Annotated in this window: 37 protein-coding genes; 14 read left to right on the top strand and 23 right to left on the bottom strand. The window is 63.8% G+C overall.

The genetic code is table 11. The features are described from left to right. The 5 genes from VGE27_RS04775 to VGE27_RS04755 form a co-directional block, all read right to left on the bottom strand. The coding region (locus tag VGE27_RS04775; RefSeq protein ID WP_331048492.1) for a S9 family peptidase at positions 1-1467 on the bottom strand (1467 nt) is incomplete at its 3' end. After that, positions 1468-3264, bottom strand: a complete 1797-nt coding sequence (locus VGE27_RS04770) for a hypothetical protein (protein WP_331048491.1) — start codon at positions 3262-3264, stop codon at positions 1468-1470. Between the two features lie 38 nt (positions 3265-3302). After that, complete coding sequence (locus tag VGE27_RS04765; RefSeq protein WP_331048490.1) at positions 3303-4217, bottom strand: ATP-binding cassette domain-containing protein; 915 nt, start codon at positions 4215-4217, stop codon at positions 3303-3305. 38 nt (positions 4218-4255) lie between these two features. Continuing rightward, a complete protein-coding gene (locus VGE27_RS04760; RefSeq protein WP_331048489.1) occupies positions 4256-4666 on the bottom strand; it encodes a GntR family transcriptional regulator in 411 nt (136 codons plus the stop codon). Between the two features lie 313 nt (positions 4667-4979). After that, positions 4980-6608: a sigma-54-dependent Fis family transcriptional regulator gene (locus VGE27_RS04755; protein WP_331048488.1), complete on the bottom strand. Its 1629-nt coding sequence runs from the start codon at positions 6606-6608 to the stop codon at positions 4980-4982. A 255-nt stretch (positions 6609-6863) separates the two neighbouring features. Between VGE27_RS04755 and VGE27_RS04750 the strand changes: the two genes are divergently transcribed. Further along, positions 6864-9245, top strand: a complete 2382-nt coding sequence (locus VGE27_RS04750) for a PAS domain S-box protein (RefSeq protein ID WP_331048487.1) — start codon at positions 6864-6866, stop codon at positions 9243-9245. Positions 9246-9475: 230 nt separating this feature from the next. Here the strand turns inward: VGE27_RS04750 and VGE27_RS04745 are convergent, their stop codons facing one another. Beyond that, positions 9476-10189, bottom strand: a complete 714-nt coding sequence (locus tag VGE27_RS04745) for a hypothetical protein (protein ID WP_331048486.1) — start codon at positions 10187-10189, stop codon at positions 9476-9478. A gap of 509 nt (positions 10190-10698) precedes the next feature. Here VGE27_RS04745 and VGE27_RS04740 point away from each other — a divergent pair. After that, positions 10699-12228 (top strand): transposase, encoded by a 1530-nt coding sequence (locus tag VGE27_RS04740; protein ID WP_331048485.1) that lies wholly within the window; start codon positions 10699-10701, stop codon positions 12226-12228. Positions 12229-12489: 261 nt separating this feature from the next. Here the strand turns inward: VGE27_RS04740 and VGE27_RS04735 are convergent, their stop codons facing one another. Beyond that, positions 12490-13326 carry an abortive infection family protein gene (locus VGE27_RS04735; RefSeq protein WP_331048484.1) on the bottom strand — a complete coding sequence of 279 codons (837 nt, stop codon included), beginning with the start codon at positions 13324-13326 and terminating at the stop codon, positions 12490-12492. A 140-nt stretch (positions 13327-13466) separates the two neighbouring features. Here VGE27_RS04735 and VGE27_RS04730 point away from each other — a divergent pair, with 140 nt between their 5' ends. Then, positions 13467-14996 carry an IS1182 family transposase gene (locus tag VGE27_RS04730; protein ID WP_331048483.1) on the top strand — a complete coding sequence of 510 codons (1530 nt, stop codon included), beginning with the start codon at positions 13467-13469 and terminating at the stop codon, positions 14994-14996. Positions 14997-15262: 266 nt separating this feature from the next. On the opposite strand, the gene VGE27_RS04725 is transcribed toward VGE27_RS04730, so the two are convergent. The 5 genes from VGE27_RS04725 to VGE27_RS04705 all read right to left on the bottom strand — a co-directional run bounded on the left by VGE27_RS04725 (position 15263) and on the right by VGE27_RS04705 (position 21340). Next, a complete protein-coding gene (locus VGE27_RS04725; RefSeq protein ID WP_331048482.1) occupies positions 15263-17764 on the bottom strand; it encodes an AAA family ATPase in 2502 nt (833 codons plus the stop codon). A gap of 376 nt (positions 17765-18140) precedes the next feature. After that, on the bottom strand, positions 18141-18893 hold the full coding sequence (locus VGE27_RS04720) for a hypothetical protein (protein WP_331048481.1): 753 nt from the start codon (positions 18891-18893) through the stop codon (positions 18141-18143). 161 nt (positions 18894-19054) lie between these two features. Beyond that, positions 19055-19855, bottom strand: coding sequence for a hypothetical protein (locus VGE27_RS04715; RefSeq protein ID WP_331048480.1), 801 nt, complete (start codon positions 19853-19855; stop codon positions 19055-19057). A gap of 244 nt (positions 19856-20099) precedes the next feature. After that, entirely contained in the window at positions 20100-21068 is a 969-nt protein-coding gene (locus tag VGE27_RS04710) for an integron integrase (RefSeq protein ID WP_331048479.1), read from the bottom strand. Between the two features lie 62 nt (positions 21069-21130). Next, positions 21131-21340 carry a DUF2892 domain-containing protein gene (locus VGE27_RS04705; RefSeq protein ID WP_331048478.1) on the bottom strand — a complete coding sequence of 70 codons (210 nt, stop codon included), beginning with the start codon at positions 21338-21340 and terminating at the stop codon, positions 21131-21133. A 195-nt stretch (positions 21341-21535) separates the two neighbouring features. Between VGE27_RS04705 and VGE27_RS04700 the strand changes: the two genes are divergently transcribed. The 6 genes from VGE27_RS04700 to VGE27_RS04675 are packed head-to-tail and all read left to right on the top strand — an operon-like array spanning position 21536 to position 27040. Then, the gene (locus VGE27_RS04700; protein ID WP_331048477.1) at positions 21536-22141 is read left to right on the top strand and encodes a hypothetical protein; all 606 of its coding nucleotides are present in this window, start codon (positions 21536-21538) and stop codon (positions 22139-22141) included. Between the two features lie 53 nt (positions 22142-22194). Next, the gene (gene fabF / locus VGE27_RS04695) at positions 22195-23472 is read left to right on the top strand and encodes a beta-ketoacyl-ACP synthase II (RefSeq protein WP_331048476.1); all 1278 of its coding nucleotides are present in this window, start codon (positions 22195-22197) and stop codon (positions 23470-23472) included. Beyond that, positions 23469-24287, top strand: coding sequence for a 1,4-dihydroxy-6-naphthoate synthase (locus VGE27_RS04690; RefSeq protein ID WP_331048475.1), 819 nt, complete (start codon positions 23469-23471; stop codon positions 24285-24287). Before fabF ends, VGE27_RS04690 begins: the two co-directional genes overlap by 4 nt. Positions 24288-24303: 16 nt before the next feature. Then, positions 24304-24690 (top strand): hypothetical protein, encoded by a 387-nt coding sequence (locus VGE27_RS04685; protein ID WP_331048474.1) that lies wholly within the window; start codon positions 24304-24306, stop codon positions 24688-24690. Between the two features lie 27 nt (positions 24691-24717). Then, complete coding sequence (locus VGE27_RS04680) at positions 24718-25464, top strand: DUF4159 domain-containing protein (protein WP_331048473.1); 747 nt, start codon at positions 24718-24720, stop codon at positions 25462-25464. A 34-nt stretch (positions 25465-25498) separates the two neighbouring features. Then, positions 25499-27040, top strand: coding sequence for a hypothetical protein (locus tag VGE27_RS04675; RefSeq protein ID WP_331048472.1), 1542 nt, complete (start codon positions 25499-25501; stop codon positions 27038-27040). A 6-nt stretch (positions 27041-27046) separates the two neighbouring features. Here the strand turns inward: VGE27_RS04675 and VGE27_RS04670 are convergent, their stop codons facing one another. The 3 genes from VGE27_RS04670 to VGE27_RS04660 form a co-directional block, all read right to left on the bottom strand. Beyond that, the gene (locus VGE27_RS04670) at positions 27047-28471 is read right to left on the bottom strand and encodes a hypothetical protein (protein WP_331048471.1); all 1425 of its coding nucleotides are present in this window, start codon (positions 28469-28471) and stop codon (positions 27047-27049) included. 110 nt (positions 28472-28581) lie between these two features. Continuing rightward, positions 28582-31158: a DUF5916 domain-containing protein gene (locus VGE27_RS04665; RefSeq protein WP_331048470.1), complete on the bottom strand. Its 2577-nt coding sequence runs from the start codon at positions 31156-31158 to the stop codon at positions 28582-28584. 206 nt (positions 31159-31364) lie between these two features. Next, entirely contained in the window at positions 31365-32393 is a 1029-nt protein-coding gene (locus VGE27_RS04660) for a phosphotransferase (protein WP_331048469.1), read from the bottom strand. 45 nt (positions 32394-32438) lie between these two features. Between VGE27_RS04660 and VGE27_RS04655 the strand changes: the two genes are divergently transcribed. Further along, complete coding sequence (locus VGE27_RS04655) at positions 32439-33041, top strand: DUF2239 family protein (RefSeq protein WP_331048468.1); 603 nt, start codon at positions 32439-32441, stop codon at positions 33039-33041. A gap of 30 nt (positions 33042-33071) precedes the next feature. On the opposite strand, the gene VGE27_RS04650 is transcribed toward VGE27_RS04655, so the two are convergent. From VGE27_RS04650 to VGE27_RS04620, 7 genes are all read right to left on the bottom strand, one after another. Next, entirely contained in the window at positions 33072-34166 is a 1095-nt protein-coding gene (locus tag VGE27_RS04650; RefSeq protein WP_331048467.1) for an alkene reductase, read from the bottom strand. Between the two features lie 105 nt (positions 34167-34271). Next, positions 34272-34856, bottom strand: coding sequence for a TetR/AcrR family transcriptional regulator (locus tag VGE27_RS04645; protein WP_331048466.1), 585 nt, complete (start codon positions 34854-34856; stop codon positions 34272-34274). 239 nt (positions 34857-35095) lie between these two features. Then, a complete protein-coding gene (locus VGE27_RS04640) occupies positions 35096-36445 on the bottom strand; it encodes an aspartate aminotransferase family protein (protein ID WP_331048465.1) in 1350 nt (449 codons plus the stop codon). A gap of 74 nt (positions 36446-36519) precedes the next feature. Beyond that, a complete protein-coding gene (locus VGE27_RS04635) occupies positions 36520-37698 on the bottom strand; it encodes a P1 family peptidase (RefSeq protein ID WP_331048464.1) in 1179 nt (392 codons plus the stop codon). Between the two features lie 21 nt (positions 37699-37719). After that, entirely contained in the window at positions 37720-39174 is a 1455-nt protein-coding gene (locus tag VGE27_RS04630) for a hypothetical protein (protein ID WP_331048463.1), read from the bottom strand. Between the two features lie 2 nt (positions 39175-39176). Continuing rightward, the gene (locus VGE27_RS04625; RefSeq protein WP_331048462.1) at positions 39177-42137 is read right to left on the bottom strand and encodes a TonB-dependent receptor domain-containing protein; all 2961 of its coding nucleotides are present in this window, start codon (positions 42135-42137) and stop codon (positions 39177-39179) included. Positions 42138-42337: 200 nt separating this feature from the next. Next, positions 42338-43621, bottom strand: a complete 1284-nt coding sequence (locus VGE27_RS04620; protein ID WP_331048461.1) for an acetylornithine deacetylase/succinyl-diaminopimelate desuccinylase family protein — start codon at positions 43619-43621, stop codon at positions 42338-42340. Positions 43622-43686: 65 nt separating this feature from the next. Between VGE27_RS04620 and VGE27_RS04615 the strand changes: the two genes are divergently transcribed. The 4 genes from VGE27_RS04615 (at position 43687) to VGE27_RS04600 (ending at position 48602) form a co-directional block, all read left to right on the top strand. Beyond that, entirely contained in the window at positions 43687-45120 is a 1434-nt protein-coding gene (locus VGE27_RS04615; protein ID WP_331048460.1) for a sodium:solute symporter family protein, read from the top strand. Positions 45121-45127: 7 nt separating this feature from the next. Continuing rightward, positions 45128-45913 (top strand): SDR family oxidoreductase, encoded by a 786-nt coding sequence (locus VGE27_RS04610; RefSeq protein ID WP_331048459.1) that lies wholly within the window; start codon positions 45128-45130, stop codon positions 45911-45913. A 13-nt stretch (positions 45914-45926) separates the two neighbouring features. Further along, on the top strand, positions 45927-46997 hold the full coding sequence (locus tag VGE27_RS04605; protein ID WP_331048458.1) for a tartrate dehydrogenase: 1071 nt from the start codon (positions 45927-45929) through the stop codon (positions 46995-46997). A 108-nt stretch (positions 46998-47105) separates the two neighbouring features. Continuing rightward, complete coding sequence (locus VGE27_RS04600; RefSeq protein WP_331048457.1) at positions 47106-48602, top strand: CoA-acylating methylmalonate-semialdehyde dehydrogenase; 1497 nt, start codon at positions 47106-47108, stop codon at positions 48600-48602. A 35-nt stretch (positions 48603-48637) separates the two neighbouring features. On the opposite strand, the gene VGE27_RS04595 is transcribed toward VGE27_RS04600, so the two are convergent. Then, a partial coding sequence (locus tag VGE27_RS04595) for an ankyrin repeat domain-containing protein (RefSeq protein WP_331048456.1) occupies positions 48638-49658 on the bottom strand: 1021 nt, incomplete at its 5' end.

Raw genomic sequence — 49658 nt, 5'->3', positions numbered from 1 at the left:
CAGCAGCCAGCGCACGCCTTCCACGATATCCTGCTGCACTCGGCCGTTCCCATAGTCGCCGTTGGGCGCGAACGTGTACGCGAGTCCATGTCCGGTGGAGCCGCGGAAGTTCGACTGGAACACCACGTAGCCGCGGTTGGCGAGAAACTGCGCGGTCCCATCGTAGCCGGCGCGGAAATGATTGGCCGGGCCACCGTGCACATGTGTGATGAGTGGCGCACGCGCGGCGTCCACGCCCGGCGGCAGCAGCACGAAGCCGTGCACACGCGTGCCATCGGAAGCGGTGTAGGCGATGGCGAGCTTGCGCGCGAGCGCAGTTTCCGGCGGCGAACCGGCGGTGATGCCGGGGTCATCCAGGATGCGCCGGAGATTCCCGGTGCGCGAGTCGTACAGGTACCAGCGCGCATCACGCAGCGTCGGCGCGCGTTCGCTCACCAGCCAGTGCGCCGACGGGCCGTTTCCGGCTTGCAGGTCGATATCGCGACCCGGGAATTTCTTCGCGATGGCAGTGACGATGGCCTGCGCGTCGTCAATGCCATAGGTCGCGGCGATGGTGCTGCGGTAGCTCGCCGCCAGCGGCTCCTGCGTGCGCGGATCGACCACCACGCCATCGAGGTCGGCCTCCCCGCGCGGATCGTGGTGCAGCGTCTGCAACGTGTTGTTCGTGTCCAACCGCAGCACGCGGCGGAATTTGCCATCGCTTCCGTCGCCGGCATTGCCCGTCATGAGCAGGCTGCCGTCGGCGCGCACCGTCAGCAGGTTCAGCCGCTGCATCGGCTGCAGACGTAGCGCCTCACGTATGCTGCCGTCGCCGCGAACACGATACAGCGCGTCGAAAGCACCTTCGAAGCGCGTCAGCGCGACGACGCGGCCCTGTGCATCAAACGCGACATCGTGAATCCAGCGCGCGTCCTCGCGCAGCACGGTACGCTTGCCCTGTGCGTCCATGCGCACCACACGCCAGCGTTCGCCCTTGCCGGCAGCGACACGTTCACCCAGCAGCACCGCGGCCGGCTGCGAGGGATCGAGCTTGATCACCCGTCGCCGTTCGCTGCCGCCCAATGGCACACGCACACCGGTGCGACCATCGGTACCAACGATGGTGAGCACACGCGATGCGCGCAGAAACAACCATCTACCATCGCGCGACCACATCACCTGGTCGGCCTGCGTGCTGCCCACCAGCATGCGCGCGTCGCCGCCACCGGCCGGCAGCAGCCACAGCGCGCGCGAATCCTTCTGCTCACGCAGGTACGCCACCGCATCGCCAGCCGGCGACAGCTCGGCGGCCACCAGCGTGCGATTCTCGAGGAAGGCCGTACGCGGCAGGCGCGGCGCACGCGGCAATTCACGCTCTGCGATAGCCGCCGTGCGTAGACTTTGTGCGGCCTGCGCAGATACAGCGCGGGGCGCAAGCAGCAGCGCGCACAGCACCTGCGTGCCACACAGGATTCGGAACATCGTCATTCAGGCGGCCACCGGCAGGACTTCGCGCCGCGGGTACATGAGCCACAGACTGGCCAGCGCCGGCAGACCGATCACGCCACACAACAACACCCAGCCCCAGCGGCCGCGCGGCGAATGCGTTTGCTTGGCCGTAAGCCACGCCGCGCTCAATAGCGATAGCACACCGCACGCTGCGGCCAGCCACAACACCGGCATGGGCATCGATTGTGGCTTCGCGCGCAGCGGATCTTCCTTCGCGAACAGATCCTGCGCCCCCAGACTGAGTTCGCGCAGCAACGGCGACAGCCAGGTGTTGCGGTTGATGTAGACCGACGGCAGGTCGATCGACAGCGCGCGGCGCGCGACTTCACGCGCTTGGCCCCGGCCATCCACACGCAGCACCTGCTGGAACGGATGCTGCAGTTCGCCGCTCCCCACACCCCAGATGTACGTGAAGGACACCAGGTAACCGTCCAGCAGTTCGATCACGTCCATCCGGCCGAGCTGGCCGACAGGGCCCGGCATCGCCACGCGCATCAGTGGTTGCAGCAGATCGAGTCCGTTCATCGCTTCGCGGCCGGGATAGAAATACGCGGCGCGGTCGCTGAGCATCACGATGTTGTCGCCGGCCGGCTCTGGCGGACTGGCCATCACTTCGCCTGCTAGTAGACGGAAGCGTTCGAACATGCGCCGCTGCTCGCTGTCGTACTGATAGGCGGCGTGCGCGTTGTACAGGTAGGTCGCGCCGTACGGCATGGTCGGCGCCGGGAACGCGGCCTGTTCTTCACCCACACCCAGCTCACCGATCCGGCGCTGGTCGCGCAGACCACGCGTGACAAAACGCGCGCGATCGTGACTGTACACCATCCACACGTTGTTGTCGGCGTCGCCCAGTTCCAGCGGCGAGAGATTGGTCATGCTCCCCTGCACCGGCAGCATGCGCAGCGGATGCGTGGTGTACACGTCGGACAGTGCGATCTGTTCACGCCACAGCGCGGCTTCCGGTTCGCGACTGCGCTCGATGCCGAGCAGCAGCATGGTCTTGCCATCGGCGCGTTCCGCTTCGGTGTAGCCGCCCTTGGGTGGCGTGGGCCTGTTGAGCGGATGTGTGCCGGTGACCGACCACGCCACTTCCACGCCGTAGCCCAGCATCCAGACCAGGAAATACGCGCCGAGTTGCACCGGCAGCGCGATTGTGAGCACCGCGGCAGGATTGCGGGGCGGCGCGGACGTATCCGGCTTGAACGCCACCGCCAGCATTGCCGCGAGGAACGCGATCACCACACACTGCACGCCCAGCATCGCCACGCCCGAGGCCTGTGCATACACCAACAGGGCTGGCAGCAGGAAGGCGGCGAACGAATACCGACGGTTGCCCACCATCGCGTACGCGCCGGCGAGGTAGCTGGACACCGCGATCAGCCATGCCGCCAATGGCAGTAGCCAGTGACGCAGGTCGACCACGCGCGCCGTCATCGTCTCCTGGTACAGCGCGACCAGTGCAATCGGCAGCGCCGTCGCCAGCAGCAGGAGTGTGGCACTGGCACCGGTCAACGCACCCGCGATCTGCCAACGGTGCAACGGACGGTGCAACAGGCTGAGCCACTGGTTCGGTTTGCGGTACGTGCCCATCTGGTACATGCCCAGCAGGGCGCCGGCCACGCCGTACACCGCGCCGAACACCTGGTAGACGAGGAGCGGCTGTTGTGCCATGTCGACCATGCTGCTGAGAAAGCCCAGCACGACGACATTGAGGATTGCGGCGACAGCGGTCCACAAGCGGAAGCGCAGCAGCTCGCCCTTGAAGAGATCATTCATGTTGTTTGTGTTACGGATGGACTTGATTCGTCGCGCGATCAGGCAGCGTTTGGCGCAGCGTGGTTCTTGGCCAGAAAGGCATTGACCGCACGGTCCAGACTCACGGGCATCGACTGCACGTTGCGGGCCCCGGCCTCACGCAGGAAACGCTCGAAGCCTTCGTCCTGGTCCAGCACCAGGTAGTGTTGCAGTCCGTCCAGTTGCTGCATTTCCAATAGACCCGGCACGGTGTGCAACGCCGGCCCCTTGAAGGGCACATCGGCAATCCAGTGGCTCACGCGCGCCGTGAAATCTTCCGGCGCCGACATGTGCCTGAGCTGCCCGCGCTCGAGGATGATGAGATTGTCGGCGACACGCTCGATCTCCTCCATCTGGTGCGAGCAGTAGATCACCGTGCAATCATCGGTGGCGTTGCTGTACATCAGCGATTCGAGGAACGCGCGCTTGGCCACCACGTCGAGGCCCAGCGTGGGTTCGTCCAGCACCAGCAGTTCAGGTCCCTGCGCCAATGCCAGCGCGAGATTGAAGCCGGCGCGTTCGCCGCGCGAAAGCTGGCCGACTTTCTGTTCCGGCAGCACGTGGTAGTGACCGATCACATTGTCGTAGGCGTGCTGATTCCAGCGCGGGTACTGGTGTTGCTGCATCGCCGCGACCTGCGACACCCGCATCCAGCTCGCGAGTGTGTGTTCTTCATTGACGAAGCCGATGCGACTGCGATCGTGCGGCGTCAGCGACTGGCTGTCCTTGCCGAGTATGCGGGCCTCGCCCGCACTCGGCGGCAGAAAGCCCATCAGGATGCGAAACAGCGTGGACTTGCCGGCACCGTTGGCGCCGACGATGGCGTGGATGCGTCCGCGCGGAATGCGCAGGTCGAGATGGTCCAGCGCCAGCTTGCGCCCGTAGCGTTTGCTCAGCGCGCGGGTCTCTATGACGTAGTCGGTGACATCGCCCATGGTGATCGTCTCGGCAGGAGGGAGGTCCGTCGGCGCGTTCAGGCGCGCTTGCGGGGAGCGAGCTGCTGCAACCCGTGGGCGACCCGCGCCTGCACCTCGGCTGGCGAGAAGCCCAGTGGTACCACGTCGTGGATGAAGTGGTCGATGGCCATATCCAGCCGGCGGTCACGCTCGGCGTCGGACAGGCGCTGGCGTGGTGCGGCCACGTACAGGCCCATGCTCTGCCGCGACTCCAGCCAGCCCTCGGTGGTCAGCTCGGCATAGGCCTTGGCCACCGTATTCGGATTGATGGTGAGCTGCTGGGCCAGGCCGCGCACGCTGGGCAACTGGTCGCCGGACTCCAGTTCGCCGGTGGCGATCTTCACCCGTACCGCGTCGGTGATCTGCTTGATGATGGGTCGCGGATCGCCGGTGGCGATCTGCAGCATCAGGGGGCGTGTTCTGGCCATGGGGTCTCGTATTAGTTGTACTAGTCATAGTAGTACATTCAATACAGACCAGTCAAGGCATATGGGAGTGAAGGTGCGAGCAGCGTGAAACGGCAAGGCGCTGTCAGTGGCGCCTGTTGTGCTCGGTTGTTGGCGGCTGGTTTCCGGGGCGGTATCGGAAATCGAATCAATCGTTGGGCGTCGAAACGTCGCCCCGTACACTGACGAGAAAGCGGTGCTGGCTCACGCGTGCGTGCCAATCGGAAGACCTACGCGACGTGGGCCTGTCCACGATCGCATGCTGGCCGCGTCGGCGGAGGTCGCAGGGTCGTCATCACGAGGTCGGCAGATCCTCATGCCCCTTCGCATTGACATGCAGCTTGGCGAGTCTCGACCGTAGTGTGTTCGGATTGATGCCGAGAATGGACGCTGCACCGCGCGGGCCGCTGACGCGTCCTTTTGTTGACGCAAGCACACGCTGTAGATGCTCGCGCTCGACGGACTCCATGGTGCCAAGCACTTTCGACGGCACCGCTCCAAGGTGCCCATCCATCGGCACCGACACGATGGGGCCAGTCGCGAGGACGCACGCACGCTCGATCACGTTCCGCAGCTCGCGAATGTTACCGGGCCAGCGATACCGCTTCATCGCTCGCATGCTTTCGCTCGTCACATCGGTGAACGGTTTGGCAAGGACTCGCTGAAAGTGCTTGAGAAAGTGTCGGACGAGCAACGGAATGTCCTCGGGTCGGTCGCGCAGCGGCGGTAGACGCAGCGGAAGCACATTGATCCGATAGAACAGGTCCTCACGAAATCGGCCCTGCGCGACCTCGGCGCCGAGATCGCGGTTCGTCGCTGCGATCAGTCGGGCGTCGGCGTGAATCGACCGTTCGCCGCCGACGCGAACGAACTCCCGCTCCTCGATCACGCGCAGCAGCGCCGCTTGCACCCCCAGCGGAAGTTCACCGATTTCGTCCATGAAAAGGGTGCTCTTGTTCGCGAGCTCGAAGCGGCCCAGACGACGGCCGACCGCTCCAGTAAACGCTCCACGCTCGTGACCGAACAACTCGCTCTCGGCCAGCGTCGGTGTGATTGCGCCGCAATTCATCGTGATGAACGGACGTGTGCCTCGCGCGCTGCGGCGATGGATTGCGCGTGCGATCAGCTCCTTCCCCGTGCCGGTCTCTCCCGTGAGAAGAACCGTGGTGTCTGTGGGCGCAACAACAGACGCCAGATGCAGCACGTCGCGCAGCAACGTGCTGCGGCTGATGATCCCTTCGGATCCGTCGTCCCCGTCAATTTCCTTCTGCAGATACTCGGTTTCAGCGAGGAGGCGGCGGCCATGCTTTTCGGAATCGGCAAGAAGCTTCGACCCCTTGATCGCCATGGTCGCCTGAAACGCCACGACCTGAAGCTGCTCGAACGCGTCTTCGCTGATCGGTCTACGAAACGACAGGCACAGTACGCCCTGAATCTCGTCACGGAATACCAGCGGGTACGCCACAACCGCCGTCGCACCGAACCGTGTCAGTGCATCCCGAAGCTGCGTGTCGATGCGCAGATCGTGCTGCACATCGTCCACCCGCACCGGTGTCTTCGACGTCGTCACGACGGTGAAGAGGAACTGACCGGATCGGGACTTGTGCTCGTCCCCTTCGATGCTTGCCTCCTTGCCGGCGGCAGAACACAAGTGCAACGCGACCTCGTTGGTGCGCGCCCCCCGCGCCCTTGATGGGCGATGCCGGCACGTCGTACAATCGCCATCACGTCCAAAAAGCCAGAGCCGTGCGGTAACCGCGTCGAGTTCCTCAATCAGCCCTGAAGTGATCGCCTCGAGCGTGTCATTGATGTGCGGCGAGATCACCATCTGCTGCATCACGCGGCGCACCAGCGCGACGAAACGCGCCTGCCCTTCGGTCGGCGTCGCGGCGTAGTTGGCTGACGTCCGCCTTGCGTAATGCATCCGAACCTCCCCGGTGCCGGGCGCTCACCGTATTTGACGAATTCGCGACATCTCGTAGCGGCGTCACGTGCCGCCGCACGCCGGGCGGCCCGGCGAATCGCCGCGAAGCGAATGTACGACAAGAACTTACGGCGCCGGTCCATGGGCGCGATAGGTGTGGCGCGTCGGTTGCTATGAACATCGGTGTCACCTGTCTCCGTTCCTGCGCGCACTGTGCACGAAAGGCGGAGGAGGGTCGCTCACCCGATAATCGCCATGTCCAAGCCGCTGCACCGTGATGCGCCTGCCGGAAACACCGAACGAATTCGCGTTCTCCTCATCGAAAGCCGTCGAGCTGATCCGCAGTTGCGGCGCGCGCTGACATTCCAGACACGACGAGCGCGGTTTTCTCTCGAATGTGTCACCGGGTTCACGGCCGGCGTGGAGGCGATTCGACGTCGCGCACACGACGTCTGTCTGCTCGATTCACGTCTCGACGGAGAAAGCGGGCTGAAACTCGTGGCCGAAGCCAACAGCGGCGGTGTCGAGGCGGCCATGATCGTCCTGGCCAACTCGCCGAACGAGGTGGACTCGCTGCATGCAAGCGAGGACGGGGTTTCAGACTGGCTTCTCAAGAGCGATGTGTCGGCCGATCTGGTGAGCCGAGTGATCATGCACGCCATCGAACGGAAATCGTTTGGGCGCGCCCAAGATGCAGCGCGTGCCGCATTGCAGAAGACAGAGAATCGGTTTCGTCTGCTCCTCGATTCGACTGGCGAAGGGATCTATGGTTTGGGGTTGGACGGTGTATGCACATTCGTCAATCCGGCCGCGCTGCGCATGCTGGGCCACCAGCACGAGTCCGACCTGATTGGCAAGCCGATTCATGACATCGCACATCACTCGTTCAAGGATGGGCGGCGCTACCCACAGTCTGAATGCGCAATCATTCAGGCCTACGTGCGCGGCGATGGAGCACACGTCTCGGACGAAGTGTTCTGGCGTGCCGATGGCACCAGCTTTCCGGTGGAATACTGGTCGTACCCGATCAGGGAAGGAGACACCGTGGTGGGCGCCGTCGTGACGTTCCTCGACATTTCTGACCGACTGCGCACGCAAGTGACGCTGGCGAGGAGCGAGTCCCGCTTTCGCACCATTGTCGAAGCGTCGTTCGACGCAATAGTCATTCACGAAAACGACATCATCGTCGAAACGAATCGCGGCTTTTCGGGCCTGTTCGCCTGTGAATCGGACGAGATCATCGGACGCTCTGTCCTCGACTTCATCGCCGACGAGTCGCTCGAATTGGTGCGGCATCGCATTGCTGAAGGCACTGAAGGGAAGTACGACCTCATTGGCAAGCGCAGCGATGGTCGGACCGTCTTCCTTGAGGCGATGAGTCGCACCCACACGGTCAACGGCGCCAAAGAGCGCATCACGGGGTTGCGCGATGTCACGGAGAAGAGGCGGATCGAGGCCCGCTTGCGGCAGGGCCAGCGCATGGAAGCGATGGGACGTCTCGCCGGCGGCGTCGCACACGATTTCAACAACCTCCTTACAGTCATCGCGAGTTGCACGGGGTTCCTCACCGAGGGTCTCGCGCCGAATGATCCACGACATGGGGAACTTCGCGAGATCGATCGCGCCGCCGCTGCAGCGGCGGCGCTCACCAGGCAACTTCTGGCGTTCAGCAGACAGCAGCCGATCGCGCCGCAACTGGTCCGCCTCGACGAGGCAGTGGCCAACTCAACGGCTTTGCTCGGTCGACTGATCGGCGCGCAAGTGGCGCTGGAGACCACGCTGCGGGATTCGTCCACTGTGCGAATTGACCCGTGCCAGCTCGATCAGGTGCTGATGAACCTTGCAGTGAACGCGCGTGATGCAATGCCGGCAGGCGGCGTGCTCCACATTGAAACGGCGCCCGCCGAGAAGGATGACCTACCGCACGGCGCGGCATCCTGTGACGTGGTTGCATCCACGCAGTATGTGCGGTTGTCAGTCACCGACACGGGTACGGGAATCGACGAGTCGACGCAAGCGCGCGTCTTCGAGCCGTTCTTCACGACCAAGACGCCGGGCGAAGGGACGGGGCTCGGTCTGGCGACGGTCTACGGCATTGTGAAGCAAAACGGGGGGTTCATCCGACTCAAGAGCGAGCGCGGCAGAGGATCGACGTTCGATCTCTTTCTTCCGCGTGTCGAGGATGCACCGACGGCCGCTCGCGCGACGCCTCCGCGCCTACGATCGTCGATGGAAACAGGCACGGACCTGGCGGGCACCGAAACGATTCTTCTGGTCGAGGATGACCCTGCGGTGCGGGCGGTCGTGTGGGCGAGTCTTGTGCGCTACGGGTATCACGTCCTCGAGGCCGCGAGTGGCGCAGAAGCACTCGATATTGCCACCAAAGTCACGGTCCCGATCGATCTCCTGCTCACCGACATTATGATGCCAGGTGTGAACGGTCGTGAAGTCGCCGAGCGGATGACCGCAATTCAGCCGAAGACCAAGGTGTTGTTCGTCTCGGGCTACGTCGGCGAGGTTCTCGCCGGATGCGACACCGCCGGAGCGCGAGCGGAGCATCTCCAGAAGCCGTTCTCCGCGACGACATTGGTTCGCAAGGTGCGCGAGATACTGGACACGCAAGCTTCAATCGGGTGACGTTTCGCCGGTCACCATTCGCGCACCGGACCTAGGGGGAAGGGCTTCGCTTTCGTCGTCCTCCGGGCCCCTGCCATGACATCATGCGTCTGCAAGTTCTGACCTGCAGTCTGCGCGCGAACCGTCGGAGCGTCTTCGTAGTGAACGACGCGGCTCGCCGCGATCACCCGCACCATCCCCGGTGCCGTCACTCAAGGAAAACTGTTGACCATGTCCCCGGCTGTTCATCGTCAGACTTGACGGCGACTCGTTAGGCGCTGCTCCGCGATACGGAGCCACTTTAGAGGCAGGTCATCGAATTCGTCGCTCATGCTCAAGGTCGCGGGCACGCAGACACCGCTGTCGCCGAGGGAGCGTTTCGTGACTTTCCCGTAGCAGTCAGCATAGAACGTTGAGCATAGTACGCCCGGAGACACATAGGTCTTCGTGTCAGCATCCCAATCTTCCTTCTTCGACGCTTGCCCATCGAAGAAAATCTTCAGAGCAGCCAGGAAATCGTACTTCTTCCCGATGCCCATCGCCCCCTCTATCGCGATCAACCAAGCATCCTTCGTAGCTGAAACGCGTCGCGGGCGGCGGACACAAATCGCGTGCCTTCCGCAGTAATCGTATAGCCATGATGCCTGGACCGACCCGCCTTTGACCAGGGATTCGAAGGATGCCTCGACCACGCGAAGGCCGTCCCCAAGATACAGTGCAACGTGCGTCCAGATCGCATCTCGCTCTGCGTAACCGAGAGCGCTCTGTGTTTCGCTAATCTTGCGGGAGATCACGTCTGGCACAATCTCGCGGAGCAAAACAAGGTCTCCCGCCTGCAGATTGCCAGTGTCGATCATCTTTCCAAAGTCCCGAAACCGCTCGGGGATTCTACCGGTCGGTCTCCAAGAGTGCTCTCCGCTTGGCTCGGTATCTGGCAGAAGTTCAAAAACGTCGGAGTTACTCATGCGGTTGCTCCTTCCGAGCCATCAGTCGCAACGCTTGGTATGGCGACCCCCAGCACCGTACCCGTGTCCTCAGACCACCTGACATTCACACGCGTTCCAACTCTGATCCCAAGCTCGTCCCACGTTTCTCCGCAATAACCTGCGATCATGTCAGCGGTAAAGCAGAGGGAACGACGAGCCTCGTTCTCTACGACTAAATATGCGAACGAATCGTCGACGAGACGGGTGATCTGAGCTTCCACCCAGTCGCGTTCTGGAGTCGCTTTCCACATCCACGCTAGCTGCTGCTGTGTTGTTGGATGGGAGACGTGCCCCTGTTCAGCCTGCTGCATCTGTGGTTGCGTCATGATATCGCTCGCATCGCGTGAACCTGGATCAACAAGTTGAGCCACCTAACGAGGCTGTAGAAAAAGCCCGAGTGAGTGTCCGTGATATGCAACTTGCCATTCAATCGGGCGTACGCCTCTCCAGAGGAATCTGCGCGCACGTTCGTCGCCCGTCGAGAGGCCATGGCCCGCTACAAGCACATCGACACCCAGCCGAAGTTCATCCCGGTCGACCTGGCGGCCCAGCTGCTGCCCGGCACGTTTGAGCATGCGCTCCACCATCTGCGCGACCGCGCGATCGATTGCACGCCGTTCGATACGCGGTATCGCAATGATCTGACGGTCGCGCCGGCCTACCCGCCCGCGATGCTGCTCCGCGTGGTCTTGTTCGCGTATGCGCGAGGGATCGTGAGCAGCCGCGCGATTGCCCGCGCCTGCGAAGACCACGTCACGTTCATCGCGCTGAGCGGGGACTCCCGGCCGCACTTCACCACGATCGCCCACTTTGTCAGTACCCTGGGCGATCAGATCGCGCCGATCTTCGCGGCGGTGTTGGCGGTGTGTGATCGTCAGGGCCTCATTGGGCGCGAGATGTTTGCGATTGACGGCGTGAAGCTGCCCAGCAACGCGTCGAAGCATCGGAGTGGGAGCCGCGCCGACTTCGAACGGCAGGCCGCCAAGATGGAACGCGCGGCCGAACAGATGCTCGCGCGGCATCGCGCCGAGGATGCACGGGACGTGGAGCCGACGCTCGCCGCCAAGGATGCAGCCCGACGCGACCGCCTCGTGCGCGACGCGGCGGAGCTCCGCACCTGGCTGGCGCAGCATCCCGACGAGCGACGCGGCGCGAAGGGCGCGGTGCGCAAGAGCAATCGCACGGACAACGAGAGTGCGAAGATGGCGACCAGCAAGGGCGTCATTCAGGGGTATACGGGCGTGGCCACGGTCGATGCCACCCATCAGATCATTGTCGATGCGCAGGCGCATGGCGTGGGCGCGGAGCAAGAGCTGCTATTGCAAGCCGTGTCCGCCACGGCCGCGCTGCGCACGCCTGAAACGCTCATCACGGCCGATGCGGGCTACCATAGCGAAGCGAATCTGCGCGCGCTCGCGGAGGCGCAGGTCCCCGCACTGATCGCTGATGGGCAGATGCGCCGGCGTGATGCGCGCTTCGCCACGCAGGATCGCTATACGACACTTCCGCATCCCCTGCATGACAAGTCGCAGCCGACGCGGGCACCGCTCGCCGTCTTTGGCCCGGACGATTTTCAGTATGATCCCGTGGCGCGGACGTGTGTGTGTCCCGCCGGCAAGTCGCTGTATCGCAAGGGGGCGCAGAACATCACCCGTGATCACATCGGCGAACACTTTCGCGGCGCCAAGCGCGACTGCGGTCCCTGTGCGTTACGCGCCCAATGCTTGCGCACGCCGGACACGACGCCCGTGCGGAATGTGGCGTTCTTCCGGGGCCGCGTCAGCACCCAGCGCGTGAATCACAGCGCGCTGATGCGCGAGCGCATCGATTCACCCGAGGGTCGCACGCAGTATGCGCAGCGCTTCGCGACCGTCGAACCGGTGTTTGCGAATCTGCGCGCCAACAAGCGGCTCGATCGTTTCACGCTGCGCGGGCGCGTGAAGGTCGATACGCAATGGAAGTTGTATTGCCTCGTGCACAACATCGAGAAACTGGCGCACGCGGGATACGCGGCGTAGCCAGCCCACAGGCGCAACGGATCGCGATTTGCGGCGACCACCGTCCCCAAAACGCGCCTAATCTCATCGATCCACTTCGGAGTCATGCATCGACGGGTATCGTCGACTCAACTCGCCGTCGAAATCGACTTATCCTACAGGCTCAACGCCTAGCTCTGCCGCAGGGCCCCAAAAAAAATGCGGCAGGCGAACGCAGTGAGCCAGCCGCGCTCCTTGAACACCCTGTCGGCAGCAGCGACTCGTTATACGGCACCGTGCGGATCAAGGCCGTTCCCAATGAGTCTCGAGAAGAAATGTGGCCAATGTGGTCGCCGCGCCGGCAGCAAGCCGTGCATGGCGAGGCTGCATGGCTTGCTTCTTCTGCGTTCTGCCGTGACCTGTGCCGTACAGGTTGCGCACTTCTGCTAGCGACTGCACTACCACACCCAAATTCGCCAGAAGTTTTCGTATTGACTCCACGCCTTTGACAGAATCGTGGACGTTGGCCGGGAGAAGCTCCAGACACTCACGCGTCTCCTTTCCCAGCCGAACCAAGTCCCATTCTGGATCGATAGTCACCCCACGCTCTTCCAGGACAGTCTTGCATGCACTCTCGACGAGCTCTTTTGCTGTGCCGACTGCGAGCGCCGGATCAGATTCGATCGCATCGTGGATGCGTACTATCTGACGTTGAAGTTCCGGCGCGTCGACCTTGGCCAAGGCGACGTTCACACTGTCGATCTGGAGGCGCGGTGAAGTGGCTCGTATGCGACTGTTCTCGTACCTGAAGCCGTCTCGCTCAATGCAACGCAAGAGTTTCCTACGTACGTCCTTGCCTGCATCCCAACTTGGTGTCTGAGCAATCGAGTCGTCGAGGTTGATCAGGATCGCCTCGAAGACATCTAGCACTCGCCGGACGACGGTGGCGTCGGACCAGTCGATCCGGACGTAGTACTGCTCGACGCGTGTGCGCCGCTGGCCGCCAATGTTCGGCGGATCATAGGCCCAATCCGGCGTCAAATCTCCGACTCCGAAGACCAGGTCGATCTCGCCGAGAGTATAGGAGACCAGATGCTCGCGGAACTGGTTTCGAGTATTGCGACTAACTAGGTCTGGCACAAAGCAAAGTCAGTGTTTGCCGTATAACGAAGGTGTAGAATAAGCCCGATTGCGCTGCGCGACTGAATGGAACTTCACTGGCAATGGGCCGTACGCCTCTCCAAGAATCTGCGCGCACGTTTGCCGCCCGTCGAGAGGCCATGGCCCGCTACAAATTCATCGACACCCAGCCGAAGTTCATCCCGGTCGACCTGGCGGCCCAGCTGCTGCCCGGCACGTTTGAGCATGCGCTCCACCATTTGCTCGATCACGCGATCGATCTCACGCCGTTCGATGCGCGGTATCGCAATGACGCGACCGGCGCGCCGGCCTATGCGCCGGCGATGCTGCTCCGCGTGGTGCTGTTTGCCTACGCGCGCGGGATCGTAAGCAGCCGGGCCATCGCCAAGGCCTGCGAAGACCACGTCACCTTTATCGCACTGAGCGGTGACTCCCGGCCGCACTTCACCACCATCGCGCATTTCGTAAGCACCCTGGGCGACCAGATCGCGCCGATCTTTGCGGCGGTGTTGGCCGTGTGTGATCGCCAGGGCCTCATTGGGCGCGAGATGTTTGCCATCGATGGCGTGAAGCTGCCGAGTAACGCGTCGAAGCATCGGAGTGGGAGCCGGGCCGACTTCGAGCGCCAGGCCACCAAGATGGAGCGCGCGGCCGAACAGATGCTGGCGCGACATCGGGCCGAGGATGCCCGAGACGTGGAGCCGGCGCTGTCCACGAAGGACCAGGCACGGCGGGAACGGCTCGTGCGCGATGCCGCGGAACTCCGCACGTGGCTCGCGCAGCATCCCCACGATCGACGCGGCGCGAAGGGGGCGGTGCGCAAGAGCAATCGCACGGATAACGACAGTGCGAAGATGGCGACCAGCAAGGGCGTCATTCAGGGGTACACGGGCGTGGCCACGGTCGATGCCGCACACCAGATCATCGTGGACGCACAGGCCCATGGCGTGGGCGCCGAGCAGGAACTGTTGGTGAAAGCCGTCTCCGCCACCGCCTCGCTGCGCACGTCCGATACGCTCATCACGGCCGACGCGGGCTACCATAGCGAAGCGAATCTGCGCGCGCTCGCGGAGGAACACGTGAACGCCCTGATCGCCGACAAGGACCTGCGGCGTCGCGACGCGCGCTTCGCCACGCAGGCGCGCTACACGACGCTCCCGCATCCCCTGCACGACAAGTCGAAACCGGCACGGAAGCCGCTCGTGGTGTTCGGCCCGGAAGACTTTCGTTACGATCCCGTCGCGCGGACGTGCGTGTGTCCCGCAGGGAAATCGCTCCAGCGACGGGGCGCTGCGCGCGTCACGCACGATCACATCGGCGCGCACTTCCAAGGCGCGAAGCGCGACTGTGGCCCCTGTGCATTGCGCGGCCAGTGCTTGCGCACACCCGACACGACGCCCGTGCGCAATGTGGCGTTCTTCCGGGGCCGCGTCAGCACCCAACGCGTGAATCACAGCGCGGTGATGCGCGAGCGCATCGACACGCCCGAGGGTCGTGCCCACTATGCGCAGCGCTTCGCGACGGTCGAACCGGTGTTTGCGAACCTCCGCGCCAACAAGCGGCTCGATCGTTTCACGCTGCGCGGGCGCGTGAAGGTCGATACGCAATGGAAGTTGTATTGCCTCGTGCACAACATCGAGAAACTGGCGCACGCGGGATACGCGGCGTAGACCGTCTGTAAGCGCCATGGATCGCGATTGATGGCGATCATCGCCATCACACACACAAAATCGCATCGGTCAACTGCGAAATCGCGTGCGGACGCGAACGCCGACTCAAACTGCGCTTGAAATCGACTTATCCTACAGCCTCAACGCCAGCGTTGTCCTGCGGCGGCTCTCAACGGACGCCGTGAACGAGTGAGCGGGAGCGAACGAGTTACACGGCGCTCCGCTGAGCCGCCGACAGGACCAACGCGAGGTTAGGTAGTCCGCAATCAGCAGCCGCACTGCTTCGCCGTCAACTCTCTATAGTAGCGTGCTTTCACAGTACCACCGCAGGAACACTGATACTGAAAGCAAGCACGGATCTGATCAATGTTGGCGAGCACTCCTAGCAGCATCGGCTGAGAGAAGCTCGCGAGTGCTCCCGTCTCAAAGTGACTACACCAGTTTCCGACAAGTGCTGGTACTAGGGTCCCGGTGAGACTGGCTAGCTGCGCCGGCTCCAAAATGAGGTCGCCGGCTCTCGCGTGCAGGTCGACAGAACTCTTGATCGCGTCTAGGCAATTGCTAACGAGCTTCCTGTCGCTGCGAATCGCGAAGTCGATTGGAACGGGAACTTTGACCTTCTGAATGATCTCCAAGAGAACATGTTCGAGGTACTGACGAAGGTACTGCGCTCCAACGTCCAATTCTCCAGCCAGAAGCGGAGTCTCCGCGGCTTGCCGAATCCGATTGCCAGAAAAGCCCTCGACGATGACTGGCCCTCGTGGAGGTGCACCCTTCAGTCTCTGGTGAAGCCAAGGGCGTCCATCACTCGAGACCGCATCGAAGTACTTCTGCAGTAGTCCGTCGTGACTCAGAATGATGATCTGGGGCCCGACCGGATTCGACGCGCGCGACACTTTGCCAAGCAGCACCTCCATGAGCTTGTACTGATGCCCGGCATCAAAGCTTGACGTCACGTCATCGAGCAAGATCAAGCCGATAGAGCCAGAACTATCTAGGGCTGCGGCCAAGAAGATCGAGACAGCAAGCGCATTCCGATAGCTTTCGGAGAGCAGTGCCGCGACGTGCAGATTTGTCTCTCCGAAGAAGCCTTCGAGGCGAAGGTAAAGTTCCTCTCCAGTGGGCGACTTTACCAGCTGAGGTAGCACCTGGTTGTGCCCAATGATCTCGAGATACAGTGGACGGTAGGTAGATTCCAACTCCATCACACGAGCCGTGGAGAGTTCGACCTCCGCTACCGCGAAGATCGACTTTGCGCGTGTGACGAAGCGCTCCCATCTCTCACGAGAAGCAAGCCTGTCCTGCGATCGTGAGAGCTCCACCTCGGCGTCGACAAGAGTGGAAATTTTTGAGGAGAGTATCGACGCGGACTCTACTGCGGTCGTAATGTCGACCAGCGATGGCGGCAGCTGAGCTAGAATTGAGGCGCGCTGCTCTTCGAGCTCTTTGATCCTCGTCGCAACCCGCAACAGAAGCTCTTTCGCGTATTCGACTAGGGATTCGACGTCCGACGTGGCAACGACTCGCGTCTCGACCTGCCTGTCAAGAGGTTGCACTCGTCGGAGAGCGGGAGCAATCGAACTAGCCCCCGACTCCTCTAGCGTCTGGGTGTTCGACCGAAGCGCGGAAGCTCGCCACACCATCGCGAGCTTCTCCGCTTGCTCCTCGACCTCGCGATACTGATCTGCAATTCGCGCGACGGTCTCTCGAATGGGACTTTCGGGAACCTCCAGACACGCTGGGCATTCCGTAGACTCGAGCCACTCGGGTTCCGACAGTAGGCGCGATAGCGACGCGTGGAGCTCCCCAAAGGACTTTCCTCTCGTCTTCGCGAGGGATGCCGCATAGGCATCAATCGCCTGCGTAATCGCGCTTGCGTCTGGCTCGGCTACGCTAGCACTGACTGATTGCAGGCGTGCGAGTTCGGTTCCAAGCGACACAAACCTCTCTTGCAGGTCGGAGCGCTCTGCGTTGCGGATCGCTTCCCGCAGTGCTGCGAAATCGGTCTCCTCAAGACGAACGGGTGGTACAATCGTCGAAATCGCCGGGAATCTTCGCAGGAAGATGCAGGCCTCTTGACTAGCCTGTTCGATGCCTGCTGCGGGATTGAGAGGTTGACCAGTTAGTCGTAGGAACGAGCTTTCGAGTTCATTGCGGCTCTTAGAGACTTTTCGCCGGTTGTCCACAGCGATCTGCCTGAGCGCCGGAAGTTGAAAGTCCGAATTGAGCGTGCGCGTGTTCGCCAGCGTTTCGAGTGCTCGCCTCATCCTAGACAGCGGCTCCAGGCCGACCAGGGCCGAGAAAGATCGGCCCCGGCTTAGCGGCGAATCGTCGACAAAGCTCTGGAAGTGGCGCTGGTCGAGCATCACTACCGAACGCGCGAGCTCGCGCAGGAGCTGCTCTGGAGCTGGGTGGCCGGTTGGGCTGCTGACGTTCTTGCCGCCGTTAGCGTCCCTCTCAACGAGGATTTCGATGTCAGTCCCACCGGATTCCGCCCGAAGACTCAGCAGAATCGTCGCGCGTTGGCTGCTGTGGAATCGATTGCAAAAGTAGTCATTGCCGTTTTCGCTATCGTGCAGGCCATCGAGGCGAGGAACTCCACCAGTGATGGCATAGCAGACAGCGTCATAAATGGAGGACTTTCCAGAGCCGTTCGGCGCGAAAACGGAGTTCACCTTCTCGGGCTGAAACTTCAAGACGAGAGGGTTACCTTCATTATTGATACCACGAAAGCCCTCTATGCTGATGCTGGTCAGGAAGTGTCTCACCGCTGCGCCTCAGCTTGGTCGAGCTCTCGTAGGATCGCGGCGTTGAGCCTTTGACGAACACGGTTCCGCTCAGCGTCCTCCATTGGCTGCGCTAGCTCAAAGGCGGCATCTCGAAGGAGATCCGCGAGTGCGGGCTCCGATTCTTCAAGGTGCCTGAAGAACGCCTCGATGTTTGCTTCCGTGGACAAGTGACCATCGAAGTGAAAGTCCGGAGACGGATCAATTGGCATTTTCTGAGGGAGCGAGTGTTGTTGCCTCAAGGACACTGGTGGACTACCTAACGCCATGCTCTACGGCGGGGCCTTACAACTATGCGGCAGGCGAGCGCAGCGAGCCAGCCGCGTACTTTATCCAGCCCCGTCCGTAGCAGCGATCGTTATGCGACTTCTTGCGTCATCGCCTTGCGTCGTTCAACGGCTGCTATCATGAGTTGGATGGCCAGCACGGTCGCGTTGACCGCGTGCTCTTCATCGTTTTCTCTACCGGCAATCACGAGAGTGCCGTCAGGATCAAGCGACGCCACCCGTTGTGAGGTTCGGGGCTTCGGATGTGCATGAAGAGAGAGGTGGCCATACACTACGTCGAGCATCTTGGCCATCTCGTCCTTCTCTTCCTTCGTGCCCGCCAAGCTGCGATAAAGCTCTATGCGATTGAGCCCGCTCCAGTGATCTCCTATGCCCGGCGGATGCTTACAGAAGTGCTCGAATGTCGAGAGCAGAAGCGCGCGAGCGCCCCTCGAATCTTGTTCCCAGAGCGCGGCGTCCGACTTGATTGCAGCTTCCATCGCCTCGCTGGCGCCGGGGAGTACCGTCTTCTCTAGATCGGCCCTCCGACTTAGTCGCTCCTGCTCGAACATCTCAACGACCCGAGCCCTTGCACCGCGAGCTCGGTACTCTGCCGGGTCGGCAACCAGATAGGATGCGTCGAGAGCTGACTCCATCGCGGCACGAGCATTCACGAAGGCCGCACGCGGTACACCCGCTTGAACAACGGCTTGGACCGCCCGCGACTGTTCCTGTACGTCAATGACGTAGTTGAATAGGACGACATCCGGAATCTTGTTCGTGCCGGAACCTTGAAAGATGCTGACGGTCGAGTCGAGTGCTGCAATAGCTTTCGCGAGGCTCATGATTGGGGGCTTTAGTCGCATAACGCCGTGTTCTGCTGCAAAGGCTCTCATAGATTGTCTGTGAACGGAGCAGCGCGGAGCGCTGCGCAGTTACACAGCGCACCGCCATGCCTTTGACTGCAGCAACGCTCGTTAGACTACGCACGGCACGGAGCTGCGAATCACGGAAACAGTTGAACCGCAGATCGTTTCGGAGATGATATGGCAACGTGTGCGGGCTTGACCGGCGCAAACCTAGTCTTGTCGATACTAGTAGTGACATCGGACCAAGTAACGAGATCTGCCGTGCTCGTCGCCTGCAGTTGCTGTACTCTCTCTTGTGTAATCGTCATGAGTTGAACGGGTAGAGCGACGGTCGGACCTCCGGCATTTTCAATAGCTCCTGACAATGCTTCCACCACATGCTTCGCGGCTGTTTCGATGGGCAGAAACGGGGTCGGCCAAACTAGCTTCTTGCCAAATTGACGCTCCCAAGCCAGTTCCATTTGTTCGCGGCCAGGTACTTCAGGCTCTGGATCTAGATCTGCACGAAAATGAACTTTGAACGAATCCAAGACTGCTCCGTCGCCAATGCCAATGATTCCTGTTCGAACGGCAGGAGCGTATTTCGGCGGCATGAGCTCGAGAACTTGAGGCGTCTGCTTCTGGCGCCAAACAACTGCGACTAATTCGGTGAATCCGCCATGAGCTGCGTGTGCGGCACGAAGGTTGTCTCCGATCCGTTTCACTGTCTTGCTGCCAATACTCTTGCTGATAGCTAAGCTCGTAGCTTCCGCGTGGCTGCTCGTGTAACAAACAACAATATTTCTCGCGATCATTGACTGCTTCGTGAGCCACCAGGGCCCAATTGTCTTTCCGTATGTCACTCGCGTATCCGAACATACGACAACACCCGGCGCCGAAATCCCCGCGCGATTCTTGACACAGTCCCACGGGAAAGCGGCGATGATGCAAACGCTCATCGGAGTTGAGAAAGGTGGTTGCGCAGTCTAACGCGTATTAGGCTGCAGGCGATCACTGCGAGCCCGACTTTATATTCGCGCCTTTTGCAGCATAGGCAATTCGACGGACGCGCCTGAAATCTTCCCCAAGTGGCTGCCCCGGCGACACTTGCCACGGTGCGAAGCGCCAAATGCACTCACCAATTAGGCTGCAGATAATGCAGTCTAAGGGTCGCCCGCGCAGAGAGCGCCGCGATCGACACCTCTAGCCCGCCGGAACGTCCAGCGGGCTCCGCACGCCACGTCCGCCCCGATTGAGCACATGGGTGTAGATCATCGTGGTGGAGACATCCCGGTGGCCCAGCAGCTCCTGAACCGTGCGGATGTCATAGCCGGCCTCCAGCAAGTGCGTGGCAAAAGAATGCCGGAAGGTGTGGCAGCCCACCCGCTGGCCAATGCCGGCACACCGGGCGGCCTCGGCCACCGCGCGCTGCAACACGGTCTGGTGCAGATGATGCGTACGCCGTTGCCCGGCAACACGGTCCCAGTACTCCCGCGCAGCCGGAAACACCCAGCACCATCCCCACTGGCGGCTCGCGCCGGGAGCCTTCCGGTCCATGGCACCCGGCAGCGTCACGTAGCCCCCGCCTGTAGAGGCCCGGCGCGCCATCAACACCTTCACCGCCCGCAGGTGCGCCCGCAGCGGCACCACCAGCGACTCGGGAACCATCGTGATGCGGTCACGCCCGCCTTTGCCGCCACGCACGCGCAATTCCCGACGATCGAGATCGAGATCCTTCACCCGCAACTGACAACACTCGCTCAACCGCAGACCGGTACCGTACAGCAATGCGGCCATCAGGTGCGGAGTGCCGTTCATCGCGTTCAACACCCGTCGCACGGCGTCCTGCGACAGCACATTCGGCAGACGGCGCGGCACCTTGGCCACCAGAAACCCCTGCACAGGACCAAGCGGCCGTTCCAGCACCTCCCCGTACAGAAACTGGAGCGCCGCCAGCGCCTGGTTCTGGGTGGACGCGGCCACCTTCCGCTCGCTCGCCAGATGCGTGAGAAACGTGCGAACCGCTGCGTCACCCAGCGCGGCCGGGTGCTGCAGGTGATGGAATCGCACAAACCGCACGATCCAACGGACATACACATCCACCGTCCGCGGACTGTACCGCCGCACGGCGGCGCGTTCGCGCACTCGGGTGAGCAGACGGCTGCCAGACATGCCCGAGCATACGTCGAACCGACCGCCGCACCGGCATCAATTTGCCGCGCGCATGTCCACGGCTACGCGCCGCCCTTCCCGCGTGTCGACCATCGGAAGGGGATGTACAATGGACACCACGACACCAGGCTGGTCACCAGAAACACCACGGCGATCGCACCAAGTACGAGCGCCACGGTGCCGCTGATGGCGCCAGTGAAGTACAACACGCCGACCACGACCGCGGCCAGCGTCCGGATCGTCCGGTCGAGCATGCCCATGTTCTTCTGCATCTGCGCTCCGTGAAGATGTCACCGGGAGTGCCCAGCGCATTGTTGTGCGGACGAACATCCGGCATCCCGAGCCGCGGCGCCATAGGGCGCCCCCTGACATTCCCGACGGACGGCACCCCACGCGCCGCGCCGAGGCACTTCCTTCCCCCGTGAGAGTAGGACATGGGTTGAGCCCGCCCTCACTACATTTCAGCAATGCCTCTCTCCTCGCGCATCCTCGTGGTGGCCGCCACGGCCCGCGAACTCGCGCCCCCCGATGACTGGCGGTCCCTCCAGTGCGGTGTGGGGCCGGTCGAGGCCGCGATCGCGACCACCCTGGCCATCGCCCACGAACGACCGGGGGCCATCCTGCACGTGGGCATCGCCGGCGCCCGACGCGCGGCCGGCATCGCCCCGGGCGCCCTCGTCATCGGCAGCGAGTCCCGCTACGTGGACCTCGGTGTGCCCGCCGAATGGGCGCCCAACACCATCCCGGCCTCGGTCCGACTCCTCGCCGGCGTGCATCGCCTCTTCCCCCACGCCCGCGTCACCGCCATCGGCACCAGTGGCCGGGTGGGCGGAACGCAGGGCACGGCCGGTGAACCCTGCGATGTGGAAGCCATGGAAGGCTTCGGCGTGGCCCGCGCCGCCCAGCAGGCCGGCGTGCCCATCATCGAGGTGCGCGCGGTGTGCAACGAGATCGAGGAACAGGACCGCGCCCGCTGGCACTTCGACCTCGCCTTCAAAGCCATCACCGACGCCACGCCGCTGCTCGTCGCGGCCGTCCGTGATGCCCTGAGACAACCGCTCGTCGGCTGCTGAAGTCTTTTGATCGTGCAACACATCCGGCCGACTTCCGTCACCCCATTCTTCGCATGAGTCATCACCACACCCGTGTCGTCATCACCGGCATGGGCCTCGTCTCGCCGCTCGGCGCTTCCGTCAACGCCGCCTGGACCAACCTGCTCGCGGCCCGCTCCGGTATTCGCGCGCTCGACGCCGATCTGATCGGCGATGTCACCAGCCGCATCGCCGGCGTGGTGCCCTCGGCGTCCGAACCCGATGGCTTCGATGAATCGCGCGTGATCACCAGCAAGGACGCGAAGAAGGTCGACCGCTTCATCACCCTGGCCCTCGCGGCCGCGGCCGAAGCCGTCGAACAGGCGCAGTGGAAGCCCGAGACCGAAGAACAGTGCGCCCGCACGGCCACGGTCATCGCGTCGAGCATGGGCGGCTTTCTCAACATCTCCGACGCCGTGCGCACCACGTACGACGCCGGCCCACGCCGACTGTCGCCGTTCACCGTGCCGTCGTTCCTGCCCAACATGGCCGCAGGCTGGGTGTCCATCCGTCACGGCTTCAAGGGCCCACTTGGTGCACCGGGCACGGCCTGCGCGGCCAGCCTGCAGGCCATCGGCGACGCGGCGCGCATCATTCGTGCGGGTGAAGCCGATGTGGCGGTGTGTGGTGGCACCGAAGCGGCACTCAACATGGTGGGCATCGGCGCGTTCGCCGCAGCCCGCGCCCTCTCCACCGCATTCAACGATCGCCCCACCGAGGCCTCACGTCCGTTCGATACCGAGCGCGATGGCTTCGTGATCGCCGAGGGCGCCGGCGTGCTGGTGATCGAATCGCTGGAACATGCGCTCGCGCGTGGTGCCACGCCGATCGCCGAGATCGTGGGCTCTGGTACGGCAGCCGATGCGTATCACATCACCGCCGGGCCGGAGACCGGTGACGGTGCGGCCCGCTCCATGCGCGCCGCGCTCTCGCAGGCGCAGCTCGCGCCCGAGCGTGTTGGTCATGTGAACGCACACGCCACGTCCACTCCGGTGGGCGACAAGGCGGAACTCGCGGCCATGCGCGCGGTCTTCGGCACCAACCCACACACAGCCATCAGCGCCACCAAGTCAGCCACCGGTCACACCCTCGGCGCCGCCGGTGGCGTGGAAGCCATCTTCACCGCGCTCGCACTGCGCGATCAGATGCTGCCGCCCACGCTCAATCTCACCACCCCCGATGCGGCCACCGAAGGCCTCACCGTGGTGGGCCCCGCCGCGCGCCCGTGGGAGTTCGAGTATGCGCTGTCGAACGGGTTTGGATTTGGGGGCGTGAACGCGAGCATCGTGCTGCGTCGGTGGACGGGCGCGTGACAAGCAACGCGAAGCCCGAACTCACGTTCGGTTACTCGCCCTGCCCCAATGATACGTTTGCGTTTCATGCGCTCACGCATGGCCTCATCGACGCGCCGTTCACCATCAAGCCGGTGCTGCTCGATATCGAGGAGCTCAACCGGCGTGCCCACGAAGGCGCGTTCGATCTCACCAAGCTGAGTGTGGGCGCGTTTGCCGCAGTGGGCGATCGCTATCGTCTGCTGCGCAGTGGTGCGGCACTGGGCAAGGGTGTGGGGCCGCTGGTGGTGGCGCGTGCGCCCATGTCTCTCGAAAAGGCCATTGCCGGTGGCACCATGGCCATCCCGGGGCGTGAGACCACGGCGTATCGCCTGCTGCGTCTCGCGGCGCCACAGCTCACCAACACAGTCGAGCTGCGCTACGATCGTGTGTTGCGGGCAGTGGCGGATGGCGATGTATACGCTGGCCTCATCATTCACGAAAGCCGCTTCACCTATGCCGATCACGGGCTGCACAAGTTGATCGACCTGGGCGACTGGTGGGAACACGAAACGCAGTTGCCCGTGCCACTGGCCGGTATCTGCGCGCGGGCCGATATGGACCCCGCTCTCGCCAGCGCCGCCGAGCAGGCCATTCGTGCCTCGGTGCAGTATGCATTCGATCATCCCGACGCGAGCCGCGAGTATGTGCGGGCGCATGCGCAGGAGATGTCACCCGAAGTGTGCGCGCAGCACATCGCACTGTATGTGAACGAACATTCGCTGGACATCGGCGCCGAAGGACTGGCCGCCATCGATCGGTTGGTGTCGGTGGACCGCCCAACGGCGACCGTCTAGCCCAACGCGCACGCTCATGGCCACCCAGGAGGACGTTCGTCGCATTGCATTGTCGCTTCCCGGCGCCGAGGAAGCCGATGATCGCTTTGCGTTTCACGTCGTGGTGAAGGACAAACTCAAGGACAAGCCGAAGGGCTTTGCCTGGGTGTGGCTGGAGCGGATCGACCCGAAGAAGGCGCGTATTCCCAATCCGCGATTTCTGGCGGTGCGCACCACCAGTGTGGCCGAGCGTGATCTGATGATTGCCGCCGAGCCCGGGATCTTCTTCACCGAGCCGCACTACAACGGCTATCCGGCCGTACTGGTGCGCCTGGAAGAGATCCCGCTGGCGCAGCTCGAGGTGATCATGCTGGAGGGGTGGCGTCACATTGCCCCAAGGGATCTCGCCGCGCTGGTGGACTGAACCGCCCCGGGAGCGCACCTTATGAAGATGCGCCGTTCCCTGAAGCGCCGCACGTTGCTGGCGTCCGTCCTCCTGGCCCTCGTGGCCGCGCCCATCGCCTGGTCGCAGCGCGGACGCATGTTCATCGAACCCAACGTGCCCTACGACGGACGGTTCACGTTCGTGCGCCTGCGCTACACGCAGGGCTATCGCATGGCGTGGAGCGCCGACTACCCCGCCATGGAGCGCAACTTCATGGCCATCCTCGGCGATCTCTCCACGCTCAAGCTGCACCGCAAGGGCAGCAACGTGCATACGCTCGACGACCCCGAACTCACGCGTTATCCCGTCGCGTATCTCACCGAGCCCGGTTACTGGTATCCCACCGACGCAGAAGCCGCCGCGCTGCGCAAGTGGATTCTCAAGGGCGGCTTTCTGATCGTCGATGATTTTTACTTCGATCGGCAATGGGAAGTATTCGAAGCTGGAATGAAGAAAGTGCTCCCTGAAGGGCGTATCGAACGTCTGGATGTTTCCCATCCGGTGTTCAATTCGTTCTTTCAGATACAAACCCTCGATGGCATGACGCATCCGGCCACACGCTCCGCCAAGGCCGTGTATCTGGGCATCCACGAGAACAATGACCCCCGCCAGCGTCTGCAGGTGGTCATCAATTTCAACAACGACATCGGCGACTACATGGAGTGGTCCGGCGAGGGTTGGTACCCCGTCAACCTTTCCAATGACGCCTACAAGTTCGCGACGAACTACGTCGTGTACGGGCTGACGCACTAGCGTCTCTCCCCTTCCTCCCAATAGAGACATTCCAGTGGCGATCATCACCTACGACATCTGGATGAAGGACACGGCCCGCATGGGTCGGGCACGCAGCGCTGAGCTCAAGGCCATCGACACCGCCTTCCTCGAACTGGAGAAGCTCGGTACCGGCCTCGCGAAGCAGAAGCTGGCGCAGGCCTTCGAAGCGTGGAAACGGAAGGAAGGCGTTGGTGATGCCTGGAAGAAGAGCGCCCGCAATCACCTGCGCGCCGTGGACAAGCTGGCCACACTGATCGCGGGCGGGGACGACGATGACGGGGCGTTCAGCAGTGGTCGCGTGCCGGACTTCATGCACGAAGACATGATCAACGCACGACTGGGTGTGCTCTATCTGTTCAGTCGCGTGAGTGTCGCGCCCGGCCTGTTCAAGCTGGTGCTCGAGGGCGGCTTCAGCATGGCCAGCCAGTCGATGGATATTGCGGGTTCGAGCGAATCCGATCAGAACATCGTCGGCAAAGTGGGCAAGGGCATGGGCCTGTTGGGCACGGTCGGCAACAAGATCGAGAACAAGCTCATTCCCCAGATCCAGCCGGGAAATCTTTCGCTGGCCAAGGACGCCAAGCCGAGCATCGTTGCGGGCGCCGGTGCCACCACGGTCACCTCGGAGCAGTTGCTGCGTGATGCGGAGCGCGCCGAGGCACTGGCCAAGCGGCCCAACATTCAGATCGTGAAGGACAAGCTGCAGGAGTGGTTCGACATGCTGGTGGCGAAGGTGAAAGAAATCGTGCGTCAGAAGTTCGGCACGGTGGAAGGCATCTCCGGCATGATCAAGACACTGGTGAAGGGCATCGTGTCGCTGTTGGCGGCGAAGGCCGCGCCGTTTGTCGGTGCGGGCATGGACATCGCCAAGGGCGTGGGCAAGTCCATCGACGCCGCCATCACACGCTTCAAGGCCTGGAAGGAAGGCAAGGATGTGGAGCTCGGACAGGGACACCCCACCGTGATCGTGCAGTCCATCACGCGTGCGATGACGCTCAGCCTGTTCGAGGGGCTCTATCAGACGATGAAGGGCGCGGGTGCACTCGCGATGGACGCCGTGGGCTTCGGCGCTGGCGCCATCGTGAACCTCGCCGTGTCCGCGACGGAGCTCGTCGTGAAGTTCATCTGGCGCTTGGTGGAGACAGTGCGCATCAACGCCTTCTGCGCGGAAGCGCGCGGTTACTGGGAAAACAGCCAGTCGCAGGACTCCCTGCACCGCCGTCCGTTTGCGTTCAGCGAATGGTATCGCGGCTACGCGCTCAACATCCCGCTCATCTCCGTGCTCACGCTCAATACCGGCATCTGCGGCGACAAGATGCGCTACCTGAGCATGTTCAAGTCGGGTGGTCAGGAAATCAGCAGCAACGATTTCCAGGCTGGCGTGCGCTTCCTCGACAATCTCAAGCCGTGGGGCGCCAACTACATCAAGGCGACCGGCTACACGCTGCGTTCCGCGGGTGACGTGCTGGTGGACAAGCTCATCAATCAGTTCGCCACCTCACACGAGAAAGAGAAGCAGGCGTACGATCGCATCCTGAGCGTGCTGACGTCCTGATTCGACTCACATCGGGAAGAAGAAGACGCGGTTGATCTGAGACTCCTTCAGCACCGCGCGACGCCCCGGTTCGGTGTGATCGACATGACGGATGGTGCCGTTGTGGTTCTGGGCATTGAACACATGACCACGCACATCCGTCATGCCGGGCACTGTCTCGGGGCGATACTCCACGAACACCAGCCCCTGTGAGCCGATGCCTTCGCGCTCCAGAAGTCTGTTGATGTCGGCCATCGATCCCATGGGCACCGGCTGACCGCGCCAGATCATCTCGAGTTGTTCAGGATTGAACGTGCCCGCCCGACGAGGAGCATAGCCGGTACCGCGCGGCTCCAGTCGTTCGAAGATCTTTTCCGGCGTGTGCGCCATGTCGTCACCAAAGCCACCGGGGCGGACGTCGGGGTACACGCCACGCACGCCGATGCCATCGCCCACCCCACCGCTGGCCTTGAACAGATCGGCTTCAGCCATCGCGCCAGGGAAACAGGCGTTGCTGGCAAAACATGGCTGCGGTGGCGTGCCGGCTCCGTACGCGCGATTCTGCCGCATCGTGCGCTCCATGGAACCCTTCGCCTGACGACGGGCCGTGGCCACGCGGCGCACACGCTCAGCGGCTTTCTCGACGGCATTGATCTGACGCAGCGCCCCAGCGCGATTGAGGCCACCCGTTGGGAGTGCGTTGGGCAGATTCTTGCCGATGAAGCGCGCCGGATTGGCCTGAAATTCCCTCAGCGCCTGCTCGGCCGATGCGCGCAGCTGCCGATGGTTGTCGGTGTTGTCGTTGGTGAGATAGTCCACCAGTGATTGCGCCATCTGCTGCAGCGGTACGCCGGGACGCTGCGACAGGAACTGCAGCGTTTCACCGGCCCAGTCGGCGAGGCCACCCAGGAATTCGGCACCTGGATTGCCGCTGGTCGTGGTCTGCAGTTCATCGGCGATGACATTCATCTCCGCGCCGAGCTTGAACACGCGCGCGCTTTCGTCGGTGGCGAGGATTGGCGATTCGGCTTCGGCCGGCGGTGTGGGCGTGCCGCGATCGGTGGTCTCGGGCGGACGCGGCACGGTGCGCGCGGTGCATGCCCCCCGGCCAATGTCGAGGTTCGCCTTGGCATGTCGCGCGTCCTCGTCCGTGCGATCATCGTTGATCGGCCGCATGGATGCGGCCCGCTTGTCGAGTGCGTCACGACGACACGACTGTATCTGCTGCGACGAGGGCCGACCAGCGGTGCAGGCCCGCTGATCCTTACTGTACCGGGCGTTCACATCGGCCACCCGTTTGTTGAGCGCCGCGAGGTTGTCCGCGTGCAGCGTGCGCTCTGCGGCCCGCGCGTCCTGACAGGCACGCGCATCGACTGTCTGGGCCACCAGGGGTTGGGCGATCAGGACCAGCAGCAGTGCCCGGGTGACAGGCGCAGGGCCAAGAACTGGCATCGGAGCTCCGAAAGGCGTCGCTCGAAATTGCCGTTCCCAGGCCGAATGACAAGGGGCGCGGCTGCCGACCGGCAACCACGCCCCTATCTGCTACAGGACACCGGGGAGGCCTATCGCCCGAGCCAGTAGCTCGCCTTGATCAGGAAGACGTTGTCGGGGCGGCGCGAGAAGATGTTGCCGTACCCCTCCGCAATGCCGCGGCGATCGAGATTGCCGTCGTTCACGTCGCGACCCTGCGTCCACACGAAGAACAGCACCGACCCCGGACGATACTCCCAGCGCACGACATTGTTGGTGCGCATCTGTCCCACACGGAACCCGGCCGGTGTGCCGCGCGCGGTGTACGGACGGAAGCGCTCGTCACGCTCCGGGGAGCGGCTGTTGGCCAGCGCACGCCAGTCGGTGTACTCGCCGGTGCTGATGAACGGCTGCAGATAGCTCTCGAAGCTCAGCGTGGGCGTGATGGTGTAGTTCATCCGCACCGTCACCGAGCTCGTGGACTGATACAGGCGCGCGAACGTGTACGACGTCACGCCATTGTCCACGTAATTGCCGTTCCACTGCTGGTCGTCGATGTTGCGCGTGTAGTTGTAGTTCACGCTGCCGTTGAACTGCGACCCCACGCGCACATTCGCACCACCGTGCACGTTCCAGTTGCTGCCCAGGCCGTCGAGCCGTTGGCCGATGTTGCCACCGATGTTGGGCGCGAAGTTCTGCCGGCTGTCGCCGTTGATATTGAACCAGGTGTTCATGCGCTTCGGCAGGAACAGCGCCGGGCCACCGCGTGCATCGCGATCGGAGTAGGCGGTGAGCAGGTTGTTGAAGCCAATACCGCCGTTGGCGCTCCAGAAGTTCTTGAACTCGCCCCAGCCGTTCACATTGCCGCCGTTGCCGAGGATCATGCCGTCGGTGTTGGCGAAGCCCCAGCCATTGAAGTTGAGGTTCGCGCGACGGAACATGCCCACCGGCGTCACCGGCCGCAGACCCACCCACATCGACGCACCCTGCTCGTCGCTGCGCGTGCGGAAGCCCACGTCATTGATTTCGAAACCGGGCGCCATGTACCACACGCTGGTGCTCATGCGCGTCATGCCACCGCCCTGCTTCTCGAGGGAGCTCTGCGCCATCCAGCCGGCGAGGCTGGTGCGCGTGCTGTCGAACTCGATGTGCTCGGCGTCGGGGCGCTGATACAGGTGCCCGTTGGAGCGCTGCGTCAGCGCAATCGCTTGGGCGGTGCCGGCCACATGCGACCCAGCCAACTGTCCACTCACCTGCCAGCGATTGCCGGCAAACCGATGACGACCATCGAGACCACCGGTCCAGGCATTGTTGCGCAGGAAGTTGCGCGTCCACTGGTCGGTCTGACGCGCGGTGTTGGTCACCATCAGGCCCACGCCGCTGTTGCCACCGCGCAGATCCTGCTGCAGACGCACCACGCCGTAGTTGGTCTGCGGCTCGATGGTGCGCATCTGCGTACCGATCTCGGACTGCGTGATAGCATCCAGCACACCGATGGACAGACCATTGCCCAACCGGCCCGTCACCTTGGCCGCACCAAGGATGCGTGACTGCAGCGGCGACGCGGCATCACCATAGGCACCACGCATCTGCGGCGAACGGCCGATGCGGCGCGAATAGAACAGACCCGTGCAGCTACCGTCGTTGCAATCGATGTCGTAGCGGAAGATGCCGCTGCCTTCGAGGAAGAACGGACGACGCTCGGCGAAGAACTGTTCGAACGCACCGAGGTTGAGCACACCCGGATCGGCTTCCACCTGGCCGAAGTCGGGGTTCACCGCGGCATCGAGCGTGATGTTGGACGTGAGCCCGAGCTTGACGTCGGCACCGATCTGTGAGGCGGCGGCATTGCGCGGCGTACCATCACCCTTGGGGCTCGCGCCGTAGTGACCCACCGTGTACGGCAGCAGCTCCATGCGACGCGGCGCCGAGAGCTCGGCGAATCCGGGCATCTCCTGCCACTGGCTCACCATGCCGGTGCGCGAACGACGGAACAGCGGCCACGACACCCGCTCACCACGGCGCGCGATGCGGCGCATCAGCAGCAGGCCAAAGGTGTTGTCACCACTGGGCACGTAGCGCAACTGGCTCAGGGGAATGCGGAATTCAGCGGTCCAGCCGAGCGAATCGATCTGCGCCGCGCCCTCCCACACTGCGTTCCAGCCCCAGTCTTCGTTGCCATCGTTGAAGACGTAGCCGTCGGACATGGTGCCGGCGGGGGTGAGGCGGAACATGTAACCGGTGCGCTTGTCGTTGTACGAATCGACGCCGAGGATGATGTCATCGGAGAGCGCCATACCGTCGCGGCGCTGCAATACCGACAACACACTGTCCGGGTGCGGATCGTAGTTGCGGACCATCACATACAGGTTGCGCGAGTCGTAGGCGACGCGGGCTTCCGTGCGGAAGGAGGGGTCGCCGTCTTCCGTGGGCTCGAACTGGCGGAACTCCGTGATGGAACGGGCGGTGCTCCAGATTTCATCGTCGGCGCGGCCATCGATGCGCGGCGCGCGGGCGGCGCGCTCGGGGATGTACCGCGGGGCGGGATCTCCGGCGCGCGAGGCGCTGGCACGGAGCACTGCAGTCGACGCGACCTGTGCGCTGGCCGGTGATTGGGCCAGGACGGACGTGGACGCGACGAACGGGAGGAGAAGAGCGACAAGCCGCATGGAGAGCTGCAGGCGGGGGCGAAGGGCGGGAAGGTGAGTGTCGGTTGGACGTCGGCAACCACGAAATGGTTGGAATCCGTCGCCTGATCAGAACTCACGCATGAAGCGGTTGGTCACCGATTCGATCGATGGTGCAGTGTTCGATCGAATCGACGACCCATGGCCCCCAACGTCTCCCCGATCAACAGGGTTTCATGCCGCTCTCATCACGCATGCATGCCCTGCGATGTATTCCCCGCATTCCACACGGCGACTGAACGGCCACTGACACGCAGCAGTGCGAGCCCCAGTGCCCACTGCCCTGCACCATTGTGCATGGCGAGTGTACCGGCGCGCGCTTCCGCATATACCTGTTCAAGCAGCGGTGCGTCACGCTCGGCGATGTCCATATCGCCACGATGTCCCAGGTGATGTGCGAGCTGCAGCAACATCGTGCCACTCAATGCGGCTGCGATGCGTTGCGACCAGGAAAAGCGCGGCGGCAGCGTCATGGCTTCGTGTGGTGTTGTGCTGCGCCCATCGTATGCGGCCAGCAATGCCGCGCTGGTGGCAGTATCCATGCGCAGGAACACGGACGCCGTCGCGAGATCGTAGTACGGATCGTTCATCGCCGCCGTCTGCCAGTCGAGCAATACGAGACGATCACCCACACAGGCGATGTTGGTGGGATTCACATCGTTGTGACTGAGCACGGGCGCGCGATCTGTTGCTGGTATCGCCTCTGCCCGTAGTGTGTGCACGTGTGCATCCACCCATGCCGGCAGCGCGCCGAGCTGCTGCGCCGTGTTGTGTGCACTCGTGAGCACGGCCAGCGAATCAGCCATTGGCATGGGCTCAAGATCGGGTGTGACCGGCAGATCGTGAATACGGCGCAGGGTGCGGGCGAGCTGCGACAATGCTTCTGACCGCGTTGCGGGATTGCCATAGCGCGCCGCAAACGGTACGTCGGCCGCGATGTATTCACTCAATACCGCCCGATGCTCGGCCACCTGGTGCACCACACGAGGTGCGGCCCCCGCTGCGGCCGCCGCCTGCTGCATGGCCACGCCGCGCTGCCATGATGCCAACGGTTCGTCGGGGGCAGTCAGCTTGAGCACATGCACCCCGGCCGGCGCGGTCACGCGGAACACCCGGGCGCCGGACTGGCCGCCGTGGAGGGCTTCGATGGCAATGGCGTCGGCCTGCGGACCGTTCACCCAATCAGGCGGCAGGCAGGTCTTGAGATTGATCGTCATGGGCTCAATATTACCCGGATATAATTGTCCGTCCATCCCCCGATCATGACCCAGCCTGGCTCCGATCATCTGCTGACACTTCATCCGCTGACGCTGTTCGCCGGCCTGTCCGTGCTGGCCCGGGGCTCACGCGCCGAGGTGGCTCAGGCGCTGGCGTCGGCTATCCGGGCGCGCCGGAACGAAGTGCTCCTGGCCTTCGATGACCACACCGGGCAGGTGGTGGATCTCGATTGGCGCGGCAGCGATGCGGAGATTGCCGCGCGATACACGCACTCGGCGCCGGATGACAGCCATACCGCGGCCACGCAGCTGCCCCGGGGCCCTGGTCGGCCACGACTGGGCGTGACCGCGCGCGAGGTGACGCTGCTGCCGGCTCATTGGGAGTGGCTGGCCACGCAGCGTGGTGGCGCGTCGGTGACGTTGCGCCGTCTGGTGGACGAAGCGCGCCGTGCCAGCGCGACGGCCGATCGTGCACGCGCATCCCGTGACGCGGCGTATCGATTCCTGCATGCCATTGCGGGAGACCTCCCCGGCTTCGAGGAAGTCTCCCGCGCACTGTTTGCCGACGACCGCGCACGCATGACGCAGCTCATGGCCGACTGGCCACGTGATGTGTGCGACTATGCGTGGCGACTACTCGATGCGTGACGCGTCATCCGTCACGAACATCGCAGGCGTTTACTGCACGCGCGGATAGTCGGTGTAGCCGCTGGGTCCCGGCGCATAGAAGGTGCCCGGATCGGCCGGCGACAACGGAAGCCCGCTGCGCAGTCTTTCCACCAGGTCCGGGTTGGAGATGAATGGCGCGCCGACGGCAACGAGATCGGCGGCACCACTGGCCAGCAGGTCCTGCATCTTGTCGAGCGTGCGAATGCCGCCGTTCACGATCAACGTGCCCGTGAAGAGCGCGCGCATGGTGTTGCGTGTGGCGAGGCCGTGTGCGCCATAGCCGGCCGGGTCGACCAGGTGCAGATAGGCGATGCCGAGCGCGTTGAGTTCACGCGCGAGCAACTCGTACGTCTCGTCGACGGAATCGAACGCGGGCATGTCGTTGTAGCGATTCCACGGTGACAGACGAATCGCGGTGCGATCGGCACCGATGGCGTCTGCGACGGCGCGTACTGTTTCCAGCACGAAGCGCGTGCGCCCTTCGGCAGAACCACCGTAGGCATCAGTGCGCTGGTTCGAACCCGGATTGAGGAACTGCTCGAGCAGATAGCCGTTGGCGCCATGCAGTTCGATGCCGTCGAAACCGGCGGCAATGGCATTCTTCGCACTATCGACAAACGCCTGTTGCACACGCTTCAGTCCCTCTTCATCGAGCGCGAGCGGAACACCGTGCGGTTGCATCTGCTGTTCGTCGGTCCACATCTCACCGGCGGCCAGCACGGCAGACGGCGCTACACCGGCCACACCACCGGGCAGGTTGAGCGCGTGAAAGACACGACCGGTGTGCATGATCTGCACGAAGATCCGGCCGCCTGCGGCGTGCACGGCATCGGTCACCTGCTTCCACCCCTCCACCTGCGCGGCGTTGTACAGGCCGGGAATGCGCGCGTAGCCTGAGCCGTCTGCAGACGGCGCCGTGCCTTCGGTGATGATGAGTCCTGCGCTCGCGCGCTGGCGGTAGTACTCGACCATCAAGTCGTTGGGCACATTGCCCAGCGCACGACTGCGCGTCATGGGTGCCATGACGATGCGATTCTGGAGATCGATGCCGCCGACAGTGGCGGTGGTGAGCGCGAGCGGCGTGTTGTTCGTTGCGGTGGTCATGGTGGTGTCCGGATCGGTGTGTGGTGCAGCGAGAATGTTTGTTGTTCTGGACATTGCAGTCCAAAATTGGGCGCAATAAATGGCCGATATGGCCTGGTGCTCAGCTCATCGTCGCGTGAGCTGTTCGAGCGTGAAGTCGATGGTTTGCTGCAACTGCGCGGCGGGCTGGCCGGTCTTGGCGCCGAGTACGAGGCCCATCCTGGTACAGAGCACCATGCGGGCCGCCTGTTCGACGTCGAGTGTGTCGGGGAGCGTGCCGTCGGTCTTGGCGTCGGTGAGCCGGCGGATCACGGCGTCCTGCAACACCGCCGCATCGGCCTGCAGAATGGCGCCGACTTCGGCATCGGTGGCGCCAAACTCCACGGCCGCATTCATGGCCAGACACCCCGCGCCCTGTCGTTCGGGCGTGCAGGTGACGGCCGACTGCAGCAGCAGACGCAGCGCGGCCAGCGGCGGCGATGTGCGGCAGAGCAGTGCGACCTGTTCGCCGATTTCGTGCCGGCTGTAGGCGCGCAGCGCGTCGAGAAAGCACTGCCGCTTGTCGCCGAAGGTGTCGTAAAAGCTCTGGCGACCGATACCCATGGCCCGCGTGAGGTCCTCCGTGGTGGTCGGGGCAAACCCCTTCCGCCAGAAAACCTCGAGCCCCGCACGCAGGGCGTCATCGCGTTCAAACTCCTTGGGCCGTGCCATATCCAGAAACTTGGCCGTTCTGGACAGCCGTGTCAATAATCAGATTTTGTGGCATTCGGAACAGCGAACAGCGGGGGGAACACAGATGACACAGATATCGCAGAACGGCACAGATACTGCCCCGGATCGAATGACATCATCAATAGACCTCATAGAGATGATGATGTTGGGTTTTGGGGCAGTTGGCTGTATCTGTGCGTTTGTCGTGCCCTCTGCGCAATCTGTGTTCCCCCCGCTGTTCAGGCCGTCGCCTCGAGCGCGCTGCGCACCTTGCCGACAAGCTGGTGGATCTGCTCTTCGTTGATGATCAGCGGCGGCGACAGCGCGACGATGTCACCCGTGACACGAATGAGCGCGTCCTGCTCGTGGAAGGCGTTGGTGAACACGTCGTAGCCACGCGCACCGGGCGTGCCATCACGCACCGACAGCTCAATGCCACCCACCAGGCCGATGTTGCGCACGTCGATCACATGCGGCGCATCGCGCAGGCCGTGCAGCGCCGCTTCCCAGATGGGGCCCATGGTTGCCGCGCGGGTGAGGAGTCCTTCGCTCTGATACAGATCGAGCGTGGCCAGCGCCGCCGCGGCTGACAACGGGTGACCGCTGTACGTGTAGCCGTGAAACAGCTCGATGCCACGCGGCGTGGACTGTACCACCGTGTCGTAGATCTTCGTGTGCACTGCCGTCGCGCCCATCGGCACGGCGGCGTTGGTGAGTCCCTTCGCCACCGTGAGAATGTCCGGCGTGACACCAAACGCCTGCGCCGCGAACGGCGCACCCACGCGGCCAAAGCCGGTGATCACTTCGTCGAATATCAGCAGGATGCCGTGCTTGGTGCACAGCTCGCGCAGACGCTGCAGATAACCCACGGGCGGAATGAGCACACCCGTCGAACCCGCCAGCGGCTCCACGATCACCGCCGCGATCTTCTCGGCGCCATGCTTCGCCACCATCTCTTCGAGCGCATCGGCGAGATGACCGCCCCACGCCGGCTGCCCCTTGGAGAACGCCTGCTTGGACAGATCGTGCGTGTGCGGCAGGTGATCGATGTGCGGCAGCAGCTGCTTCGCAAACGTCTTGCGATTCGTTTCGATGCCGCCCACCGAGATGCCGCCAAAACCCACACCGTGGTAACCACGCTGCCGTCCCACGAACAGACAGCGATCGGGCTCACCGCGTGCGATGTGATACGCCAGTGCGATCTTGAGCGCGCTGTCCACCGACTCACTGCCCGAACCGGAGAAGAACACCCGATCCATCCCCTCGGGCAGCACCTCCGCCATACGCTCGGCCAACGCGAACATGAGCGGGTGCCCCATCTGGAACGCCGGCGCGTAGTCGAGCGTGCTGGCGGCCTGCATCATCGCGTCGATGATGGGCTGGCGGCAGTGACCCGCGTTCACACACCACAAACCGGCGGTGCCGTCGAGAATCTCGCGGCCATCGTCGGAGCGATAGTGCATGTCCTTCGCGCTGACGAGCAGGCGCGGCTTGGCCTTGTACGCCTTGTTCGCCGTGAACGGCATCCAGAGCGCATCGAGCGACGGCGTGGCAGCAGTGCTGGGAGCAGTGCCTGAGACGGCGGTCATCGGAGAGTCCTGTGAAATGACGACGCGGATGGGCGCATTGCGTCGCCCATCCGCGCCACGTGTGAGGGGATCGGTTACCGGCCTGCTGCCTTGCGCTTCACGCAGGCGCTCGGATACGTCTCGCAGTATCCGACGCGGCTATTGCCCACCTGCTTGGAATCGAGCACGGCATGCACGACGGCGCGTCCGAGCACATCGGCGGCCGCATTGAAGATAGCCTGCAGGTCGCCGTTGCCGAGCTGCGTGGTGAACGGCGTGGTGGCAATGCCGAACACCGTATCACCGTCACCGATGTTGTGGATCGGGCGAATCGACCGGGCAAGACCGGCGTTGGCGATCTGCGCCATACGCTCGGCTTCGAGATCGATCAGCGGGGCGTCCGTGGCCACGAGCGCGATGGTGGTGTTGCGCGGCGCCGCGTCGGAGCCGTCGTTCGGACCGCCACGACCCGCCTGCGCCGCCTGACACTCCTCGGCCTTCGGCTGCACGATGTTGAACTCGTCGCCCAGCTCGAGGAAGTAGCCGTACGGCAGACAGGTGCGCGGATCCACCGGCGAACCGGCCGGGTTGAGTCCCACAATGGCCGCCACCGTGTAGCCGTTGGACAGCTTCACACTGGCCGTGCCCATGCCCCAGCCGGCACCCATGCCCATACCGACACGCCCGCTCTTCACCGGCTGCGTGGTGGCGGCCTGCGTGGCCTTGTACCCGAACTCGGCGTTGGGACGCTTCTTGAAGTCGCCGCCGCGGCCAAGGTCCATGAGAATGGCCGCCGGCACGATGGGCACCACACCACCGCCCACCGGCACGCCGAACTTGTTCTCTTCCATCCACTGCATCACGCCCGTGGCCGCGTCGAGACCGTACGCACTGCCGCCGCTGAGCACGATGGCCTGCACACCGCGCACCTGTCCGCCCGGCTTGAGCAGGTCGGTTTCCTTGGTGCCCGGCGCGCCGCCCATCTGCGAGTAGCCCGCCGTGGCACCCGTCTCCGTGCGGATGACCGTGGTGCCCGAGCGATAGCCGCTGTCGGAGCGGGTGTACATACCCACCTTCACACCCGGCACGTCGGTGAGGGAGTTAGACGGGCCCGGTCCGACGACCGTGACACGCGCCATCGGCGGCCGTGCCGGCTGGCCGGCTGGCGGCTGCTGCGCCGACAGCACGACCGGCACAAGGGCAGCGACCGAGGCGGCGAGGGTCATGCCGGCGCGCCGTCCCGCGCGCCGGTTCACAACATGATGCTGGTCCATCGTGTGACTCCGATCAGTGAATCAGTGGAAGGGAAGTACGTCGGTCGACGCCTTGTTCGTCACCAGGATGCGGTTCATGTCGTTCCGCATCACGACGGTCCGCGCTGCCTGGTCGTACGTAAAGCCATCCATGCCGAGTGACTGCGGGATGAAGGACGGAATGATCGCCTTGGTATACGGCTCGCCGTCCCGGGTGTTCGAGTTCGCGATGATCTCCGTGCGCGCCACCGGCATGCGAATGCCGAGGTCGGCCATGCGGCGGCCTTCCGCGATGAAGATCTCCTGACGCATCAGATATACGACGTACAACCCGTCATCAACCGTTGTGATCGCGTCGATACGCGCCGTGGTCACCGACGTGCCGGACACCGTGAACGCCTTCACCGTGGGCTGCGAACGCGTGAGCACCAGACCGTCGACAAACGGCTCACCCGGCGCGAACGCCACGCGCGTGTCGGCGGTGTTGGGGTAGATGATCTTGCCACCCGCCCGACCACGCTGCTGGATGCGGCTGTCGATCTGCTCCGTGGGACGCGCGTTCACCAGCGTCAGCAACAGCTTGAGCCGGTCCTTGGCCCCCGTGATGTTGTTCTCCGCCAGCAACGCTTCGGCCAGGATGAGATGCGCTTCCTCGGCCTTGGCAAACGCGATCGGGCTCTGCGTGGTGGCACTGCGATTCGGGTACTTCGGATCGAGGAAGTCGAGACGCGGCAACGGCTGGAAGTTGTTGACGGAGCTCGTCAGCACACCCTGCATGGCGTTGTTCGGACCGTTGACCGGATCGAAGGTGGCGTTGCGCAGGAACTGCGGGCTGGCCGTGAGCAGTGCCGTGGCTTCTTCCACCGCCTTGGCCCGGTTCCCCAGCCGGTAGTACGCACGAGCCAGCTCCAGCGTGTAGCTGTTGCGCGCGGCGGCATCGGTGCTGAGGGTGCGGGCCTGCGTGAAGTCCGCGATGGCGTTGTTCAGGTGTGCCTGCCAGGTGATGACTTCACCGTTGGCCACACCGGGCAGGCCGACATAGGCCTCACCGGCGAACAGATTGGCCATACCGCGGTTGAAATACAGATCGGCCTTGTCGTTGGCCGTCACCTGCGGATCGCGCGGGAATACGCTGTCCAGTCCGAAGGTGGCCATGTAGCGCAGGCGCGCGATGGCATTCTGGATGGACGTGACCTCGGGATCGAGGTACGTGATGACCGGCTGGTCAAACTGCTGATTGTTGGTGGTGTAGTTGTTGAAATAGTTGTCGGAGATGATTTCGCCGTTCTGCACCACGGTGTTGAGCGTGAGCAGGAACTGGCGCTGCGTACCACGCAGCCACGACGCACCGGCAGCCGGTGTGGCGAGGAACTGTTCGTCCGTCAGGTTGGGATTGCGCACTTCGGTGGGCGAGAACGCATTGCAGGCACCTGCAGCGATCACGGCCAGCGTCGGCGCGAGCAGGCGCGTGGCCCGCATCAGAGTCGGTCGGCGCATGGTCAGAACCCGAAGCGAAGGGTGAGGAGGAAGCTGCGCGGGTTGCCGTCGGTGGCGTAGTTGAATCCACCCACTGCGGCCGCACCCTGCGACGTGGCCGACGACAGGTCGGTTTCCGGATCGAACGAGGACGACGCCCAGCGCCACGGATTCACGATGGAGAACGAGGCGCGCGCGTCCTTCGTGCCACGCGGCAGCAGGTTCGCGGGCAGACGGTAGTCCACCGACAGGGTGCGAATGGCCACGTAGTCGGTGTTCTCCACCCACAGGTTCATCGTGCGCTGCCAGATGGAGGCGCGATTGCCGTTGTACGGGGCCTGCGCCAGTGCAGCGGCCGGCACATAGCTCTCCGTGCCGTTCACGCCGTACAGGTAGCGGAACGCCTTGTCGAACGACTGCGCCTGCGCACCGAACTGGTAGTCGGCGCTGGCGCTGATGTTGAGGCGTGAACCGATACCGAGCTGCGCGCCAAAGCTGCCGAACGCGTCGGGCGTGGGCTTGCCGAGGTACGCGAGTTCCTGGATTTCCTTGATGGTGCCATCGGCATTGAAGATCGCCTTGGCACCCTGCAGGAAGCCCACCGGATAGCCTTCCTGCACCATGCCCTGCACCGTGCTGGCGCCGTAGCCGCTGATGGGGAACGGCGGGGTGCCGCCCAGGTTCTCCACCTTGTTGTTGAGCGTGTTGTAGGCGCCATTCAGCGTGAGGCGCCACATGGCGTTGCTCACCGGCGTCACCGTCGCACGGAGCTCCATGCCGCGATTGGAGATCTCGCCGACGTTGGCGATCTGGCTCACTTCGCCCGTGGACGGAGCGGGCGGCGCCGTGATGAGGGCGTCCACCGTGCGGGAGGTGTAGTAGCCAAGGCCCAACGTCGCGCGGCTCTGGAAGAACGCCAGGTCGGCGCCCATTTCGAGCGTGCCGGTGCGCTCCGGCTTGAGGAAGCGATTGCCCGGCTGACCGAACGTGGCTGCCTGCTGCCCGTTGAACGAGTTGATCGTGACGGTACGGTCGTTGGCAAACGGACGCGGGAACTGACCCGCCACGCCGTACGCGGCACGCAGACGGAAGTCGGAGAGCACGTCCTCCGAGATCAGGCTGCGCATCCACTCTTCGGCGCCGATGGCGTACACCAGGCCGACCTTTGGATAGACCTGTGCACCGGTGTTGGCACCGAACGCCGTGTTCTTGTCGGCGCGCACACCCAGTTCCATGGTGTAGCGCTCTTTGTAGCTGATGTTGCTCTGTCCGAAGAGGCCATAGTTGGCCACACGGAAGGCCACGTCCTGCGACTGCGTGACGCCGGCACCGGTCACCGTCTGGGCACCATCGCGCACATTGGTGGCGGTGTAGGCCACCTGCACGTCGTCGTTGCGGAAGAGCTGCGCACCGACTGAGGTGATCACCGACAGGTCACTGCCGATCGCCGCGCTGTGCTGACCACCCACATCGAACGTGAAGCCGGTGTAGTTGCGCTCGAAGTTGGAGATCGTGCCGCGGTCGACCGTACCAACCGGGAAGGCGCGCGTGGCGATCTGGAACTCGTTGGTGACGATCGCCCGCTCCTTGCTGAAGCGGTTGTTGAGACCAAACGTCGCGTGGGTCTTCACCGACTTGAACGGATCGAAGTCGATGCGATGCGACGTCTGGAAAGCGCGCGTGAACACGCGGTTGTCCTGCAGGCGTTCGCCATTGTTCACGAACGTCCGCAGACTGTCCGCGCCGGCCGGCGTGAGGTTGTCGATATTGTTGTTGAAGCCGAAGGCCGACGAGCGGCCCGCTTCGAGCACCCACAGCGATGTGTAGCCACCGGCGTTACCGTTGCGGAATCGCGGCGAGTCCGTCTCGTTGTACGACAGCGAGCCCTGGTACTTGCCCTTGGTGCCGATGTTCGCGCCCACCGCATTGCGGAAGCCGAAGGCACTGTTGTCGCCATACACGCGGTGACTCTGGCTGGCCCGCAGGTTGCCCGAGAGGCTGTACGTGATGGCATTGTTGCCGCCTTCGATGCCGGCCGAGTACTGCTGCGAGAAGCCGTTGCGATACAGCAGGTCCCGCGTGGCCTTGAAGAAATGGAACTGGGTCTGCGGGGTGTCGTAGCCCGAGCGCACTTCGAAGAAGCCCTTCGTGCCGCCCTGGCTGCCACGCTTGGTGAAGATCTGAATGACACCGTTGGCGGCATCCGATCCGTACAGCGTGGTGGCGGCACCGCCGGGGATGAACTCGATGCGCTCGATGTTGTCCATGGGCAGATCGGCAATGGCGCTGGTGGCCGCACCCTGCGCGCGGTTGCCGGACGTGTTCATGCCCAGCGCGGCCTGCGTGTTCAGGTTGTCCATACGCACGCCGTCCACATAGATGACGGGCGTGGAGTTGTTACTGACCGACGTGACACCGCGCGTGCGCATGATGGACGTCGTGCCGGGCTGACCCGACGTGAGACGGATCTGCGCGCTGGGCAGATTGGTCTGCAGCAGTTCGTCGAGACGCTTGGCCGGTGAGGCCTCGATCTTTTCGGCGCTGACGACGTCCACCGTGGTGGCGATACGGCGCTTGGAGATCTCACCGCCCTGACCCGTCACGACGACGGCGTCGAGATCGAGCGGCTGTACATCGAGTGCCACGTTGACCGTCGCGGTCTGACCGGCGGTGACCGTGATCGGGGCGCCCTTGTTGGCGTACCCGATCATGCGCACGCTGATGATGCGCTGTCCGGGCAGCACATCCGGCAGGCGATAACGACCTTCGTTGTCGGTGCGCACCACCCGGTCACGGTTGTTGTCTGCAAAAACCTGCGCGCCCGGCAACCCTACGCCGGATCGTCCATCGGTCACCCGGCCAGTGACGATGCCATTGGAACTGGCGGGGGCGTTGGCGGGAGCCTGGGCTCGAAGCGGAGTGGTCCCCAGCACGCACAACAGCGTGCCAAGGAGAACGCCGGACCATCGAGAACGTCGCGTCATCGAATGTTCCTCGGTGGAAACTGCGTACCACGGGACACACGTGTGGGGACGTGTGCCGATGGCGGTGGGCTGAACGCGCTGGGAGGGATGCACTACGGGTGACGGCGTTCACGTCACGGGTACGGCGACAACGGGCACGCACCTGAGGAGTGGGATCGACAAAACCCCCGCGCTCTTCGCGCGGGCTGTCCCTCAAGTCTTTAGACGACGATGGTTCCGGTCAGCTCGAGCAGCGACAGGGCGAGCACCTTGGTGGACTGCATCAGGTCCTCGATATCGCAGTACTCGTCAGGCTGGTGCGCCAGGTCGAGAATGCCCGGGCCATAGGCCACACAGTTGGGCACTCCCGCAATACGATCGACGTGCTTGTGATCGTACGTGCCGGGACTCGCCGCGAGCATGACCGGGCGGCCCAGCACCTGTTGCACCGAACGCTCGAGCGACGACACCACTGAGGCACCATCCGGCGTGCGCACCGGATGCACGATCATGAGGTCCCGCAACTCGAAGAGCAGCTCGGGGGTTTCCCGGGCGGCCGTTTCCAGCAGATCCACGATCTCGGCGCGTGTGGCATCGAAGCCTTCTTCCGCGAGGAAGCGGCGATCGAAAATGGCGCGGCAAATATCTGCCACACACGGCGTCTGTATCCCGTCGACCGGCTGTCCGCCGGCGATACCATTGATATTGAGCGTCGCGTGCCGAGCCCCATCGGGCTTCACCGGCACGGCGGTGGTGCGAGACTGCAGCGCAGGCATGAGCACGCGCCGGATGCGATCGAGAATTACGCCCATGTGCTCGATCGCGTTGGTGCCCAGGAACGGCATCGAGCCGTGGGCGATGCGACCGCGGGTAGTGACCTCGAACCAGTACACACCGCGATGCCCGATATAGAGGCGGTCGGTGTTGGTCGGCTCGGTGATGATCACGGCGTCGGTGCGGTCGGCGCTCACGCGCCCCTGCTGTGCGAGGTACGCCATACCGGCGAAACCACCGCTTTCTTCATCGACGGTGCCGCTGATTTCCACCGATCCATGAAGTGGAACTCCTGCACGACGAATGGCTTCCGCAGCGTAGATGGCGGCCGTGATGCCCGCCTTCATGTCGCAGGTGCCACGTCCATAGATACGACCGTTCTTTACTTCGCCACCGAACGGATCGACGGTCCATCCGCTGCCTGCCGGCACGACGTCGAAGTGTCCGTTGAGATGCACCAGGGGCCTATCCGTCCGACCGCGGCGCAATCCCACCACGTTCATGCGCGGATGCTCCGGTGTGTGCTCCGGGCGCCCCTCGGCGACGGGATAATCCACCGCGAAGTCGCATTCCGCCAGTCGCTTCCCGATGAACTCCGCGCACTCCACGTACGCATCGCCCGGTGGGTTCACCGTGGGGATGCGAATCATGTCCGACGTGAACGAGACCATCTCATCCTGAGCCGCATCAATGGCGGCGAACACCCGATCGATCATGTGCGGGTTCGACATGGGCGCGAACGTCGCGCGGAATATTTCACTTGTCAAGCATCTGTTTTGGGCGTATGTCAGGGTCCATGCACACACACCTTATCTGGCTCGTCGCGTATTCCATTGCGCAGCTTGCGCTGGGCGCGTGGATCTCCCGGCGGGTAAAGACATCCAGTGACTTTTTCGTGGCAGGCCGTGCGCTGGGTCCGGGCCTGCTATTCAGCACCATGCTGGCCGCCAACATCGGCGCCGGGTCCACCGTAGGGGCTACGGGGCTCGGCTACCGCGACGGCTTCTCGGCCATCTGGTGGGTGCTGTCGGCCGGTGTCGGGTCACTGTTGCTGGCCTTCTGGATCGGCCCCGCCATTCGGCGCGTGGCCGCCCAGCACGACCTGCGCACGGTGGGTGATTACCTCGAGTTCCGGTACGGCGTGGTGGTCCGCACGCTCATCTCGGCGCTGCTGTGGATCGGCTCCGTTTTCATTCTGGCCGGTCAGCTCATCGCCGTCTCGTGGATCCTCAACGTGATCGCGGGCGTGCCGAAGACGGTGGGCTGCATTCTCGCCGGCATGCTCATCACGGCGTACTTCGCATTCGGCGGACTGCTCACGTCGGCCTATGTGAACGTGGTGCAGTTGACGGTGAAGCTGGTGGGTTTTGCCATCGCCATTCCGTTTGCGCTCAGTGCATCGGGCGGATGGGATGCGTTGCGCGCGTTCTCTCCCACGGAGACATACTGGAATCCGTGGCAGGGTGGTGAATCGGGTCTCGTCTATCTGGCGATGCTCGGACCGGCGTTCGTCGTGTCACCCGGCCTGCTGCAGAAGGTGTATGGCGCGCGTGATGATCGCGCGGTGCGCATCGGCGTGGGATTCAACGCGCTGGCGCTGGTGTTGTATGCGGCGGTGCCGGTGTTGCTGGGCATGATGGCGCGCGCGCAGTTCCCCGACTTGCCGCAGTCTGAACTGGCGCTGCCCACACTGCTGGTGCAGGGTGTGCCGGCGGCGGTGGGTGCCCTGGGATTGGCCGCCGTGTTTTCGGCGGAGCTCAGCGCCGCCGACGCGGTGCTGTTCATTCTCACGACGTCGTTGTCGCAGGATTTTTACAAGCGCTTCCGCAATCCGGGTGCGAGTGATGCGGAACTGCTGCGGGTCACGCGTATCACCGCCGTCATTGCCGGCGCCGCCGGTGTGGGCATCGCCCTCGTGGCGGCCGGTGTGGTGAGTGCGCTGAGTATCTTCTATACCATCATGGGTGTGAGCCTCTTCGTGCCCATCCTGGCTGGCTTGTACAGCGCGCGGGCGACATCGGCCGACGCGCTGGCCGCCATCATCGCTGGCATCGCCGTGGTCGGCGGCTGGCGTCTGTTGCTCGACGGAAAGCCCATCAACGGCATCACACCGCCGATGGGTGGTCTGCTGGCTGCCATTCTCGCGTTCTTCATTGTCCACGCCATCGGTCGCGCCCGTGGTGGCGCATCCGGTGGTGGTGGACGTCCCCTTCACACCGAACGGAACTAGTCGTCCCATGTCCAAGTCCCACATGTTCGACCTCACGGGCAAGGTCGCCGCGGTCATCGGCGGCGCGTCCGGCATTGGCGAAGCCGTCACTCTGGGTGCCGTCAGCATGGGCGCCACCACCGTGTGTCTCGATGTGAAGGCCGAAGCCGCGGCGGCCACCGCCGCCAAGGCCGGCGGCACCACCGAGTCGGGCGCCATCGATATCACCGACGCCGCGTCGGTGAACAGCGCACTCGATGCCATCGTCGCCCGGCACGGCAAGCTCGATATCCTCATCTGCACGCCCAGCATCAACGTGCGCAAGAAGATCCTCGACTATCAGGACGAGGAGCTGCAGCGTGTGCTGAAGGTGAACATCACGGGCAACTTCAACGTGCTGCAGGCCGCTGGCCGCATCATGGTACCGCAGAAGAAGGGCAGCATCGTGCTCTTCTCGTCCATCCGCTCGCTGGTGGTGGAGCCGGGTCAGGCGCTGTACTCGGCGACCAAGGCCGGCATCCTGCAGCTGGCGCGTGGTGCGGCGTGTGAGTTCGGCCCGTCGGGTGTGCGCGTGAATTGCGTGGGCCCCGGTGTGGTGGAGACGCCGCTCACGGCGCCCATCAAGGCCAACCCGGAGTGGTACAACGCGTATGCATCGAAGAACGCGTTCAACCGCTGGGCGCAGCCCGAAGAAATGGTCGGCCCCACGCTGTTCCTCGCGTCAGATGCGGCGAGCTACGTGAACGGCACCATCATCTACGCCGACGGTGGCTGGCTGGCCCAGGACGGCCGCTTCACGCCGCCGGGCATGTGATCCGGCGTTGTCCGTGACCACACCCCGCACACTCCGCATTGCCGTCATCGCTGGTGACGGCATCGGCCCCGAAGTGATTCCCGCGGGCATCGACGTGATGCACCGCGCCGCCGCGATGGAGGGCTGCACCCTCGAGTTCACCGAATTCCCGTGGGGATGTGAGTACTACCAGCGCACCGGCACCATGATGAGTGCCGATGCGCTGGACATCCTCTCGGATTTCGATGCGATCTACCTCGGTGCCATCGGCGCGCCGGGCGTGCCCGATCACATCTCGGTGTGGGAACTCATTCTTCCCATCCGTCAGCGCTTCGATCAGTACGTGAACCTTCGCCCGATGCGCCTGCTGCAGGGCGTGCCGGGTCCGCTGGCCGGTCGCACACCGTCCGATATCGACATGGTGTGCATCCGCGAAAACTCCGAGGGTGAATACTCGGGGCTCGGCGGTCGCATGCATCGGGGCACGAAGCACGAAGTGGCGGAGCAGACGGGTTTGTTCACGTGGCGCGGCATCGATCGCATCACACGCTACGCCTTCGAGCTCGCGCAGAAGCGGCCGCGCAAACTGCTGGCCAGCGCCACCAAGTCCAACGCCTTGCAGCACTCCATGGTGCTGTGGGATGAAGTCGTGGAGTCGGTGGCCGCAGACTACACCGATGTCACCTGCCGTAAGTATCACGTGGATGCGCTGGCTGCCCGCATGGTCACGCACCCGCAGACCATCGATGTGATCGTGTCGTCCAACCTGTTCGGTGATATCCTCACCGATCTCGGGGCCGCGATTTCGGGCAGCCTGGGCGTGGCACCGGGGGCCAATATCAACCCCGAGCGCACCCACCCATCGATGTTCGAGCCCATTCATGGCTCGGCGCCCGATATCGCCGGCAAGGGGATCGCCAATCCCATCGCGTCCATCTGGGCAGGAGCCCTGCTCCTCGACCATCTTGGTATGACGGCGGCGCACGATCGCATGGTGCGCGCCATCGAGCGGGTGGTGGGCGACGGTGGCCCACGCACGCCCGACCTGGGCGGCACCGCCAACACCCGCGACGTCGCGGCCGCAGTGGCCGACGCGCTGTCCTGAGCATCACGCAGCACGATCACGCAGCACGATCACGCAGCACCTTCACAACACGTTTCCGGCGCGGGGTCTGCCCGCGCATCTCACTTTGCTTTCGCGGTCAAGCCAGTCATGAGCCAGCCACGCATTCCCCTGTTCTACGCGGGTGCTCGCCAGGATGCGCACAGCACACGCACGTCGTCCGTCTTTCACCCGGCCAGCGGTACCGTGGCGGCGCAGGTGCCACTCGGCGACGCCACCGATATCGAGGCAGTGATCGCCGATGCCGCGGCCGCAGCGACCGCATGGGGCGAACGGTCTCCGCTCGACCGCGCCCGCGTGATGTTCAAGTGGCGCGAGCTGTGCCTGGCTCAGGGCGATGAGCTCGCGCGTCTCATCAGCAGCGAGCACGGCAAGGTGGTATCAGACGCGCGCGGTGAACTGCAGCGCGGACTCGAGGTGGTGGAGTTTGCGGTGGGCATCCCGCATCTCATGAAGGGCGAGTTCAGCGACCAGGTCTCGCGCGGCATCGACATGCACTCGTTGCGCCAGCCGTTGGGTGTGGTGGCCGCCATCACGCCGTTCAACTTCCCGGCCATGGTGCCGCTGTGGATGCTGGGTCCCGCGCTGGCCTGCGGCAACGCGGTGGTGCTCAAGCCGTCGGAGCGCGACCCGTCCACGGGCGTGCGACTGGCCGAGCTGTTCGTGGAAGCCGGTGGTCCGCCGGGTGTGTTCAATGTGCTGCATGGCGACGCAGAAGCCGTGAACGCGCTGTGCACCGACCCGCGCATTCAGGCGGTGAGCTTCGTGGGTTCCACGCCCATCGCGCAGCATGTGTACGAGACCTCGGCCAAGCATGGCAAGCGCGTGCAGGCCATGGGTGGCGCGAAGAATCATCTCGTTGTGCTCCCCGACGCCGATCTCGACATGACGGTCGAAGGACTGATGGGCTCCGCGTACGGCAGCGCCGGTGAGCGGTGCATGGCCATCTCGGTGGCCGTGGTGGTGGGCAACGACACCGCCGACGCATTGGTGGCGCGACTGGCAGACCGCGTGAAGGCGCTCAAGGTGGGCGATTCGACTGACGCGGGTATGGACATGGGTCCACTGGTCACCGCCACGCATCGCGACAAGATCAAGGGCTACATCGACATCGGCGTGAAGGAAGGCGCTTCACTGGTGGTGGATGGCCGGGAGCATCCGGCGCAGGCCACAGGTGGCTTCTTCCTGGGCGGCTCGCTGTTCGACCATGTCACCAAGGACATGACGATCTACCGCGAGGAGATCTTTGGCCCGGTGCTGTGTGTGGTGCGCGTGGAGTCGGCCGCCGAAGCGATCGACCTGTGCAACAAGCACCAGTACGGGAATGGCGTGGCCATCTTCACGCGTAGCGGCAGCGCGGCGCGCGAGTTCGCGCACCAGGTGCAGTGCGGCATGGTGGGCATCAACGTGCCGATTCCCGTGCCGCTCGCGATGTATTCGTTTGGCGGCTGGAAGGGATCGGCGTTTGGCGATCACAACCAGCATGGCATGGACGGTGTGCGCTTCTACACGAAGCTCAAGACCGTCACCACGCGCTGGCCGCTGAGTGCGGATGCGGCGTCGTTCAATATGCCGGTGCTGCGATAGCAGTTGCTATCGCAGCACCGGGGCACGCAAGCGCATCATGAACGCTTGCGTGCCGCCATCAGGTCAGCAGCGGCATGCAGTCCACGAAAGCGAGCCACCTGTTCCGGCGTTCGCCCCTGTGCATCGCGCGCGGCGGTGTCTGCGCCATGCTGCAACAGCAGACGCACCACATCAACCGCGTCGCTGTCGTGCATGGGCAGACACAACAGCGGTGTTGGTTCGCTCGCACCATCGACACGCTGGTTGGCAAGACCGGGCTCGCTGGCAAGTACGACAGCCAGTCGCTCCACGCGTGATGAACGCGCCAACGCCCGCACGTCGCGCGTGATCGTGGCAAGGTGATCGGCGACTGCATGGCGACCCATCACACAGGCCCAGCCCATCGCGGTGCTCTGCCAGCGCCCGTCGCGCTGATCCACGTCCGCACCGGCCGCCAGCAACACCTTCACCGTGTCGACGGATCCTGAATAGGCCGCACGATGCAATGCCGTGGCGCCCTCGTGATCGTTCGCATGCACATCGGCACCGAGTTCGATCAGCAGCGCCGTGGCGGCGGCATCGCCCTGCACCGCCACCGCCGGTAGCAGCGCAGGGTCGGTCAGCAGTGCCGGATGTTCCGTGATCAACCCACGTACCGTGTCGATCTCACCGGCCATCAGGGCCGCCTGCAGCGCCTTCGCGCCATCAAGCGATGCCGGTACAGCCCCATGTTGCTCGAGCAGCTCGGTCATGTTGCGACGTCCGGCCAGCCGCGCCACGGTGTGAACCGGCTGCCCGGAGTAGCTGTGCACTGTAGATGCCTGCGCCCCGTGTTCCAGCAACCACCGCGCGCGTCGGAGATGATCGTTGGTGACCGCGTTGCCGAGCAGATAGTTGAGAGTACCGACTTTGACAGGACCGTTCAGTGATGGCGGATCGATGCGCGACCACATGGCGACACGCGTGGCCGGATCGCAGCGCCGCCAGAGCAGATCCGTCCACGACGGATCGTCGTGGACGATGGAAGAGTTGTAGAGCGCCTGGGTGTCGAACGGATCGGCGCCGGACGCGATGAAC

This window comes from Gemmatimonas sp., from assembly GCF_036405635.1.
Lineage (GTDB): Bacteria > Gemmatimonadota > Gemmatimonadetes > Gemmatimonadales > Gemmatimonadaceae > Gemmatimonas.
This window is presented reverse-complemented; position numbering and strand designations above follow the sequence as displayed.

What these genes read in the sequence shown, in the direction of transcription:
- VGE27_RS04705 (WP_331048478.1), bottom strand. Translation starts at nt 21,340, where the DNA reads ATGCAGAAGAACATGGGCATGCTCGACCGGACGATCCGGACGCTGGCC.
- VGE27_RS04685 (WP_331048474.1), top strand. Translation starts at nt 24,304, where the DNA reads ATGGCCACCCAGGAGGACGTTCGTCGCATTGCATTGTCGCTTCCCGGC.
- VGE27_RS04710 (WP_331048479.1), bottom strand. Translation starts at nt 21,068, where the DNA reads ATGTCTGGCAGCCGTCTGCTCACCCGAGTGCGCGAACGCGCCGCCGTG.
- VGE27_RS04740 (WP_331048485.1), top strand. Translation starts at nt 10,699, where the DNA reads ATGGCCCGCTACAAGCACATCGACACCCAGCCGAAGTTCATCCCGGTC.
- VGE27_RS04635 (WP_331048464.1), bottom strand. Translation starts at nt 37,698, where the DNA reads ATGGACCAGCATCATGTTGTGAACCGGCGCGCGGGACGGCGCGCCGGC.
- VGE27_RS04640 (WP_331048465.1), bottom strand. Translation starts at nt 36,445, where the DNA reads ATGACCGCCGTCTCAGGCACTGCTCCCAGCACTGCTGCCACGCCGTCG.
- VGE27_RS04680 (WP_331048473.1), top strand. Translation starts at nt 24,718, where the DNA reads ATGCGCCGTTCCCTGAAGCGCCGCACGTTGCTGGCGTCCGTCCTCCTG.
- VGE27_RS04700 (WP_331048477.1), top strand. Translation starts at nt 21,536, where the DNA reads ATGCCTCTCTCCTCGCGCATCCTCGTGGTGGCCGCCACGGCCCGCGAA.
- VGE27_RS04625 (WP_331048462.1), bottom strand. Translation starts at nt 42,137, where the DNA reads ATGACGCGACGTTCTCGATGGTCCGGCGTTCTCCTTGGCACGCTGTTG.
- VGE27_RS04730 (WP_331048483.1), top strand. Translation starts at nt 13,467, where the DNA reads ATGGCCCGCTACAAATTCATCGACACCCAGCCGAAGTTCATCCCGGTC.
- fabF (WP_331048476.1), top strand. Translation starts at nt 22,195, where the DNA reads ATGAGTCATCACCACACCCGTGTCGTCATCACCGGCATGGGCCTCGTC.
- VGE27_RS04650 (WP_331048467.1), bottom strand. Translation starts at nt 34,166, where the DNA reads ATGACCACCGCAACGAACAACACGCCGCTCGCGCTCACCACCGCCACT.
- VGE27_RS04630 (WP_331048463.1), bottom strand. Translation starts at nt 39,174, where the DNA reads ATGCGCCGACCGACTCTGATGCGGGCCACGCGCCTGCTCGCGCCGACG.
- VGE27_RS04645 (WP_331048466.1), bottom strand. Translation starts at nt 34,856, where the DNA reads ATGGCACGGCCCAAGGAGTTTGAACGCGATGACGCCCTGCGTGCGGGG.
- VGE27_RS04770 (WP_331048491.1), bottom strand. Translation starts at nt 3,264, where the DNA reads ATGAATGATCTCTTCAAGGGCGAGCTGCTGCGCTTCCGCTTGTGGACC.
- VGE27_RS04660 (WP_331048469.1), bottom strand. Translation starts at nt 32,393, where the DNA reads ATGACGATCAATCTCAAGACCTGCCTGCCGCCTGATTGGGTGAACGGT.
- VGE27_RS04765 (WP_331048490.1), bottom strand. Translation starts at nt 4,217, where the DNA reads ATGGGCGATGTCACCGACTACGTCATAGAGACCCGCGCGCTGAGCAAA.
- VGE27_RS04610 (WP_331048459.1), top strand. Translation starts at nt 45,128, where the DNA reads ATGTCCAAGTCCCACATGTTCGACCTCACGGGCAAGGTCGCCGCGGTC.
- VGE27_RS04615 (WP_331048460.1), top strand. Translation starts at nt 43,687, where the DNA reads ATGCACACACACCTTATCTGGCTCGTCGCGTATTCCATTGCGCAGCTT.
- VGE27_RS04665 (WP_331048470.1), bottom strand. Translation starts at nt 31,158, where the DNA reads ATGCGGCTTGTCGCTCTTCTCCTCCCGTTCGTCGCGTCCACGTCCGTC.
- VGE27_RS04620 (WP_331048461.1), bottom strand. Translation starts at nt 43,621, where the DNA reads ATGTCGAACCCGCACATGATCGATCGGGTGTTCGCCGCCATTGATGCG.
- VGE27_RS04655 (WP_331048468.1), top strand. Translation starts at nt 32,439, where the DNA reads ATGACCCAGCCTGGCTCCGATCATCTGCTGACACTTCATCCGCTGACG.
- VGE27_RS04745 (WP_331048486.1), bottom strand. Translation starts at nt 10,189, where the DNA reads ATGAGTAACTCCGACGTTTTTGAACTTCTGCCAGATACCGAGCCAAGC.
- VGE27_RS04715 (WP_331048480.1), bottom strand. Translation starts at nt 19,855, where the DNA reads ATGAGCGTTTGCATCATCGCCGCTTTCCCGTGGGACTGTGTCAAGAAT.
- VGE27_RS04600 (WP_331048457.1), top strand. Translation starts at nt 47,106, where the DNA reads ATGAGCCAGCCACGCATTCCCCTGTTCTACGCGGGTGCTCGCCAGGAT.
- VGE27_RS04750 (WP_331048487.1), top strand. Translation starts at nt 6,864, where the DNA reads ATGTCCAAGCCGCTGCACCGTGATGCGCCTGCCGGAAACACCGAACGA.
- VGE27_RS04760 (WP_331048489.1), bottom strand. Translation starts at nt 4,666, where the DNA reads ATGGCCAGAACACGCCCCCTGATGCTGCAGATCGCCACCGGCGATCCG.
- VGE27_RS04670 (WP_331048471.1), bottom strand. Translation starts at nt 28,471, where the DNA reads ATGCCAGTTCTTGGCCCTGCGCCTGTCACCCGGGCACTGCTGCTGGTC.
- VGE27_RS04720 (WP_331048481.1), bottom strand. Translation starts at nt 18,893, where the DNA reads ATGAGCCTCGCGAAAGCTATTGCAGCACTCGACTCGACCGTCAGCATC.
- VGE27_RS04755 (WP_331048488.1), bottom strand. Translation starts at nt 6,608, where the DNA reads ATGCATTACGCAAGGCGGACGTCAGCCAACTACGCCGCGACGCCGACC.